This window comes from Shewanella sp. NKUCC05_KAH, from assembly GCF_019345585.1.
Classification (GTDB): Bacteria; Pseudomonadota; Gammaproteobacteria; order Enterobacterales; family Shewanellaceae; genus Shewanella; species Shewanella oncorhynchi.
The window spans coordinates 1-57671 of the sequence record NZ_JAHKQZ010000003.1; the positions used below are offsets into that span (position 1 = coordinate 1).

The window sequence follows — 57671 nt, forward strand, 5'->3', positions numbered from 1 at the left end:
CCGTTCGAGACTAGGACGTTGATAGGCATGGTGTGTAAGCGTTGTGAGGCGTTGAGCTAACATGTACTAATGACTCGAGAGGCTTAACCATACAACCCAGATGGGTTTTACAAAGAAGCCTTAGACAGAATACAGATACTTGATAAAGTTAAAGACTCAAAACAATCAGCTTTCCGAATTATTATTAACGTGAGCCAGAGATGGACACGGTAATAAACAGAATTTGCTTGGTGACAATAGCCTTGTGGAACCACCTGATCCCATCCCGAACTCAGAAGTGAAACGCAAACGCGCCGATGGTAGTGTGGGGTCTCCCCATGTGAGAGTAGGTCATCGCCAAGCGCCTAATTATCTCATTGAGATGCAACGAAGCCAGCTGAATAAGCTGGCTTTTTTGCGTCTGAAATTTGTAGAAATTAGTCCGTTTTTCTTTCAGCTTGCATGTTCCTCCGCTATTTTTACTCACCAACTCACCAACTCACCAACTCACCAACTCACCAACTCACCAACTCACCAACTCACCAACTCACCAACTCACCAACTCACCAACTCACCAACTCACCAACTCACCAACTCACTAGCCATTTCAATTACTGAATTCTTTGTCGATCCTAGGATTTCTCATTTCGTTCTCGTCCTATTGCTTAATCCTGCGCATAACTAGACGCCTGAGGTCTACCTCAGGTAGCACTGTTACTTATCTTTTAAGATAGCTGTTCCACACACCAACCGTATTGTTAGGCACTGCTCTGTGTTGCTATCTAGGGGGCATTTAAGTTGTCAAAACCGATGATTTAATTTGCTGAATTGAACCCATTCCTCTTCTTCAAACAATGTCTTCAGAACAATATTCCTTTTTATTTTGCCACTTAGTCAGATGGTAGTAGCTTGGATTGTTAAATTTGCATATTTTTTCACTTGGTTTATTCCTATGCTCGTTGTTTTCAATTTAGGAATCATTTTTTAGCCTAAGACATCACTTCAGCTTAAATCCAACATTATGCTTGTTTCATTATGGAATATTGAATTAATCGCTCGATTTATGAGGATTGATAACTTGCCGCCTGTGGATTTACTTAATGTTGGTAAGACCAATTTACACCGATATGGTTTTTTTGTTATCAATTGGTTATGTTCGTAGCAGGTTGAGTTCAGCTGGTTTTCTTGTTGCGTGATTAGTTAGCTTTGAAATGTGATTTTTTATTCGATTTTTTCTGATTGGTGGTCGCTATGTGTCTGTTTACGGAAGAACCATAGTTTGGAGCTGTTCATTTGATGAATTTTGAACTTGTAATGCGATAGCGATGATTTTGGGGCAATCGCGCTGTTGATAGGGATCTAGAGAGTAAGGGGTAGGGGAGCTATGGAGGATGTAACGCAATCTTTATTGGATGCCGTTGGCATTATGTTTTTGGGGATGGGCTTAGTTTATTTATTTTTAAGTGTACTAATCCTTGGGATTCATTTGGTTGCGCGTTGGTGTGCAGTCGATGCTGCATCTGCACGTTTTGCTAAAAATCATGCTAAGAGTCAGCAGAGGGTAGCGCAATCTGATGCTAAACCGTTAGAGCCAAGTTTGGTCGCTGCGATTTCACTAGCGGTAAAGCAGTATCGTTCACAGATTAAGTAATGGGGAGCAGTATGACTTTTGTATCTAATTCTACGACAGCAGTGGCTAAGCCATTATTTTTAACTGATGTCGTATTGCGGGACGCACATCAATCCATTTTAGCGACGCGCTTACGCATTGATGACATGTTACCTATAGCGCCGTTACTCGATAAGATTGGTTTCTGGTCGTTGGAATCTTGGGGTGGGGCGACTTTTGATGCCTGTATTCGTTATCTTGGTGAAGATCCCTGGGACAGAATTCGTGAGTTGAAAAAGGCAATGCCTGATACGCCGCAGCAAATGCTGCTGCGTGGCCAAAACTTATTAGGTTATCGCCATTATGCCGATGATTTAGTCACGCGTTTTGTTGAGCGTGCTCATACTAATGGCGTCGATGTATTTCGTATTTTCGATGCAATGAATGATGTTCGTAATCTCGAAACTGCGGTGAAAGCGGTGCGCCAAGTTGGCGGCCATGCGCAGGGGACTATCTCATACACGACTAGCCCTGTGCATACCATAGAGACTTGGGTTGATATGGCAAAACGTCTCGAAGATATGGGATGTGATTCTTTGTGTATCAAAGATATGGCGGGCTTACTTAAGCCTATGGAAGCGTTTGAGCTTATCAGTCGACTAAAATCCCAAACGCAACTCGTGTTATCTATGCATTGTCATGCGACGACAGGATTAAGTACCGCCACTTATCAGAAAGCCATTGAAGCGGGTATCGATGTGCTCGATACGGCAATTTCGTCGATGAGCCAAACCTATGGACATACTGCTACTGAAACCGTTATCGCTATGGTGGAAGATACTGAGCGTGCAACGGGTTACGATATGGTGTTGCTTGAGGAGATTGCCGCTTATTTCCGTGAGGTGCGCAAGAAGTACGCTAAGTTTGAAGGCGCGCTGAAAGGCATCGATTCGCGGATCTTACGTGCACAAGTGCCTGGTGGCATGCTGACCAATATGGAGAGCCAACTAAAGGAACAAGGCGCGGCCGATAAGATGGACTTGGTCTTGGAAGAAATTCCCCGCGTGCGTGCTGACTTAGGTTTTTTGCCCTTAGTGACACCTACATCGCAGATTGTCGGCTCGCAGGCGGTCATTAATGTGTTGATGGGTGAGCGTTATAAGTCACTGACTAAAGAGACTGAAGGCGTGCTTAAGGGCGAATATGGCACGACACCTGCGCCAGTCAATGCCGCATTGCAAGCGAGAGTCTTACAAGGAGCCGAAGCCATTACATGTCGCCCTGCTGATTTATTAACGCCAGAGCTGGCTAAATTACGGCTTGAGTTAGCTGATAAAGCACAGGAACAAGGCATTCGCCTATCTTCAGAGCATGACGATGATGTGCTGACATATGCACTCTTCCCACAAATAGGATTGCAGTTCTTAAAGAATCGTGATGATCCGAGCGCCTTTGAGCCTAAACCTGAATTGACTTCGGTACTTGCTGCTTCTAATGCTGCGGATCGTGGCCCTGAAACTTACACGGTAACTGTCGAAGGGCAAGAGTACGTAGTTGAAGTCGCCACAGGCGGTGAGATCTCGCAAATTCAGCCACAGGGCCAAAGTGTTCATGCTGTGCAAGTTGTGACTGAGAGTACAACACCAGCAACAAGCCATGGTGAAATCAGGCTTGAAATGAGCGCGCCTTTGTCGGGCAACATCTTCAAAGTGCATGTTTCTCCAGGCGATAGAGTGTGTGAAGGCGATGTCGTGATCATCCTTGAGGCGATGAAGATGGAAACCGAAATTCGTGCACAGGGCGATGGCATTATCGCTAAGATTTGGGTGAAAGAAGGTGACTCAGTGTCTGTGGGTTCTCAATTACTGGCCTTGGCGTAGGAGTCATTATGGAAGGTTTAATGGCTTTTTGGGCCGAGACAGGTATCGCTCACTTTACTGGCGGGCAAGTGTTGATGATGGCAGTGGGCGCTTTGCTCTTGTATCTCGCCATCGTACGTGGATTTGAGCCTTTGCTATTGTTGCCCATTGGTTTTGGTGCAGTGCTGGCGAATATTCCCCATGCGGGATTTACCGAAGAAGGTGGCATCCTGTATTACGCCTATCATGTTGGGATTGAGACTGGGGTGTTCCCACTGTTGATCTTTATGGGTGTTGGTGCGCTAACTGACTTTAGCGCCTTGATTGCGAATCCTAAAACCCTGTTATTAGGGGCGGCTGCGCAGTTTGGGATTTTTGCGACACTGATTGGCGCAATAGCGCTGAACTTAGTGCCGGGATTTGAGTTCACCATGAAGGATGCTGCGGCCATTGCGATTATAGGCGGTGCCGATGGACCAACGGCGATTTTCCTTGCCTCAAAACTGGCGCCTGAGTTATTGGGGGCGATTGCGGTCGCGGCCTATTCCTACATGGCACTAGTCCCGATTATTCAACCGCCGATCATGCGGTTACTGACAACTCAAGCCGAGCGCGAAATTAAAATGGAGCAGTTGCGCGAAGTCAGTAAGAAGGAAAAGATCATTTTCCCTTTGATGGTGCTGGGATTAACGATCCTCTTTTTACCTGCTGCCACTCCGTTAGTGGGCATGTTTTGCCTTGGTAACTTGATGCGTGAATCGGGCGTAGTGGATAGATTATCGAAAACGGCGCAGAACGAGCTTATCAATATCGTTACGATTTTCTTAGGGTTAGCTGTCGGTTCTAAGTTATCAGCCGATCAATTCCTGCGACTGGAAACCTTAGGGATTTTGGTATTGGGAGCTTTAGCATTTGGCATTGGTACTGCTGCAGGTGTATTGATGGCAAAACTGATGTGTAAGTTGTCGGGTGGTAAGATTAATCCGTTGATTGGTGCGGCAGGGGTGTCGGCTGTGCCTATGGCAGCGCGAGTCGTGAACAAAGTTGGATTAGAGGCCAATCAACATAACTTCTTGTTGATGCACGCCATGGGTCCCAATGTGGCGGGAGTGCTAGGTTCTGCTGTGGCTGCGGGGATTTTACTTGCCGTGCTGGGTTGATGACAGAGTGGGTTAACTGATTGGGCTTGACTGAGTGGGTAAATTTAGCGGATTTATCTACGAATTTATTCTAGTCGTTAACGCTGTTTTAGCACTAAGGCCAACTCAGTATTGAGTTGGCTTTTTGTTAAGTCACTAATTTAGGAAATGAATCCTTGGTATTAACCTAAGCCGTTAACCAGAGTAATGCCATAAGGATTAAAATCAGCCCGCCACCTATACCGATAATGTAGATAAAACCTCGCCGGCCTTGTTTTAGCGTGAGTTTGTTGGCTTTTAAAAATAACGCCCAAAACAAACATAGGATCAGCGGGATAAGGAAGAGTCTCGTCATTGTTTGTTCTGCTAAAGTGTGAGTTAGAGTAGTTTTAGAGTCTAACAGCTTGATCTTATTTGAGTAACCTATTTTGCAGTTTATAGGGACTGTCGAAGTTGATTGTGGCTTCTAAAGCCAATAGATTAAAGACCGTTTGTAGGATAATAAAAGAGACCGCCGAAGCGGTCTCTTACTGTGGTCAATGGTACTGATTATTTAGCTTAATACTTTTTATACAGTATTGTTATTGCTACGAACTCACAGGTGTAATGTCTTGATTGTCGTTCGAATAGAACTGTACTTCATCGAGTTCATTTTCGGATTTACCAATCACAACAGCAGTCATCATATCGCCCGTTACGTTAGTTGCTGTGCGGATCATATCGATAATACGGTCAATCGCGGCGATAAAGGCAATGCCTTCAAGTGGCAGACCAATCACACCTAAGGTGACAGTTAACATCACCATCGCACTTCCTGGTACGCCAGCGGTACCAACAGAAGCCACTGTCGCAGTCACGGCGATCATCACATAGTCCAGTGTGTCGAGCGGAATATTGTAAATCTGCGCGATGAAGATAGCGGCTATCGCAGGGTAAATACCCCCACAGCCGTCCATATTCATGGTCGCACCTAATGGCATCACAAAGGCACTATAACGCTTTGATACGCCCATGGTTTCGACTGCGCGAGTACTCGCAGGTAAAGTACCGAAACTTGAAGAAGTACTAAAGGCGACTAACTGCGCTGGCATAGCTTTGCGGAAAAATTGCAGTGGGCTTAAACCACCGACAAATTTCACTAAGCCACCGTAAACAAAGATGATGTGGATAAAAGCGGCAATGTAGATAGCCCCGATAAACTTACCTAAAGGCAGTAGAGTCGATAAACCATATTCACCCACAACCCATGCCATTAAACCAAACACACCGATAGGAGTGAGTTTTAAGACCATGCGAGTCAGTTGGAACATGACTTCAGCACCTGCTTCAATGGTGCGTTTTAATGGCTCTGCTTTCTCGCCGACTTTATTGATAGCGATACCCACCAAAGCTGCAAACACGATAATTTGCAGTACATTGCCTTCAGCGAGTGAAGCAAAAGGATTGACAGGGATCATGTCGAGCAACACTTGTGCGAAACCGGGAATATTACGCTCGCGCACTTCAGTCGTTGTGAGTTGCATTGTGCCACCCATGTCGATCATTGAGCCAACAGCTAAGCCGATCAGAGAGGCGATTGTGCCTGTCAGCATGAACATACCCAAAGTTTTCAAGCTCAGGCGTTTCAGGCTGGTTTGCGAGTTGAGTGATGTGATACTCACGACAATGGCACAAAATACCAAAGGTGCGACCAACATCTTAATGGCCCCAATGAACAGATCACCTAATGGTTTTAGCACTGTGGCGCTTTCACCTAAAATAACGCCAACGAGCGCACCTAAGATAAAGCCTGCTAAGACTTTTTGCCAAAACGGAATGCGGCTAATGGTTTGAAGGATCATGCATATTCCAGAAAAATAAATTAAGAGTGAGCCAATAGGCCTGCGATGATAGGATTCGTATTTAACGAGTTGAGCGTGATGTTAACGCGCTCTCAGTCATGCGCATGGTTATTGTCTGCCATAGTTAACCTATTGTATCGACAGAGCTAGGGTTATAACAAACCGTTTTTCTTATAACTTATTGTGATAAGTGAGTTTGTTGTAAAAAGATTAAGTGAAACATTCAATTAACCCATGGCAAACCTCATCACATTGAATACAAAAAGAGAGATTTATCATTGAGTAAGCCATTATGACTGAGTTAGGCATTATGTTCTCCGGCGCTTTTTTAGCGGCGACTTTGTTACCGGGGGGATCTGAAGTCTTACTCGTGGCGTTATTAAACAAAACTCCAGAGGCTTGGGTTGCGCTGGTCGTGGTGGCTAGTATTGGCAATACGTTGGGCGCGATGACCAGTTTCTATTTAGGTCGCTTAGGTCGCCTCGCAAAATCACCAGAAGCGTTAGCGACAGGTAAACACGCAAAGGGGCTCGCCTTGATTGAACGCTACGGCGTATGGGCGTTGTTACTCTCATGGGCACCGATTATCGGCGATATTCTTTGTTTATTGGCGGGTTGGTTGAGGCTACCGCTAATTTCCTCTTTGGTGATTATTTTAATTGGTAAAACAATTCGTTACTTAATTATTGCCGCTGCCGTGCTGCAATGGATGGCATGATGGCGCTAGGATGCATTTAATGGTCAAGGGTGTAGAGTGTTTTTCCGTTTAGACTGAATTTACTGTATAGATAGGAACTTAGTGTTAATTTTGCGAGTCATAAATCCCAATGCTTAATCATTTAAGCGCACTATGACTAAACGCAGCACTATGATTATGAAGCTGTATTTTTGGCCCATTGATGTATGAGGGGAATGTTTTGAAGAAATGGATATTAGCGGTCGCAATTTCTGCCGCACTTGCGGGTTGTGCATCTGAAACGACTACGGCGAACTTGCCCACAGGCGTTAAACTTATCGAAAATGTGCAATTGGCCGATTCGCAAGTAGGGATCCCCTACAAAAAGTACCAATTAGCCAATGGGTTAACAGTTATTTTACATCAAGATGATTCCGATCCCTTAGTGCATGTCGACGTCACTTATCATGTGGGCTCTGCCCGTGAATTAGCTGGGCGTTCGGGATTTGCGCATTTATTTGAACACATGATGTTCCAAGGCTCGCAGCATGTTGCCGATGAACAGCATTTTGAAGTGGTTACCGAAGCTGGTGGTACCCTAAATGGCACGACCAATACCGACAGAACCAATTACTTTGAGACAGTACCCAACAATCAATTAGAAAAAATGTTGTGGCTTGAGTCGGACCGTATGGGCTTTTTGTTGCCGGCACTTACCAGTGAAAAATTTGAAGTGCAGCGCGAAACCGTCAAAAACGAGCGTGCACAACGTATCGATAATCAGCCCTATGGCCGCATGAGTGAGCGTTTTAGCCAAGCTATGTACCCTGTCGGTCATCCTTATTCTTGGCCTGTAATTGGCTGGCCGGACGATCTTAATCGCGCCACGGTTGACGATGTTAAACACTTTTTCCAACGTTGGTATGGCCCTAACAATGCGACCTTGACCATAGGTGGCGATTTCGATGAAATGCAAACCTTAGCTTGGGTCAATAAATATTTTGGTGAAATCCCCCGCGGTCCTGAAGTCTCGTTAGAGCAAAAGGCGCTGGTTAACTTAGACAAGACGCGTTACATCTCCATGGAAGATCAAGTGCACTTGCCTTTGATCCGTATTGGTTTTCCAACTGTATACGCTAGACATTCAGATGAGGCCGCGCTCGATCTGTTAGCCAATATTTTAGGTGGTGGTAAAACATCCTTATTATATAAAAACTTGGTTAAGGACGGTTATGCCGTGCAGGCTAATGTGAGTCATCCTTGTCAAGAGCTTGCGTGTCAGATGTCGATTTATGCTTTAGCCAATCCTGAAAAGGGCGGCAAATTGGCGGATCTGGAGCAACGTATCCTCGACTCGATTAAGGAGTTTGAGCAACGTGGCGTTACCGATGACGATCTGCAAAAAGTCAAAGTGCAGTTTGAGGCTGATACCATTTATAGCCTGCAGAGTGTTTCTGGCAAAGTGTCGACCTTAGCGATGAACCAAACGCTGTCGGGCAATCCGAACATGATTGCCTCAGATCTGAATCGTTATGCCAATGTGACCAAAGACGATGTGATGCGTGTGTTTAAGCAATACATTAAAGATAAACCTATGGTGGTTATGAGTGTGGTGCCGCAGGGAATGACGTCACTTATTGCCCATGCGGATAACTTCACGCCTGCAACGTTGCCGATTGCACACTCTGCGGTAGAGGGGGATTTGCCCAAGCCTGAACTTGTTTCAAGTTTTGATCGGACTAAGATGCCTGCATCTGGCGTTGCACCTATGCTCAAAGTACCTAAAATTTGGACAAAAACCTTAGCCAATGGCATCGAAGTCATGGGCACTCAAAGTACTGAAACACCAACAGTTGAGTTAATTGTTTATCTCAATGGTGGCCACAGACTCATACCCGTCGAAAAAGCAGGCTTAGCAACGCTGACTGCGGAAATGCTTAATGAATCGAGCCAGAAGCGCAGCAGTGAAGCACTATCACAAGCCTTAGAAATGCTAGGTAGTAGTGTCGACTTTAGTGCGTCTGAATATCAAAGTTCGATCAAAGTATCGGCTCTGACAGCACATTTAGATGAGACGCTGGCGATTATGGAAGAAAAGCTGTTTCAACCAGCATTCAGCGAAGCTGACTTTTCGCGAGTGAAACAGCAGCAATTACAACAGATCCAGCATATGCAGTCCGATCCTAGCTATCTGGCTGATACGGCGTTGTCGTCTTTGTTATACGGTAAAGACAATGCGTTAGGTGTGAATGATCTCGGCACGCTCGATTCTGTCGCGGCGCTTACGTTAGCCGATGTAAAAGCGTTTTATGCCCAGCAGTATCAAGGCGGCAACGCTAAAATTGTCACTGTTGCTAATTTATCTGAATCTGCATTGCTGCCTAAATTAGCGGGATTAAACCAGTGGAAAGGAGAAGCAGCTGTGGTACCGCCACTTAAGCCACTCCCTGCATTAAAAGGCGGCACAATTTATGTGATTGATAAACCTGGTGCGGCGCAATCGGTAATCAATATTGCCAAGCGCGCATTACCTTACGATGCCACAGGCGATTATTTTAAATCCTATCTGATGAATTATCCGTTAGGCGGCGCATTCAATAGCCGTATCAACCTAAATTTACGTGAGGATAAAGGTTATACCTATGGTGCTCGCACTCGTTTTACTGGCGGTGCTGAAGTGGGCGATTTTGTCGCATCAAGTAACGTTCGCAGTGACGTGACGGCGAAAGCACTCATTGAGTTTGTAAAAGAAATCAGTGCTTATCAGCAGCAGGGCATGACAGATGCTGAACTTGCCTTTATGCGTAATTCAGTCTCTCAAGGGCAAGCTCTTGATTATGAAACACCGTATCAAAAAGCGGGCTTTATGCGGATGATCCAACGTTACCAATTGAGTCAAGATTTTACGACTCAACAGGACAAGATCATTAATACTGTAACAAAAGATGAACTCAATGCCCTCGCGGCTTCCGAGCTAGATATCAATAAAATGGTGATTCTGGTGGTGGGAGATAAAGCGACAATTGAAGCGGATTTAGCTGTATTGGGCTATCCAATTGAAACTTTAGTATTGTAAATTAGTATTTCGCCCTTATATAGGTAGATAGACGGGGGCATTAGTTAACGACTATTTGCCCCATATTTACCGGATTTACATCGAAAGACGGTGACAGCATTAGCTGTCACCGTCTGCTTTTAATCATACAAGGTGTGAATTTGGCTTGCCCCACAGACAGGTTTAGATTTATTTTGAGGCATATTTTGCAAGATAAGCCTCAAAATAAAGGTCTGACTGTTAACCTTGTCGCGATAGCGAATCACCAATTAGAGAAGCGCAAATTGAAGTCATTCAATGAATTAGTACAACATCTCTCGGACGCCAATGGGCGCACCGCACTCTTGGGTATGTTACGTGGCATAGAACGTGAGGCGTTGCGGATTGATGAGTTTGGTTATCTCGCGACAGACTCGCATCCCGAAGCCTTAGGCTCGGCGTTAATGCATTCACGTATTACGACGGATTACAGTGAAGCCTTGCTCGAGTTTATTACGCCAGTAAATCACAATGTTGAGCAACTTCTCACTGGGTTAACTGAGACTCATGCCTTCAGCGTGCGCCACTTAAATGGTCAGCGTTTGTGGCCCGTGAGCATGCCTTGCTATGTGAAAGATGAGCAACAGATCCCCGTTGCCCGCTACGGCTCATCGAATACTGGCATGATGAAAACCTTGTATCGTAAGGGGTTAACCTATCGTTATGGTGCCCTGATGCAGATCATCTCTGGGGTGCACTTTAACTTTTCGGTATCGCAAGAATTATGGCAAAGCCTGTATGAGTTAAGTGATAAAGAGTTAACTTACGATGATTTTATTTCAGAATCCTATTTCGGCTTGATCCGTAACTATCGCCGTTTAGTGTGGGTACTACCTTATTTATTTGGTGCCTCGCCAGCGTTATGTAGCTCCTTTATTAAAGATCAAAAAACCGACCTCAAGTTTGAAAAAACGGGCCACGGTACTCTGTATCTGCCCTATGCCACTTCGTTGCGTATGAGTGATTTAGGCTACACCAACAAAGAGCAAGAAGATCTAAATATCAGCTATAACTCTTTGCCTGAGTATCTGGCTGGCGTGAATGCAGCCACTAAAATGCCTTCAGCAAACTTTGCTAATATCGGCGTCAAAGTCGATGGTGAGTATCGTCAACTTAATGCCAATGTATTGCAGATTGAAAACGAGTTCTACTCGCCAATCCGTGCGAAACGGGTCACACGTAGTGGCGAGAAACCGTCTGAAGCTTTGGCCCGTGCTGGGGTGGAATACATTGAAGTGAGAGCGTTGGATGTTAATCCATTTAGCCCAGTTGGCATTGAGGCGACACAAGTGCGTTTCCTTGATTTATTCCTACTCTATTGTTTATTAACGCAGTCGCCTAAGTCTGAGGCGAGCGAAGAGGCGAGATTAAGCGCGAATCTTAAAGCTGTGGTGCTTGAAGGCCGTAAACCTGGGCTTGAGTTATTAACTGCAGACGGTTCACGTTCGCTTAAATCTTGGTTAGAAGAGTTGTTTGATGCCTTGCAACCTTTGGCAGTATTGCTCGATGGTGAGGGGACGGATTATCAAGTGGCTTTGGCCCATTGGCGTAAAGCGGCTGAAGATCCTAATTTAACCCTGTCGGGACAAGTACTGCAAAACGTGATCAACAAGGGCCAAGATCATGGTCAGTGGGTGATGACGTTAGCGCAGCAATACTATCAATATTTTATCGATTATCCCTTGTCGAGCGAGACCATAGCGCAGTATCAAGCTGAAGCATCCAGTTCGCTCAACAAGCAAGCTGAACTAGAGGCGGCGCAGAGTGCAGTTTCATTTGATGATTATCTAGAAGATTACTTTGGAGTGAAGCTGTGAAAGAGGGGTTATTCTCTTTCACTGGCCTACGTGCCCGCGTAGCTTTGGTTGGGTTCAGTGCCTTGTTATCTGGCTGCGCCACGTCACCTGAAGATCCACTGGGCTGTGGTACTGTGTCGGGTTATTTGCAGCCCGATGCCAGTACTCACTGGTATCGAGTGGTGGTGACCCATTTAAACGGGCTGGCAGTCGTTTCTAAGCCTAATTATCAGTTAGCGCCTGGCGAATATGAATTTACCGTTGCGGAGCTGATTGATGATCCAAGTTTGTCAGTCACGCTTGCAGCGCGGACACCCAAAGTATTCAAGCTCAATGTCGAAAGTCATCAGCGTTATCATATCGGTGCGTTATTTCACACCGATAAGCGCTATATGGGTAAAGACACTGCGTATTGGGAACCCGGCGTGTGGCAGCAAGAAGATCATGAGTGTCAGTTTGAGCTGAGTCCCGAAACGAAATAGCCAAAGTGTTAAGTTCAAGTGGTAGGCCAGCAACATACGATTTAAGTCATATTGATTTAGCCACTAGCGTTGAGTTCTTCTAAGCGCAAAAAAGGCTTTTTATGCTTGCCTCAGCCTGAGTCTATGACATCATGGCGCGAGCTAACTCTCCAAAGAACATGATATTAATGAATAAATCCTCCGCTATCTTACTCTGCGCAAGTCTCGGCATCTTATCAGGTTGCGCGACATCTCCGCCTAAGTCTCCCGAAAATTTGTGTGAGATATTTCAAGAACACCGAGATTGGTACGATGCCGCTAAAGATGTCCGTGATAAATGGGGTGTGCCAGTGCATGTGCCGTTAGCTATGATGTATCAAGAAAGCTCATTCAAGCACAATGCCGCGCCACCGATGGAATACTTTTTAGGTTTTATTCCTATTGGCCGTGCCAGTGATGCCTATGGGTATGCGCAGGCTAAGACCATGACGTGGGATGATTATGTGCGTGAGACGGGAAATAGTTGGTCGAGCCGCAGTGATTTCGATGATGCCTTGGATTTTATGGGCTGGTTTATCAGCAAAACCCATAAAATAAATGGCGTATCTAAATGGGATGCGCGGGCGCAGTATCTTAATTATCACGAAGGCTGGGGCGGTTATCGCCGTGGCAGTTATAAATCTAAGGCGTGGTTAGTGAAAGTGGCGAATAGGGTGGATGAAAGGTCGAAACGCTACGCGGCTCAATATAAAACCTGCCAAGAAGATTTAGATTCATCTTGGCTGTGGCGTTTATTTTTTGGTTAGGATTACGTTTTTATATCATTGTTAGCCACTTAAGTGAGAATGGCTGACTGTCGGTGTTCAATTTAGATATTTAATCGAGATAGCTAATTGAGATAGCTAATCGAGATAGTAAACTCAAATCTTAAACTCAGATATTCAACTCCGACGCTTACTGATTGTTGATATTAGCCTTTTGACATCGGCTGCAGCACCATACTTCAATTGATTTATTGCGCTTTCACTGCGAAGGTTTCTAATGCCTGAATGGCTTTTTTCTTCGCACGCTTTTGCTCATACATAGCATGATCTGCAGTCTTAAAGGATTGATACCAATCGGTTTCAAACGGCGCAATACCAAAACTAAAACCTAGGCTAAGCTCTGAACCTTGATTCAAGGTTTTGCGCATATCATCTAAGTCCTGTTCAATTTGAGCTAACGGCCCATGGCATAAAGCGACAAACTCATCTCCACCAAAACGGGAAATAATGCCTTTATTTTGCCAATAGGTGAGCATGGCGGTGGCTGTTCGCTTGATGGCAACATCACCCATCTGGTGCCCATAGGCATCATTAATGGACTTGAGATTGTCCATATCGATAATAATTAAAAAACTGCCTAAGTGAGGTTTGTGCTGCCAGTGGTGCAGTTCATCTTCAAAATTCTTTCGATTATAAAGCCCTGTTAATGGATCAAAATTGGCAAGTTTAGTGATCTGCAGTGACTTCTGATAGAGCGCAATGGCATTGCTAGCTTCGTGAGTTAGGATAGAGACAAGATTGCGGTCGTAATCGCTAAAGGCGCCAATGCTACTGCTATCGAGATTGAGCATGGCATACAGTTTGCCATCAATACGAATAGGGCTAGACAGGGTTGAGCGTATCGGCTGCTTCGACACTGAGAGTAACACTTTTTGATCATCTTCCGTTAAAGTGCTAGCCGCATTGATATTCTTCATATCATTGATGACCACCACTTGATCGCATCTCCCTTCAGTGAGTCGATATTCAAAAGTTTGCTCTAAGGTAAAATCCAGTTGTCTGAGCTTTGCTAAATCGAGCCCCACGACAGATTCAAAATACAGTTTATTATTCACCTCGTTGATTTTAATGATGCTGCCCATTTCGGCACCATTAATCACGTACACGGCTTTATTGAGTAAGGCGTCCAGAAAGGCATGCTCATTTTTATAATGACTCGAGAGATGGGCGAGTTCATAGATGGCATCGTTGATGGTGACGACTTGCTCTAAATGCTGCCATAGTCGAGTTAAACGACCCTGATGCAAATAGTAAATTAGGCTGTAGGCAAAAATATAAATGATGCAAACAAACAGTAAGGGCAGGATAGTCCAATTTTCTGTGGGTGCATTAAAGATAAACAGCAGGATGAATAGACATATCGGCACTATAAGCAGTAGCAGATGATAGCGATAATCTAAGCGATCTATGGTCTTACGTTTGAAATTATCCCTTAATTTCACTCGACTATTCCTTTATCTGTGTCATTGCTAGTAATCATTGAATGCTATACATCACTAACGTATTCACACTGAGTTCAGTTAAGTATATAACGAAAATTGAAATATAAACTGATATGAAACTGTGAACAATTTCATATCAGTGATTTTGGTACTAAATACTGAATTAACGCGAATTTTCTGCGTATTCGGCCAATATCCAAGCTAATGGTGCTTGGTATTGGATTGGCATCCAAGTTTGCAGTGCGGCTATGCTCTGGTTGAGCACAGTTTGATTTGGCACTGATAGGTTTAAATGTCCGACTTTACGACCCGGGCGAACTTCTTTGTTGTACCAGTACAACTCAGCATTGGGCAAACTTAACCAGCGAGGGTCATTATCGATACCGATAAGGTTGACCATAACACACTGAAAATTCACTTGTGGCTGTGGGATCGCAATTCCGCAAAGTGCTCTAAGATGCAGCTGGAATTGATCCATATGGGTTCCGGCTTGAGTCCAATGGCCAGAGTTGTGCACTCGCGGCGCCAGCTCATTCACCAGTAACTCATCGCCAACACGGAAGCATTCCATTGCCATTACGCCAACGTATTCAAGCTCGTGCATAATAACGCTGAGCATAGTTTCGGCTTGGGCTTGCAAGGGGGTTAAGCGTGCTAGTGGCGAAATCGACGCCATTAAAATGCCGTCCTGATGTAAGTTCAGCGTCAGCGGATAAAACACACATTCGCCTTTGCGAGTACGCACGCCAACCAATGATACTTCTTCATCAAAATTAATCGCTTGCTCAGCAATCGCAAGGTTACGCCAATCGTTTGGAATATCACCCGCTTCGGCTTCTTTTAGCCAATGTTGACCTTTACCGTCATAACCCCCAGTACGGCGTTTCATCAAGACTCTAGGACCATAGTGCTGATACAGGGTATCGACTTGGGTGTTATCGTCGACTAAGGTCCAAGGCGCCGTGGGAACGTTGAGCTGGTCGAGTAGACTCTTTTGGCTAAAACGGTCGGCTAAACGGCTAAATACCGGACCATTAACAAAATGGGGGTGTGAGCTGAGTTGTAAACTCAGGGCGGACTCTGGCCACTGTTCGCGCTCGGCGGTAATAATGTCGTGGGGCGCGAGTGGCAGAATGTCATCCGAAGGCGTCATGATATCGACGGCGTTAACTTCAATCGCTAATGGCTCACCAGCGTGGGTCAACATGGCGCCCAGCTGACCATTACCTAATACCCAAACCTTAGGTTTAGTGTTTGTCTGGGTCATTAGACTTCCCTCGGGTCTGGATTGTCCAGTACCGCACGGGTCTGTTCTTCTCTGAAAGCGTCAACACGAGCCGCTAATTCTGCATCGTTATTCGCAAGGATTTGGCAGGCCAATAATCCCGCATTGAATGCGCCCGCTGTACCTATGGCTAAGGTGCCGACGGCGATGCCTTTTGGCATTTGAACGATAGACAATAAGCTATCCATACCTGACAGGGCTTTACTTTGGACAGGTACACCTAATACGGGTAAGCGAGTTTTAGAGGCAATCATACCGGGTAAGTGCGCTGCACCACCGGCGCCACCAATGATGATTTTAAAACCACGTTCGGCGGCAGAGGCTGCAAACTCCATGAGTTTATCTGGCGTTCTATGGGCGGAAACCACTTCAACATGATAAGGCACTTGCAGTTTATCCATTATCTCAGCGGCGGCTTCCATCGTGGGCCAATCACTTTTAGAACCCATAACAACAGCAACAAGGGCTTGCATGATAACTCCTTAACTCACTAATTTTAATTATATTTTGACCTTGTTTCAGGTCTAGGTACAGTTGATGCTTGTCTCGCCGTCACCGGTAGCTAGCATCATGGCGCTGAATAATACCATGATCCTAGCGATTTCTGCCCGTTTTTGCGTGTGAAAAAACGTCTTTCGCGGCGATGAATAGGTGAGGTGATGGAGCAATAAAAAGACCAACACTGAGGTTGGCCTTTGGCGTTAGTTTGCAGTCATAAGCCGCTGATATTGGGTTGCAAGGTTTACAGTATTTGCTTATCCGTAGTGATTTCTGTTTGCTGAGTGATGACTGGCGCTTCTGTCATGGCTTCACGTAGGGTCGAGTAAAACTTCAATACACCTTCAATTGGCTGGATCTTCGCTCTCGCCAGCGTTCGGATGGGCTGGAACTGCAGATCGGCGATAATGAGCTTAGTTTTATTCGCTTTGCATTTTTCAATCAGCTTCGTCAGTGCGGCTAATCCTCCCGCATCCAGAATAGATACTCCATCGAGATAAAGCACTATCACTTGTTTATCTTCGGTGAGACTCGCGATTTCGGAGAAAATGCGGTCAGCAGCAGCGAAGAATAGCGGCCCGTTAATTTTAAGGACAGCCCAATCGGCAGGTAGCTCTTGATCCACATAACGCTTGTTGGTGCTGATATCGTAAAGCTTTGTCATCTCGGCAATTTCTTTCATAAACAGCAAGGCAGCAAGGATAATTCCCACACTGATGGCGATCACCATGTCGAAAATAACTGTTAATGAAAAACAACTGACAAAAACCATGATATCACTGGTGGGCGCAGTTTTAATTAAATGCAGCGCTTTGTGGGCTTCACTCATGTTCCAAGCCACAACAAGTAGCAGGGCTGCCATGGCTGACATGGGCAAATAAGCTAATACGCCCGCTAAGGCGACTAAACCAATTAAGACTACTATGGCGTGGATCATGGCCGCTATCGGGCTCTGAGCGCCCGCTTTGACGTTTGCCGCGCTACGGGCAATTGCTGCCGTTGCCGGAATACCACCAAAAAACGGCGTGATGATATTACCTATACCTTGCCCTAGTAATTCACTGTTGGCACTGTGACGTTTACCTGTCATGCCATCGAGCACCACTGCACAAAGTAGCGATTCAATTGCGCCTAACATGGCAATGGCAAAGGCTGCAGGTAATAAGGCTTGAAAGGTCGCGAGATTAAACTGAAAGGCTTGGCCATTCGCGCCAGCTTGCAGCCAAGGCCATTCGAAACTGGGTAATACGGCAGGAATTCCCATGCCTGTGGTGCCATCACTCAGTTGATAGTGAAAACGGGTTCCTATGGTTTCTATATCTGCACCCATGGCATTGAGAACCAAGGCGAACATAGTGCCGAGTATAATAGCTGGAAGGTGCGCTGGCACGGGTGTTTTGAGTTTTGGCCAAAGTAGCATAGTCGCTAAGGTTGCGGATGCTACCAGTAGGCTAGGTAAATGCACCGAGGGTAGCGCTTGAGCTAATGTCATCAACTTAGCCAGATATTGCTCTGGCATCTGGGCTATCTCGAGTCCGAAAAAATCTTTGAGCTGCAAGGTAGCGATGACGACACCTATCCCCGCGGTAAAGCCTAAGGTAACGGATTCAGGGATATATAAAATTAATCGGCCAAGTCGCAGCATTGCCATGCCGACGAGTATCATTCCGGACATCACAGTCGCGATTAATAATCCAGCTAAACCAAACTGTTGGGCTATCGGATAGAGCAATACTACGAATGCCGCTGTCGGGCCTGACACGCTATAACGTGAGCCGCCAGATATGGCGATAATAAAACCGCCGACAATCGCAGTGTATAAACCGTATTGAGGTGCAACTCCACTGGCAATGGCTAATGCCATTGCTAACGGAATGGCAATAATGCCGACAGTGAGACCTGCAAGAAGATCTTGCCCAAAACGTTTAAACGAATACTTATCCTTCACGCAAGCTTCTGTGAGTGCGTGGGCGATTCTTAGGGAAAACAAATGAGCTGAGTGTGACACGAGTGGGTCCCATAGCGAGGCGAGTAACAAGCTTCTATTTTAGTGACCTGATACAAGACGCAGTGTGAGCTTGATTGCAAAAACGATTGAAAATACTTTGTTTTGTATAAATAGTGTGCTTGGAGGCTGTTTGATTCTCATTTAAGAGTGGTTTGTAAAATATTTTGATACTTTAACCCTTTTAGTCATTTGCGCCGTTTACAGCCTTAGGTCAACATCAAAGGCATTCAATATGAAAACAATATACTCCCAGAAAACCATTGCACATTCCTTATTACCTTGGGGAAACGCCAGCATATCGGCGAGCAATAGCGCAGCTTTATTCTTAGTCATGCTGAGTTTAACGGCCTGTGGCGGTAAAGGCTCTGAGGCTCGACAACGACAAGCGGAGCTGCAAGCCGAACAGAGTAATAAAGAAGTGTCACTGCGCCGTGCTGAAATGCGTGATGCTACTCAGATTGAGATGGCCAGAGTCGCGGCGCCGATGCAAATGTCTACCCATGGTGCAGTGATGGGAATGAACATAGCCCCAATGCCGTCAGACTATGCCGTTCCGTTAGCACAAAATAAATTCGAGCCGCTGGTGCAAAATGGCATCATGGTGGCCGGAGAAATCCCAGTATCGACGTTTTCCATCGATGTCGATACTGGCAGTTATGCCACCTTAAGGCGGATGCTGAGGGAAGGGCGCTTGCCCGAGAAAGGCACTGTCAGAGTTGAGGAAATGCTCAATTATTTTTCCTACGATTATCCCTTACCTGCTAAAAATGCCGCGCCGTTTAGCGTTATGACAGAGCTTGCGCCATCCCCTTATAACGATGACATGATGCTGTTACGGATTGGTCTTAAAGGGTATGACTTACCTAAATCTCAGTTAGGCGCCAGTAACTTAGTCTTTTTGCTCGATGTGTCAGGTTCTATGGCATCTGCAGATAAATTGCCTTTACTGCAAACAGCACTCAAGTTGCTGACGGCGCAATTAAGCGCGCAGGATAAAGTTTCTATTGTGGTTTATGCTGGGGCTGCTGGTGTGGTGCTCGATGGCGCGTCGGGTAATGACACTCAAACTTTAACCTATGCGTTAGAGCAATTGAGCGCAGGTGGTTCAACCAATGGTGGGCAAGGAATCACACAAGCCTATCAATTGGCGAAAAAGCATTTTATCCCCCATGGTATTAATCGAGTCATCCTCGCGACGGATGGTGATTTCAACGTTGGTATGACAGATTTTGATGATTTGATTGCCTTGATTGAGAAGAAAAAAGATCATGGTATTGGCCTGACAACCTTAGGGTTTGGTTTGGGGAATTACAACGATCAACTCATGGAGCAATTAGCGGATAAGGGCAATGGCAACTATGCCTATATCGATACCCTGAATGAAGCGCGAAAAGTGCTGGTGGACGAGTTAAGTTCAAGCTTGTTCACTATTGCTAAAGACGTCAAAGTGCAAGTGGAGTTTAATCCGGCCTTAGTGTCTGAGTATCGTCTAATCGGTTATGAGAATCGTGCTTTAGCACGGGAGGATTTCAACAACGATAAGGTGGATGCGGGTGAAATTGGCGCGGGTCATACAGTGACTGCCTTATATGAATTAAGATATGTTGAAGCAGGGCAGATGGCGAATGATAAACTCAGATATGGCGTTGATGCTCAAACGGGGCAAGAAAAATACAGCCGTGAAGAAATCGCTTTCCTTAAACTGAGATACAAGTTGCCAGAACAAACACAGAGTCAGTTACTGAGTTATCCCATCAGGTTAGACCAAAATGTTAAGCTGTTAGAACAAGCGAGTGATGATTTTAGATTTGCAGCAGCGGTTGCAGGATTAGGGCAATTACTGAATGGCAGCCATTATCTACATCAATTTGATTATACTAAGTTAAGCCAGTTAGCACGTTCGGCATTAGGGGACGATCCCTTTGGATATCGCCATGAGTTTGTGCAATTAATGGAAACCGCCGCGGCCATAGAGCAATCTAATCATGTGCCGATTACGAAGGTATTCGATGGTACGGATAAACCTTTTCCTCCCCAAGATAAGCTTCATGGCGAGCCAGTGAGAGACAAGAGCAATACGCGCAATGAGAGATTACAATAGTAAAAGTAAATTCGTGGGGCTAACCCCAATAACGAGGAATTTCCCGTGGCATTAGCAATAGCGCAATTATCAAACCATGAGCACTCAGATGAGCAATTGATGTTGTGCTATGCCAAGGGCGATTCAAAAGCATTTGAACAGTTATACCTGAAGCACAAAGGTGCACTCTATCGCTACTTTGTACGCCAGTTAGGTGATAAGCAGTTAGCTGAAGATTTGTATCAAGAAACCTGGGGGCGGGTGATCCGCGCTGCGGCTAACTATGAAACCAGTGCTAAGTTTACTACCTGGCTATATCGTATCGCTCATAACTTATTGATTGATCATGTACGGGCGGTTAAGCCCGTGGATTTAGTCGCTACTGATGAAGATGATGCAGGACTCGATACTTTTGTGGCGGGTGAGCAAGATAAACCCGATGTGCAGTGGCAAGAAGCGCAAAAGAGCTTATTGCTAAAGACCTGTATCGCACTGTTACCCCAAGTTCAGAAAGAGGCATTTATCCTGAATATTGAAATGGGTTTTACGGCTGCCATCATTAGCGACATTGCGGGCGTGACCTTAGAAGCGACTAAAAGCCGTATTCGTTATGCTTACCAAAGCCTAAAAGATTGTGTCAGCGCGAAATGGCAGGAGGCGGGTCATGAGTAATTCTTTTTCAAGTGCTGATGAGCGCGCATTACAACAGGAAGTGCTGGCTTGGTATCGCCAACAGGCCTTAGAGGTTCCACCGCAGCAACTTGATCAAGATATCTTACAGCTGGCGCAAACTCACTTAGCTGAAATGCATCAAAGCAAAATAACCGCCGTTGAAGCGCCAAGTTCCGTCTGGCGACGCCATCCTTGGGCGTTATCGAGCGCGGCATCGTTAGTGCTTGTTGTTGGTCTGCTGGTGCTGAATCGACCTCAAGTCGAAGATGCACTTGCTCCAAGTCCTATGGTGATGAGTGCCCCTGCGCCACAAACGATGGCAAGAATGGCTGATACTGAAGCGATGCAATCTTTAAACATGCAAACAGAAGCCGTGGCTGAACATAAAAGACAGACGGAAATGCAGCAAGCTAAAGCCGCATTGGGAGCAACTGAGCAGCAGGATGCAATTAGCCCCGCTATCGCTGCAAGGTCTATGAATGCACCAAAATTATCTGAGCCTGCTGAAATCAACCAAGTGTCATTGACTGAGTATTTACATCGGTTACAAGTCCTTATCGAAACGAAGGAGACTGAGCAAGCATTCGTGCTTGAACAAAAACTGCTCAAGGATTACCCGTATCTTGCAGTTAAGGATGTCGATGAAGCGCAGCAAATCGAATCGCAGCAAGTATTAAGACTTGAGTTTAAAAAGCTACAACAGCAATTACATCAGCTTGCCAAATGACTATGTGGTTGTGGTATTTACGAATAAAAAAGTGATTAGAAATCGCAAAGTGGTGAGATAAACAGCTAAATTTCCCTGAAATATGCCGAGACGTGCTAATGTTTGTGGTCTGTTTACTGTTTGGTATGTGATTAACTTGATCAACGTCATAAAGTGAACAGGTTTTAGCCTGTTATATTGGTGTTAGTTCACGACTTGGCTAGTATCAATAGTCAGACCCATATTCAGGAGGCATTATGCTTAAAAGACTCATGCATGATCATAAACATATAGCTGTATTGCTAAATGTTTTAAAAAACAAGCAAATGAAACTATCCGAAGGTGAGTCAATCAACTTCAGCGTCGTGCGCGATATTGTTGAATATATGCAAGGATATGCTGAACGTTGCCATCATCCCATTGAAGACATTATTTATGCCTACTACCTAGCCCATAAAACGAACGATACTATCGATAAATTGAGTGCCGAACATGAGTCGGTGATCCAATCCTCGGCCACCTTGATGGCGACTTTAAACTTGATCCTCAGTGATATTGTGGTTGCTCGCGAGAAACTGATTGTTGATTTTGCAGAGTATGTCGCATTGCAAGAGCGACATATGCAGATGGAGGAACGGGAAATATTTCCTTTGTTAGCCAAAAGTTTAACTGAGCAAGATTGGCAAGTTATTGAGTTAGAGTGTCAGAAATCGCTGATCGATGATCCTTTGTTTCTTGATCGAGAGCAGAAAGAATTTGAAGATTTACGGGTTTATCTCACAGCATCTGACTAATACTCTTTAGTTTATTGGGTCCATGTTGGTGGGCTTAAGCTGGTGTTTTTATACGGTTGAGGAGTAGATTTTTGATTCCGACTGCGATGTCTCGTGAGCCAAAGTTGGTTGGGATTTGTAAAGTATTATCGGAGTCGATGATGTTCGGCGCCATCGTAAGCTACTGTTGTTGATTTATTTTTTAAAATTCCTGCTCGTAAGACCATACCCCGCTTATATTCTGTTTGCTCCAATAGTTGTAAATAAAAAAAGCGCCGAAGGGCGCTTTTCTATTCATGTTTGAAATGATAACTAGCTCATATAAACATGTAATTACAACTGGATAGCATCAATGTCGTAGTTAAAGTTATTATCGATTTCTTGGAGTTCTTTGAGCAAACGATGTTTATCTTTTAACGCTTCGATCTCACGCCATTTACGCTTTTTATTGGAGCCTCGCGAACGATCGGGTCTTTCAACGACTTCATCTAGCGCACAACCATAATCTAAACGATCCATGGCAACCTCCTGTTGTTGTATGTTTTGTCAGCGATTAAATAACATATTTTTAAAACAGGGTGCAAGAATTATGTTTCATTTGTGTTAAGTTGAAATGAACGTTGAGTGATATGTCATTGATGTTATATGCAGAAGTAGAGCGGAGTTAAGCAGAAAAATTTAATAAAAAGAACGGGGTAGAATTAAAAAGCCAGCAATTGCTGGCTTTTTGTTCGATTAGATTTTGCCTTGTCGATAAAGGTTAATCAATGCGTTGCTTGAGGCATCTAAAGCATCGGAATCTTGCTCTGCGCCAATGCGTGCTAACACATCGTTACCGAGATTCTTACCGAGTTCTACACCCCATTGATCGAAGGAGTTGATATCCCAAATAGCACCTTGAACGAAGGTTCTATGTTCATACAAGGCAATTAAAGCGCCTAGGGTGCTTGGAGTGAGCTTATCCATAAGCAAGGTGTTGCTCGGCTTGTTACCTGGCATGACTTTATGTTGAGCGATCAGTTGCTTCTCTGTGGCGGATAATGCGCTATTAGCAAGTTCGGCTAAAGCTTCATCAAAGGTACGACCTTGCATTAAGGCCTGAGTTTGACCGAAGCAGTTTGACGCTAATTGGTCATGGTGCTCACCGATAGGATTATGGCTTTGCAGCGGCATAATGAAATCGGCAGGGATCAGTGCGGTACCTTGATGTAATAGCTGGTGGTAGGCATGTTGGCCATTAGTGCCTTCGCCCCCCCAAATGACGGGACCTGTGCTGTAGTCAACATCAGTACCATTTAAGGTGACTGACTTACCGTTACTTTCCATATCGAGCTGCTGGAAATAAGCGGGTAAACCACGTAGGTAATGATCGTAGGTTAATACGACATGGGACTGAGCATTAAAGAAGTTTCCGTACCATAGGGAGAGTAATCCCATGATAACCGGCATATTCTCAGTCAGTGGCGCTGTGGCGAAGTGCTCATCCATCTGATGCGCACCCGTGAGTAGAGCCCTGAAGTTATCCATACCGATCAAAAGTGCAATCGGCAAGCCAATCGCTGACCAGAGAGAGTAACGGCCACCAACCCAATCCCACATAGGAAAAATATTGTTTGCATCGATACCAAAATCTGTCGCTTTTGCTACGTTTGAAGTGACTGCGACAAAGTGTTTTGCCACATCAGACTGCAAACCGCCTTTCGCCAGGAACCAGTCTCTTGCGGTGAGGGTATTAGTTAAGGTTTCCTGTGTCCCGAAAGATTTGGATGACATGATGAACAAGGTCGTTTCAGGATCCAGTAACTTCAGCTTTTCACTAATAGAAGTCCCGTCGACGTTTGCCACAAAGTGACAATTTAATTCGGGGTTCCAATAAGGGCGCAACGCTTGAGAGACGATTTTGGGGCCTAGGAAAGAGCCGCCAATACCAATACTCACAATATCGGTTATCGCTTTACCTGTGTAACCTTTCCATTGACCTGACGTCACTGAGTTCACAAACCCTTGCATCTTATCTAGAGTTTGTTGAACTTCAGGAACTATGTCTTGACCCTCGGCAATAATCGATTGTTCTGCAGTACTGCGAAGCGCTGTGTGCAGTACGGCGCGCTTCTCTGTGGTGTTAATGATTTCACCTGCAAACATCGCTTTGATTTTTGCTTCAAGTTGGCTATTGCTTGCCAACGCAAATAACAGATCCAGCGTTTCCGCTGTTGCTCTGTTTTTAGAGTAATCCAGTAATAAACCACAGGCTGATAGCGACATTTTATTGAAACGTGCCGCGTCAGTTGCAAACAATTCCCGCATATGCGGAACATTTTTACTGTGTGCTGATAAAGCTTGCCATGTTGAGCTTTGGGTCAAGAGTGTCATTTCACCGTCTCCAGAGTGCTTAGTTCGCGAGCTTAGCCGTGAGCATGACTTCGAGCTTACCTTGGTCTATCGCAAAGTTTCGAATGCCTTCGGCAAGCTTATCAACCGCCATTGGATCTTGGTTAAAGTCCCAACGGAATTGTGCTTCAGTCAATGGGGGTTCTGCAGCGACAGTGGTCGTTGCTGCAACCAGTTTAGGTGTGATGTCAACTTGCGAATTAGCCAGTTCTTCTAATAGAGAAGGGCCAATGGTCAGACGATCGCAACCTGCTAGCTCAATAATTTCACCGATATTACGGAAACTTGCACCCATAACAACAGTGTCAAAACCGTGTTGTTTGTAGTAGTTATAAATTTCAGTCACTGAAATGACACCAGGGTCATTTACGGCATTGTAATCTTTACCTGTATCTTTTTTGTACCAATCAAGTATGCGGCCTACAAAAGGAGAAATGAGATAAGCACCCGCTTCGGCACACGCACGCGCTTGAGCAAAGCTAAATAGTAGGGTTAAGTTGCAGTTGATGCCTTCTTGCTCTAGCTCTTTAGCGGCACAAATGCCTTCCCAAGTTGAAGCAAGTTTGATCAGAATGCGTGATTTATCTACACCCGCTTCTTTATATAGGCGAACCAATTTATGGGCTTTAGCGATTGATTTTTCTTTATCGAATGATAAACGGGCATCAACTTCAGTTGAAATACGGCCAGGAACGAGTTTCAGTATTTCTACGCCGATATTGACCGCTAGTTTGTCGCTGGCATCATCAAGTTGCTGCACGAGATCGGTACTTTGTGATTTTGCCCAGTCGATAGCGTTATCTATAAGGGATTCATATTCAGGAATTTGAGCCGCTTTCAAGATGAGTGATGGATTAGTGGTCGCATCTTCAGGTTGGTAGCGTTTAATCGCTTCGATGTCGCCTGTGTCAGCGACGATAGTGGTATATAACTTGAGTTGCTCTAATGTATTGGCCATGAAAAACATCCTTCTCAGGTAGCAGTTTTAACTCGGAATTCACTGATGACTATTAGAAGCGATTTTGCCAACTTTTCCAACCTTGAATGTAAAAAAATTACAAAAATGACAATTTTATGTCTATTAAGGTATGGCTCGAGCTACGGGCTATCATCTTGGCTGCAGTAGAGGGCGTCGCTTGTCCTAGTGTATACCCCACAAAAACAAAAAGTCGCTGCAAGCAGCGACTTTTTTACTTCAGTAAGTACTATTACTTCAGAACAGGTTGTTTTGTTGTGGTAGTCACGATAGCTTCGATGCGACGGTTCGCAGCGTGAGCTTCTTTTGAATCACCAGCAACCAATGGCTGAGTAACACCGTAACCGTTAGAAGTTACGCGGCTTCCGCTGATACCATATTTCTCTACAAGAATCTTGGCAACGGCGTCAGCACGTTTGTCAGACAATTCCATGTTGTATTCTGGTTTACCTACATTTGAGGCGTGACCTGCGATTTCAACAGTGAAAGCTGGGTTTTTGTTCAAATAGTTAGCTAATCTTTCGATGTCTTTGTAGTAAACATTTTTAACTACAGCAGAATCGTTAGCAAACTGGATTGAACCTACGTCTTCTTTGTTCTTCACGTTTTCATAGATAGTACAGCCAACAGAGTCAACTTTGTGAGTTGCTGGTGTTGCTGGACATTGATCTTTGTCGTCGTAAACGCCATCGTTGTCAGAATCAACAGGTGCTGCTGCAACGACTGCTGCGGCAACTGGAGCTGCTGCAACTGGAGTTCCGAAACGGTAGCTCAGTTCTAGACCCCAGTAGTTGCTATCAGCTTCAACAATATTGTAATCATCATTTAAGTTTTCATAACGACGATATTTAGCTTGTAATTTTAAGTTGTCAGTGAAGTTATAACCAACACCAGCACCTAAATATGGAGCAAAATCATTTGTACTGTATTTGCTCGAAGTTACACCATTGTTTTGGCTGTTTTCGAGTGAATAGTACATTGCACCAGCTTCAGCAGATAGGCTCCAGCGGTTAGCTAGTGGCCAAATACCAACTAGACCAAGTGTAGAACCTTTTACGCTTGCATCATTGCTGATACCCGCTGCGTTCCAATCTGTATTACCTAAATCACGGAAGCCGATTTCAGCACCGAAGTAATCGTTGAACATGTAGCCTGCGAAAACATCCCAAGCGTATGGACTGTCTTCACCGTTCTGAGTGGCAACGTGCTCATAGTTATTAACGCCTAAACCGGCACCAACATACCAAGGTGTAAGTTCCTGAGATGCGCTGGCTGCGAGTGGAAGCAGAGATGTCAGTAATACTACTTTTAATGTGTTCTTCATCATTTTATTTACGTCCATTGATTATGATTCTCCACCAATATGCTTTGCTGGTTTTGTGCAAAACATTGCTAGCACTTAGTGTGGGGATCCTTTGATATTTTAGCCAGCGGTTAATTATCACTTGGTTTGTTAACTTTTTCCAGTATTAAGATCAACCTTTTAATGGTTGTCATTCTGTAACTGGTATTTTTAATGCAAAAAAGGCACTCCGAAGAATGCCTTTAAATTACAATCTAATGTTAATTAGATGTTTCTATTAGCGTGTCCATACCCAATTTTCGATTTCCACTGGGTCTACACCATTCGCTTTAATATAGTTGCGGTGGTCAACTAATCTTTGCAGCATATCAGTGGTGATAGAGACGTGCATAGTTTCATCAATAACGCCCTGTTGGAACAGCTTGTAAGCCATATCAATTACAAGGTGATAGCGTGATGTACCGTTACGAACACCCATATCAAATGGCGTTGTTGTTGAACCTTCTTCTTCGTAGCCTTTAATTCTGAAGCGACGGCTGCCTTTGTAATCAAAAATTAACTTTTTGATTGTATTTGGGTAACCATGGTAGTTGAATACCACGCCTTTATCTTGAGTAAATATTTCGTCCATTAACCAAGGTTTTTCTTTAAATTTACGGCTACCTAAGCCATCACTGCTTAATTCAGTGACACTAACGAAGCGGATTTTCACTCTTGGAAGGAGTTCTCTGATTAATACTAGAGAAGCCATACATTCTTGAGTGACATAATCTCCACAACCTGCCAGCACAATATCGGGATTCTCATCTGAGGCAAAATCCCACACCATTACGCCGTCTTTTGTTTGTTTACGCGCTTCTTCCAAGCTTAGCCATTGTGGTAACTCTTTTTTACCTGCAACCAGAATATTGAGTTTGTCACGGTCTGCGAAGGCTCGCTCTGTATAAACCAATGTGCTGTTGGCATCTGCGGGTAAGTAAGCCGAGATTATTTTTGGATGTTTCTCCAGCATAGCCCCAAGGAAAGATGGGTTTTGATGTGAATAGCCATTATGATCTTGGCGCTCAAGTAATGAAGATAATACGACATTACAGGCTGGCAGTGGCTTACGGAAATGTACGCCTTGGCTGGCATAGACATATTTACAGTACTGATCGGCCATCGATGAGATAACTTGTGAGAATGCTTCGTAGGTGGGTAGCATGCCGTGGCGGCCTGTTACTGTGTAACCATGTAGCATGCCAAAAAGTAAGTTTTCAGAAAGCAGTTCAATGACTCGACCTTCACGGGACATATCTTCATCCCAACTCTCAATTGGCCACTGCCATGCACGATCGGTTTCTTCAAATACAGCTTGTAGTTGATTTGAATAGGTTTCGTCAGGGCTAAAGATACGTAGATTACGTTGGTCGCGGTTTAACTTGAATGCATCACGCATCCATTCGCCCATTTTTAACATTGAATAGCCACGTTGACCACGCGGTACTTCTGGGCCATAGCTGAGTTTTTCAAGATCTGGATTGGTTAATGCTCTAACAACTTCTCCGCCATAGGTTAAATGTTGACGGCCACAGGCAAGTTGTTTGGGTGGGATTAATGAACAAATGTCGGCATCAAAAATCAGTTCGCCTTTTTCATTCATTTGGTAGAGTTCTTGGAAGTCGTAACTGGCAAGCCAATTATCCAGCGCATCTAAATGACCCTTATCAGTGGCACATTTATTGACGATTACTTGATGCGATTCGCAGTTACCTTCTAATTTCTTACCTTTATATTCACCGACACCAGTCCAACCTTTGGCTGTACGCATTAAAATGACTGGCCATTTTGGTTTAACTACATCTTCGCCACTGCGTGCTCGACGTTGAATGTCATTGATCATGGTATAAGCGGTATCCATGGCATTTGTCATCTGCACATAGATATCTTCTTCTAATTCGTTATCAACTATGATGGGGAAATAGCCAAGACCACGGAATTCAAGATCCAGTTCTTCATGGCTCATACGTCCCATGCGGGTAGGACCGGAAATCTTATAGCCGTTAATATGCACAATTGGCAATACTGCACCGCTGGTCGCTGGTGAAACTAAGCGGTTTGCATACCAAGATGCGGCTAATGGTCCCGTTTCTGCTTCGCCGTCACCAATTAAGACGGTTGCGATCAGATCTGGATTATCTAATACTGCCCCCCAGCCTACTGAGAGTGAGTAGCCTAATTCGCCACCTTCAAGAATTTGTCCTGGTGCTTCAGGGTTTGCATGTGAAGGATAACCATAAGCGGCAGAAAACTTCTTACAAATATCTTCGATGCCAGTTTCATTGTAGGGAATAGTTTCTGGATAGAAATGACTTAAAGAGCCTTCAATGAATAAGTTTGCTTGTACAGCGGGAAAACCATGGCCTGGACCGACTAAATAGATAAAAGAGCGGTTATGCTTCACTATCAAGCGGTTAATGTTGGCATAGACAAAGTTAATACCTGGGCAGGTACCCCAATGGCCAAGTAAACGTGGCTTGATATCAGTATGGGCAAGTGGACGTTTATGTAAGACGTTTTGTTTGAGGTAAATTTGCGAGGTCGCAAGAAAGTTTGTCGCTCTGACGTACTTTTTCAGAGCATTGATTTCATGTATTTGTGTCATGTTAAGCCTCACTAAAACAAACAAGAGATGATTGAAGTTTCTATGGGGTTACTATATTTGTAGTTTTATTACAAAAATGTGCCCTACATCCAAATTTTAAAAGTTGTTTTTGCTGTTAAAAATAATAGCGCAACTTAGACCTTTTGTTAATCTAGCTTTAACAGTAGCTTAGCTAGTGTTGTAAGACGTGATATCAATGACGTTTAACTGTGCAAACGCGAGCTTGATCACATGAGCAATTTCGAATACTGTGCTATTTTGCTGCGTTGAATTCGGTAGCCGTGATGTTGTAAATTCACGGAAGGATAATTTGAAAAAATAAATCTACCGAAATTCTTACCTTTAACTTGGAAGGATTCATTCACCACAGATGTTGTACCTTTAATTGCAATTAGAGGAGCATTTGCTACGGGAAGAAGTAAAATAATATGTTAGAAACCATAGTTAATTTTTTGAATGCGCTACTTTGGGGTAAGTTGTTAGTATATGGACTAGTAGGAGCTGGTCTCTATTTCACCATTAGACTTGCCTTTATTCAGTTAACCCACTTTAAACATTCCATCAAAGTTATGACCATGAGTCGGCAAGGTTGCGATAGCGGTCTTTCTTCATTTCAAGTCTTTTGTACGAGTATGGCAGCCCGTGTCGGTGCTGGTAATATGGCCGGTGTTGCTGTTGCTATTGGTGCAGCGGGTCCAGGTGCAGTATTTTGGATGTGGCTTATCGCTATTTTAGGTATGGCGACTGCTATGGTTGAATCAACCTTAGCGCAGGTTTATAAAGTCCGAGATCATAATGGCCAGTTCCGCGGTGGTCCTTCCTACTATATGGAAAAAGGATTGGGTCAGAAATGGATGGGCATTTTATTTGCTGTCTTTTTGATTATTGCTTTTGGTTTAGTATTCAATGCAGTACAAGCTAACACTATTACCGGTGCAATGGAGCGAGTATTTGGTTTTAATCCAACCTATGTAGGGATTGGGCTAGTGATTGCCAGTGGATTTGTGATTGTCGGTGGTCTACGTAAAGTCGCGCGAGTATCTGAATTTCTTGTCCCCATTATGGCCTTAGCCTACATTCTTGTAGCCTTCATTATCGTTATTTTCAACTTAGAACAATTACCTGCGATTATTAGCTTAATTGTGAAAAGTGCTTTTGGTTGGCAAGAGGCTGCCGCTGGCGGAGTGGCTTATACTGTCGCGCAGGCAATGCAAGCGGGTATTGCTCGCGGACTTTTCTCGAACGAAGCGGGCATGGGCAGTGCGGCGAATGTCGCGGCAAGTGCATCGCCTAACCCTAATCATCCAGCATCCCAAGGTTTTGTGCAGATGATGGGTGTGTTTGTGGATACTATCGTTATCTGTACTGCAACGGCTGCGATAATCCTGCTATCAGGGGATATTGGCTCGAGTGATGATGGGATTCGATTAACCATTAATGCCATGTCTGCACATGTTGGCGACTGGGGTGGCGCATTTATTGCGGTGGCTATTTTCTTATTCTGCTTTACATCCATCATAGCCAATTACTCATACGCTGAAACAAATGTGATGTACTTAATGGGAAATAGTACCAAAGCACTGCCTTTATTCCGTTTGTGCGTGCTTGGCATGGTCATGTTTGGTGCCGTCGCTAAGATAAGTTTAGTGTGGAACTTGGCTGACGTTTCGATGGGGTTGATGGCGACGGTAAACATTGTTGCTCTATTACTATTATCGGGTCTGGCAATTCGGGTTATCAATGATTATCGCGAACAGATCAAAGCGGGTAAGACTCCAGAATTCGATCGTAGTAAATTTCCTGAGTTGATGGATCAGCTTGATGATGATATTTGGCAAGATACCAGTCTTGTGCCGGCTAAAAAGCTTTAATTAGCCTAGCGTATCGACAATAGGCATTACTGATTGTTGTAATCGAAAAGACCACGCTGTTAAAGCGTGGTTTTTTTATGCTCGTTCAGTATCATAGGTATGTATTTTTGTTTCTGTTGGGAGTTTTTGATGTTGATATTGGTTTCGCCGGCGAAGACCTTAGATTTTGAACTGCCGCCACTGACGCAGGTGTATTCACAACCTGATTTTTTAACTTATAGTCAGGAGTTGATCCAAGTGTGTCGGCAATTGACCCCTACAGACATCGCCACTTTAATGAAGGTGAGCGATAAGATTGCGGGTTTAAATGCGGCACGTTTTGGGGAGTGGCGGCCAGATTTTAGTTTAGATAATGCAAAACAGGCCATTTTTGCTTTTAGAGGCGATGTGTATACTGGCTTTGATGCTGATACATTGTCTGAAGATGAAATTGCTCGAACTCAGTCACAACTACGTATTTTATCTGGACTTTACGGTTTGCTCAGACCGCTGGATTTAATTATGCCTTATCGTTTAGAAATGGGCACGGCGCTTTCTAATCCTAAAGGTAAAAACCTATATGAGTTTTGGGGAGAGACATTAACACAAGCTGTAAATGAAACGCTCGCTGAAACGAGTAGTGATATTATTGTCAATCTTGCATCTAATGAATATTTCAAAGCAATAAAGCCTAAAAAACTTCAAGGGCAATTAATTTCACCCATATTTAAAGATTGTAAAAATGGTCAATATAAAGTGATCAGTTTTTTTGCTAAGCGTGCTAGAGGCATGATGGCGAGATATCTTATTACGCATCAAATTAACACTTTAGATGAATTAAAAGCATTTAATGTTGCTGGTTATTATTATAGTGAAGAGCAGAGTTCCCCAACAAATCCAACATTTTTACGTGAAGAGCAATAGCGAAATATCGATAAGATGTTAATTGATAGAGAACAGCTAATGCTGTTCTCTATATCATTGATGGCCTATTTTTCAGATTGAGTGACTAAAGGCGTTAATGTCACCGTTGAATTTGCCATGATATAAGCAAATTGTGCGTAGGCGGCGACGTTTTGAGCCAATGCGGCAGGGTCGATTTTATCTAAGGTATCATTCGGTGTGTGATGGTAATCGAAATAATCGTGGCCATCTTGCCTCAGAGATACAACTGGAACACCTAATGCGGGGAGCATAGATACGTCTGGCCCACCAGAAGCTTGGTTATTGCCCAGTGCAACGCCATTGAATGACATAGGGCTGAGCGCTTGCTGTACTTCTGTGAATATGTTCTCATTCACTTTAGTATCGATTTGATAAATTCTACCGGCCCCAAAATCAGACTCTGCAGCTATGTAGTGCAGCGGTAATTCCGCTTTATGAGCCTCTGCATACGCTTCACCGCCAACGAGCCCAACTTCTTCAGCGGCATATAGCACGACTCTAACAGTGCGAGCGGGTTTTATGGGGAGATCTTGAATCTGCTTGGCTGCAGCCGTCACAATGGCGACTCCAGCGCCATCATCAATCGCGCCAGTACCCTCATCCCAGGAATCTAAATGAGCACCAATGAGCACTATTTCATTGGGCTTACTACTGCCCGTTACTTCGGCAATGACATTGTAGGAAGTATTAAAACCTAAGTTTTTTGGCGACATATGCAATTCGAGCAGGGCATTAGGATCGCGTTTTAGCAATGCACCAACCAAATCAGCATCGGGATTTGACATGGCAGCCGCGGGGATCTTAGGCACGCCATCTTGGTAGCGCATGATGCCAGTATGGGCCATGCGGTCATGATCTGTGCCAATAGAGCGGATCACGATAGCAACTGCGCCTTTTTGTGCTGCAGCGACTGCCCCTTTCGAGCGGCCACCAACGCTTTTACCATAACCTTCACCAGTGATATGGCGCTCTGTTTTTTGGTCAATAAAAACAATCTTACCTTGCACCTCTTCAGGCTTGGCTTGTTGTAATGCCTCTAGGCTATCAAAGCGCTCGATTTTAGCTTGTATACCTCCAGCAGGAGTCGCAATACTGCCACCAAGCGCAGTAATGACCAACGGCTGTTCTACAGGGACGGTGATTTTGGCTTTGGCTTCACCGCGCTCCCAAATTGGCACTTGTACGGCTTCTTTATAAACACGGTCAAAACCAAGGCTGGTCAGTTTATTTATCGCCCAGTTAACGGCGAGGATATCCTTTGGACTACCTGCAAGTCTTGGACCCACTTCAACCGTGAGTGATTCGACTAAGTCATAGCTTAATTGCGAAGATAATGCTGCCTGTTGTAATTGAATGACTTCACTAGGGGCAGTTTCTACTTGAGTTTGGCACGCACTTAAACTCCCGATTAAAAGACTCGAGAGAAGTGTAGTTTGATAGGGCTTCATTAGATTTCCTTTATTTTTATTAAGCATGTCCCATTTTTAAAAACAATCTAGCAAAAAGTGTGCTTTATGTCCCGACTATATCCGTAAGGCGACGCTATATTAGCGCAGGGGTTAGTTTTAGGAGAGAAAGTGCGTAATGAATATTGAATTAATGCAGGAGCGAGCCGATCATGCCGTAGTGCTATTAAAGGCACTCGCGAACGAACGCCGTTTATTTATTCTTTGTTATTTATTGAATGAAGGAGAAATGTGCGTTGGCGAAATGAATAAAAAATTAGGCTTAAGTCAATCGGCACTATCACAACACCTTGCTTGGTTACGCAAAGATAATTTAGTAACCACACGCAAAGAAGCGCAAACGGTATTTTATTCACTCAAGAGTGATGAAGTACGGGAGATGATTCACTTATTGAACAACATTTATTGTCATTAATAGTGTTTTTCAGATATAAAAAAACCGGCAATTGCCGGTTTTTTTCATGTGCTATTTTATAGATTAAGCAGCTATTGCTTTGATCTTAGCGTTCAAACGTGCCTTTTGACGAGCGGCTTTATTCTTGTGAATAAGACCTTTAGTCGCCATACGGTCAACGATTGGTTGTGCAACAGCAAAAGCTTCTGTTGCTGTTTTGTGATCGCCTGCTTTAATTGCAGCGATTACTTTTTTAACGTATGTACGTAACATTGAGCGACGGCTGGCGTTATGCTGACGACGCTTTTCAGATTGAAGCGCGCGCTTCTTTGCAGACTTGCTATTAGCCAAGGTGCAACTCCTAAAAACTGGATTTGATACTTTTAAAGGCCGAGGAATATGCCTGCATTTAGTCACTTTGTCAATGACTATGATTGAATATTCATCATAAAGATAAATTAATCCAACCTGCCTTGGCTATCTTCGACCCAACTCGTGTAATATGTGGCGCAATTCTAGCAGCTATTACCGCAGTGTGACAGAGCCTGAATCGATTTTTTGAGATGTATCACCTAATCAATTCGATATGGGTCTGGGGGACGTTTGAGTAGAAAATTATTAAAATCTGGCCTGATTGTTAGTGCTATGACATTGATATCCCGAGTTTTAGGTCTAGTTAGGGATGTGGTTGTTGCTAATTTGATGGGCGCAGGGACAAGTGCTGATGTGTTTTTCTTTGCAAATAAAATTCCTAATTTTTTACGCCGTTTGTTTGCTGAAGGGGCTTTTGCACAGGCGTTTGTACCTGTTTTAACTGAGTACCAAGAGAAACATACCGCAGAAGAGACTCGTGATTTATTGAGTAAAGTTGCGGGCACATTAGGTTTGTTAGTGACAATAGTGACCCTTTTGGGGGTGGTTGCATCACCTGTGTTGTCAGCTTTATTCGGTGGTGGTTGGTTTATCGCTTGGCTTAACAACGAGCCAGATGGTGCTAAATTTGAACTTGCTACCGTTGTGCTTAAAATTACTTTTCCTTATCTGTGGTTTATCACATTTACGGCATTAGCGGGCTCAATTTTAAATACCCGAGGCCGTTTTGCGGTATCGGCTTTTACACCCGTTTTTCTCAATGTGGCAATTATTGCGGCGGCTATTTTCTATGCGCCTACATCGACCCAGCCTGAGGTTACCTTGGCTTGGGGCGTTTTTTGTGGTGGTTTGATTCAGTTCCTATTTCAAATTCCCTTTTTGTTGCGTGAAAATGCGCTCGTCAAGCCTTCTTGGGGCTGGCATCACCCGGGTGTGGTGAAAATCAGAACTTTGATGATCCCAGCATTGTTTGGCGTGTCTGTCTCACAGATTAACCTGCTATTTGATACATTTATCGCCAGTTTTTTGATGACGGGTTCAATAAGTTGGCTCTATTATGCCGACCGTTTACTCGAATTTCCCTTAGGATTGTTTGGGATCGCGATTGCTACTGTGATTTTACCTGCGCTGTCACGAAACCATGTGAATGACGAAGGTGCGGGCTTTGGCAAGACGATGGATTGGGGGATTAAAGCGATTCTACTGCTAGGTCTACCGGCTATGATGGGGTTGATCGTGCTCGCAAAGCCCATGTTGATGGTATTATTTATGCGCGGCGCTTTTTCATTGCATGATGTTGAAATGGCTTCCTATAGTTTGATGGCTTATGGCAGTGGTTTACTTAGCTTTATGCTGATTAAGGTGCTTGCTCCTGGCTATTACTCTCGTCAAGATACCAAAACACCTGTGCGTTATGGCATTATTGCCATGATCACAAACATGGGCTTTAACTTGCTGTTTGCTATTCCTTTTGGGTATGTTGGACTGGCGATTGCGACTTCGATGTCAGCATTGCTTAACGCCACATTACTATACAGAGGTTTGCATTTAGCTGGCGTTTATCGTGTTTCTAGGCCGACTATGGTGTTTTTTGCTAAAGCCGTGGTCTCTACAGCCTTGATGGTGGTAGTCTTGTATTACTTTTTGCCTTCACAACAAATTTGGTTAGATTGGCATTTGTTCGATCGTGCGAAAGCCTTGATAGGCTTAATTTTAGTTGGGGCAGTCAGTTACTTATTGTGCCTGCTTTTGCTCGGAATTCGTCCTTGGTCAATTAAACGAGGAGCTTGATTGCTGATTCTCATCGCTAGCTGTTATATAATCAGCCGATTTGCGCTTGGCAGTTGTCTAACGTTATGGAATTAATTCGCGGTATACATAACATTTTGTCATCCCACCACGGGTGTGTATTGACTATAGGTAATTTTGACGGCGTCCATCGTGGTCATGCACAAGTGATTGCGAACTTAGTGCAGAAGGCGAAGCAGTTATCGCTGCCATCGACATTAATGACGTTTGAGCCTCAGCCGCAAGAATTGTTTAGCGGTGACAACGCGCCGGCTCGTTTAAGTTTATTACGTGATAAAGTCATTTTACTCGATGAACTCGGGGTTGAGCGGTTAGTGTGTGTTAACTTTAATCGCACTTTTGCTAATCAACCTGCAGAGCATTTTATTGAAGAATTGTTGGTCCGCAAACTGGGTGTTAAATACCTCGTCGTCGGTGATGATTTTTGTTTTGGTCAAGGCCGTAAAGGCAATTTTGAAATGCTAGTGCAGGCGGGTATCCAATATGGATTTACTGTAGTCAGCACTCAAAGTTTTATGTTGGGCTCGCAAAGAGTGAGCTCGACTGCTGTGCGTGAACAATTGGCGAAGGGCAATCTTGAACAGGCTAGACGCCTATTAGGACACCCTTTTACCTTGAGTGGTCGTGTAGCGCATGGTCAAAAAATTGGCCGCACAATTGGTTTCCCCACCGCGAATATCGCCTTAAAGCGCAATGTTGTGCCGGTACGCGGTGTGTTTGCGGTTAAATGTTATTGGGATAACAGCGATATTTATGAGGGTGTAGCCAATATTGGGTTTCGCCCGACAGTGAACGGTCAAGTGTGTCAGCTTGAGGTGCATCTTTTTGATTTTGAAGGTGACATTTACGGCAAACATGTTGAAGTCGAGTTGGTGGCTAAACTCCGAGATGAGCAACCTTTTGACTCATTGGATGCGCTAAAAAAACAGATTTTAAATGATGCAAATGAAGCCAGAGCTTTATTTGGTAATGATGCAGGCTGAAATTTATCAGTTTAATTAACGGTATAGGATCAATGAGCGACTATAAATTTACTTTGAATTTGCCGGAAACAGAGTTTCCGATGCGTGGTAATTTGGCAAATCGCGAGCCAGAGATGTTAGAGCGCTGGACAAAAGACGGTTTGTATCAACAGATCCGTGATAGCCGAATTGGCCGTACTCCCTTCATTTTGCATGACGGCCCACCGTATGCGAATGGCAGTATTCATATTGGTCACTCAGTTAATAAAATCCTCAAGGACATTATTGTTAAGTCAAAAACTATGTCTGGTTTTGACGCACCTTATGTACCAGGTTGGGATTGTCATGGTTTGCCTATTGAGCTGAAAGTTGAGCAAAAAGTGGGTAAGCCAGGTCAAAAAATCTCTGCGGCAGAATTCCGTGAAGAATGCCGTAAATACGCTGCAGAGCAAGTTAACGGTCAACGTGAAGACTTTATCCGTTTAGGTGTGCTGGGTGATTGGCAAAATCCGTACTTAACGATGGATTTTTCAACGGAAGCTAATATCGTTCGTTCTTTATCGAAAGTGATTGAGAGTGGTCACTTACATAAAGGCGTCAAACCTGTGCATTGGTGTACTGATTGCGGTTCTGCCTTAGCTGAAGCTGAAGTGGAATACGAAGACAAAACATCACCTGCTATTGATGTGGCGTTTGTGGCTGCCGATAGCAAAGCTGTTGCGGCTAAGTTTGGGGTAAGCGATTACTCACATCCTGTCTCTATGGTGATTTGGACGACCACGCCATGGACGCTACCAGCGAACCGCGCCTTGTCTTTAAGCTCTGAGTTAGATTACAGCTTAGTTGAATTCGAAAAAGACGGTGTTACGCAAGCACTTATTTTAGCTGAAGTATTAGTTGAGTCTTGCCTGACTCGCTATAACATCGAAAGCCATACCGTGCTTGGCTCTGCCAAAGGCGCAGCGTTTGAGCTTGTCCGCTTTAATCACCCGTTCTTAGATTTTGATGTTCCGGCAATTTTAGGCGATCACGTCACGACGGATGCGGGTACTGGTATCGTTCATACTGCCCCTGGTCATGGTCAAGACGACTTTATTGTTGGTCAAAAATATGGTTTAGAAGTGGCAAATCCTGTTGGCGACAACGGTGTATACAAGCCTGATACTGAGTATTTTGCTGGGCAACATGTTTTTAAAGCTAACGATAACGTCGTAGCTTTGCTGAGAGAAAAAGGTGCCTTGCTGAATCACGTGGCTTACCGTCACAGCTACCCACATTGCTGGCGCCACAAAACACCAATTATATTCCGTGCGACGCCGCAGTGGTTCATCTCTATGGATAACCATGGCCTGCGTACGCAAGCATTGAAAGAAATCGAGCAGACTCAATGGATCCCTGATTGGGGCCAAAGTCGTATCGAAAAAATGGTTGAAAACCGCCCTGACTGGTGTATCTCACGCCAACGTACTTGGGGTGTGCCTATCACGCTGTTTGTGAACCGAGAAACCGAAGAGTTACACCCTGATAGCGTGTCGCTGATGGAACGCGTGGCGAATCGTATCGAACAGCAGGGTATCCAAGCTTGGTGGGATCTTGATGCCGCAGAATTGCTGGGTGATGAAGCGGAACAATACCGTAAAGTCACTGATACTTTGGACGTTTGGTATGACTCTGGCTCAACCTTCTCATCAGTGGTAGCCGCACGTCCTGAATTCCACGGACACGGGGTTGACTTGTATCTTGAAGGTAGCGATCAACATCGCGGTTGGTTTATGTCATCTTTGATGATTTCAACCGCAATGAATGGCAAAGCACCGTATAAGCAAGTGCTTACCCACGGTTTTACCGTCGATGGTAAAGGCCGTAAGATGTCAAAATCTATTGGTAACGTGATTGCACCACAAACGGTAACCAACAAATTAGGCGCCGACATTCTGCGTTTATGGGTTGCGGCAACAGATTACAGCGGTGAGATGACGGTTTCAGACGAAATCTTAAATCGCAGTGCCGATGCCTATCGTCGTATTCGCAACACTGCGCGTTTCTTATTAGCCAACTTAAACGGTTTCGAGCCCGCTAAGGATTTAGTGGCCGTTGAAGATATGGTGGCGTTAGATCGTTGGGTTGTTCGCCGTGCCGCTGCGCTGCAACAGGAAATCATCGAAGCCTATGATCAATATAACTTCCATATAGTGACTCAAAAACTGATGCAGTTCTGCTCGGTTGAGTTAGGCAGTTTCTATTTGGATATCATTAAAGATCGCCAATATACGGCTAAGCAAGAAGGCCATGCGCGCCGTAGTTGTCAATCGGCGCTGTATCTGATCTCTGAGGCCATGGTGCGTTGGATTGCGCCAATTCTAAGCTTCACTGCTGACGAAGTATGGCAATTACTGCCTGGCGAGCGTGATGCTTATGTCTTTACCCAAGAATGGTATCAAGGCTTGAAATCAGTCACCTTAGCGACTGATTTGAGCGATGACTATTGGCAGCAGTTGCTAACCGTGCGTAATGAAGTCAACAAAGTGATTGAACAAGCTCGCCGCGACAAACGTATCGGTGGCTCATTAGAAGCTGAAGTGACCTTGTTTGCGGATGCTACCTTGACTGAGCAATTAACCCATATCGGCGATGAGCTGAGATTTGTGTTGTTGACCTCTGAAGCCAAAGTATTGCCTTTAGCCGATGCGACATTGGAAGCGGTTGAGACTGAGTTGGCATCATTGAAATTAGTGGTTGCTTCAAGCACTGCCGAGAAGTGTGAGCGTTGTTGGCACCACAGAGAAGAGGTTGGCACTATTGAGGCTCACCCAACACTTTGTACTCGCTGCGTAACCAATATTGAAGGTGACGGCGAAGTTCGTCAGTTTGCGTAAAGGATCTGTATGCCATTAACTTGGAAAGACAGTGGCTTACGTTGGTATTGGGTAGCTGTATTGGTGTTTTTAGCCGATCAGCTATCTAAGCAATGGGTCTTAGCCAATTTTGATTTGTATGAATCAGTGAAATTATTGCCCTTCTTTAACTTCACTTATGTACGTAACTATGGTGCAGCTTTTAGTTTTTTAAGTGAAGCCGGAGGTTGGCAGCGCTGGCTGTTTACGATTGTTGCGATTGGATTCAGTACGTTATTGACTGTGTGGTTGCGTAAGCAATCGTCTTCTTTGTGGAAACTGAATCTAGCTTACACCTTAGTGATTGGTGGTGCTTTAGGTAATTTAGTCGATCGATTGATGCATGGTTTCGTGGTTGATTTTATCGATTTTTTCTGGAATAAGAGCCATTATCCAGCATTCAATATTGCCGACGCTGCCATTTGCGTCGGTGCAGTGCTGATTATTTGGGATGCATTTGTCAGCGGAAAGTCTGAAGCTGATAGCGCTGAAGGGGTTAAAAAGTGACTGTGACACGTTCATTATTATGCCACATGAACATTGTGCTTGCTGATGGCTCGACTGCCGATAGCACTAAAGCCTCGGGTAAACCGGCTCGATTAAATGTGGGTGATGGTACTTTAAGTCCTGCATTTGAGGCGCAGCTGGTGACGCTTGCTGAAGGTGATAAGCACAGTTTCACGCTTGAAGCGATTGATGCCTTTGGCGAATCCAATCCTGATGCTATCCATTATCTAGATCGAAGCCGTTTTCCGGCTGACATGAGTTTAGAGGCTGGCGTGATTGTGAGTTTTGCTGGCCCTGGTGGTAGTGAGATCCCAGGTATTGTCCGTGATGTTGCGGGTGATTCCATCACAGTCGATCTTAATCATCCTCTGGCAGGACACAAGATCACTTTTGAACTGGACGTAGTAAAGGTATTTTAAGATGAAACTCGATCCTACTAGCCCAAGTTTAAATATTATGCTCGCTAACCCGCGCGGTTTTTGTGCGGGTGTTGATCGTGCTATCAGTATTGTTGAACGGGCGTTGGAATTATTTTCGCCTCCTATCTATGTTCGCCATGAAGTCGTGCATAACCGCTATGTCGTGCAGAATCTGAAGGATCGCGGTGCGGTTTTTGTCGAAGAGTTAGATCAAGTGCCGGATAACAACATTGTTATCTTCAGTGCCCATGGTGTATCTCAAGCGGTGAGACAAGAGGCTAAGGCGCGAGGGCTGAGAGTCTTTGATGCGACGTGTCCCTTAGTAACTAAAGTACATCTTCAGGTGACGCGTGCCAGCCGCAAAGGTATTGAGTGCATCCTGATTGGCCATGAAGGGCACCCTGAAGTCGAGGGTACTATGGGGCAATACGATAATCCTAATGGTGGCGTTTATCTGATTGAATCGCCTGCAGATGTTGAAGCCTTGGAAGTTCGCGATCCCAATAATCTCTGCTTCGTGACACAAACTACTTTGTCTGTAGATGATACTTTGGACATTATTGTTGCGTTACAGAAAAGGTTTCCCTCTATAGAAGGTCCGCGAAAAGACGATATTTGTTATGCAACGCAGAATCGTCAAGATGCGGTACGCAATTTATCTGCAGACGTTGATTTGTTGATTGTTGTTGGCTCAAAGAACAGCTCTAACTCTAATCGTTTACGCGAGCTAGCATTGAAAACAGGAACCCAGTCTTATCTGGTGGATACTGCAGATGACGTTGAGTCTAGTTGGTTTGATAATGTTACACGTGTAGCCGTCACCGCAGGAGCTTCAGCCCCCGAGGTCTTAGTCCAACAAGTTGTTCAAGCAATCGCTAAGCTTGCCCCTAGTGTTGTGACTGAAGTTGAAGGGCGTAAAGAAGACACTGTTTTTGCTGTGCCAGCCGAATTACGTTAAATCTGTGTACTGTTTAATCGTCAATAAAAAAGAGGCTATAAGCCTCTTTTTTATTGTCTCAAATTCATTCAAAGCATAATGATGTCAATGCTTATGTGCTAATGTTACTGGCTACTTACATTTTACTCATCTATTATTAACTGTTGGTAATTTTTATCGTAATACTAAGATTTTTAAAGGTAAATAGCTGAAAAGCTTGTCAAAAATATGACTAAAATCGAAAGGTTGACACAAAGGGAATTTCAACGGGGCTTCTCATTAATTGAAGTGCTTGTTGCGTTAGTGATCTTAGTCATTGGCTTAATTGGCATTTTTAATCTGCATATTGTTGCAAAGCGTGGCAGCTTTGAATCCTTTCAGCAAACTCAAGCCTCCTATTATGCAAACGACATAATTAATCGAATGAAGCTGAATAGAGCGCAGCTGGGTAATTACGCTGGTGAGTATACTGGCTCTCTTAATAAACCAGGCAATGTTTGTGACGTTGCTGTTGGCGTAGTGAGTATATGTACTCCAGAAGAGACTGAAGCTTGGGATCTTTACCAGTGGGAACAGAGTTTTATGGGGGCTGCCGAAGTTATGGATAGCCAGAATGTTGGTGGGTTAGACTCTCCAACAGCTTGCATTAATGTAGATGGTTCAACTGTAACGGTCGCAATTGCGTGGAGAGGGATCCGAGAGGGCGCGGGTACAAGTTATTCTGGGAGTGAATGTGGAGAAGATATTGGTACGCGTAGGCGGCTTTTTATTCTTTCGACAATGATTATTTAGGTTAACTATGTATGGATAATTTAAAAAACTGTGAGAAAGGGATGTCGCTGGTTGAGCTAATGGTCTCTATGGTCATTGGCTTATTTCTCACTCTTGGGCTTTTTGGCATGTTTAGTATGTCTTCTTCCAATGTGATCACAACGAGCCAGTTTAACCAATTGCAAGAAAATGGACGAATTGCTTTGTCACTAATGGAAAGAGATATCAGCCAATTGGGTTTTATGGGGGACATAACGGGAACTGATTTTGTACTTGGAACCAATATGACCTTGAGGGATGGTGTTGCAAATGATTGTATTGGTGCAGGCGTAAATAACGGTACTTTACCTAATGCTGAACCTGCACACTTTAGGCGTCTATGGGGATATGAAGAGGGCGAGAGTGGGGATACATTAAGTTGCTTATCAGGTGTGAATCAGAATACGGATGTCATTCAAATTAAAAGATTAGTTGGCCCACCAGTGACTAATCCCAATGGCGAGCGTTTTTATATGGCTGCAACTTCGAGTGAAGCTGTGATGTTTAAAGGCGGTAATCCTCCCAATCCAGTACTCGAAAATGCTCGTTTTTGGGAATATCAGCATCATATTTATTTTATTAAAAATGATGGTTCTGTACCTGTTCTACGCCGAAAAACATTAACCAAGAATAATGGCATGAATAACGAAGAGCAGTTAGTTGAAGGCATTGAGAATATGCGTATTCTTTATGGTTTTGATAGTAATGGAGATGATACCGCCGATAGTTTTATGCCAGCAGAAAATGTAACCACATTAATGTGGGACAACGAATTATTTCAAAGACTTGTTGCCTTAAGGGTTTTCTTGTTGGTTCGCGCTATTGATGAAGATAAAAGTTACACCAATGAAACTACTTATACTCTGGGCGATAAGGAAATTAAAAATTTGAATGATCATTATCGACGCAAGATAGTTTCGACGACTATGGTGCTTGCTAATCCAGTGTTAATTAGAAATTAGAAGGTTGGTAAGATGAAAAAGCAAAAAGGAATTGTATTATTTTTTGCACTTATCATATTGTTGCTTATGACTATTATTGGTGTCGCTTTGGCTGTTAATTCGACCCAATCTATGCGTATGTCTGGAGCAGGATCAGAACGTATAGAGGCTAAGTCTGTTGCTGATGGTGGCTTAGAGGCGGCAATCGAAGCCAATAAAGGTGCTAGCTTAGCCAAACTATCTGAGATTTCATCAGTGGTTGAATTTGGTTCTAACCAAACGTTAACGCCAATTCCTTATGAAGTTGATGCTGCAGGTAATGTTGTCATTAGTGCAAAAGATGTTGGATGCCAGCGAAGTACAAGGCCAAATAGTGGTAATTTAATTAGCTGTCGGCGTGTTGAGATTAGTAGTACAGCAGAATTTGGTAGAGATAAACTGGGCCAACTCACTGTTGTCGCAGGTGTGGAGCAAGAAGTTTTAACTGGGAGTTAGATATGATTATTAAAAAGCTGGCTTGTTCTATACTACTTGCGCTGACTTTTGTGTCGGCTTTCTCCTTTGGTGACGATACTGAGTTATATGTAAAAGAATCAACAACTCGAACGGGCGCAAGACCTAAAGTGCTCGTTATATTTGATAACTCAGGAAGTATGTCAACTGAAGAAATTACTCAGGTTGTAGATTATGACCCTAACTATGACTACCCAGCCGTAAGTGGTTCTGGGTATAGTGATACTCTTATTTATTATGCTGTTGGCGGTGGGGGATTACCCACCCCTGATACTAGCTCTGATAAGCGTAATTTTAAAGCTAGTTTAAATGGATGTAGTCAAAGCAAAGCTGCATTAGCAGAGTTTGGTCGTTTTACTGGGTATATAAGAGAGTTCACATCAAGTGGTACTACTGGCGTTTGGAAAGAACTACCTGAAACAAATGGTACTGCAATAAAAGTAATTGATTGTTGGGAAGATATTTCTCAAATAAATCCGAGTAATTCATCATCATATCCTAATGGATTTCCTGCTAATGGGGTAACAACGGGGTCAGGTAGTAAAAAGAAAGCATATCCATATTTTACTTCTTCACTACCAGGAACAACTTGGACCAATGCTTTAGCCGCAGCCAATAATACTGACTTTGGTGTTGGACAACCTATTACCTTGTACACTGATAATTACCTAAGATGGTACGGATTATCTAAAGCGGGAAAATTACCAACGGTAAAAGTTTCAAGACTAGAAATTGCGAAGAAAGCGATTTCTAATATTATTAGTTCAACTCCAACAGTGGATTTTGGACTTGCTGTATTTAATTATAATTATCCAAATGAAGGTAATCGAGACGGTGGTCGAATTGTATCTGGCATTACTCAGATGACGGATAGTACGCGTGCGAGTTTATTAACTACTATTGATAATTTGCTGGCAAAAACAAATACACCACTATGTGAGACTATGTATGAAGCTTACCGTTATTTTGCCGGTAAGGGCGTTAAATATGGTCATAGTGATACAGATTATGGCTCTTATGTTGGAAATAAACCACCGTATGACAGCTTAGTGGAGAAGAGTGGTAACTACGCAAGTCCATTTAAAGTATGTACGGATATTGCTTATGTTATCTATGTCACTGATGGCTCTCCAACAGTTGATAAAAATGCGAATAATGACGTTATTAGTTTAACTGCCACAGGAAGTAAAGAAGGGGATTACTCTTCATTTTCTAAAAATCTAGATACAGCAAGCTATTTGCCCGCATTAGCTAGTTATATGTTTAATAACGACTTAATTAACAAGTTGGACAGTTCAAATACTGAACAAATGCAGAATGTTCGTACTTATACTATTGGTTTTAGTAAAGGTGCAGAAGATGCCGCACCTTTACTTGCTGAGACGGCTAAAAGAGGTGGTGGTTTATATTTTGCTGCTCAAAACAGTCTTGAACTACAGAATGCACTTAATGATGCGTTATCAAATATTTTGAATATTGATTCAAGTTTTACATCTCCAAGTATTGCTAGTAATAATTTTGATAGGACTCAGACATTTGATGCCGCTTATTACGCTATGTTTCTCCCAGGCAAAGGACCTCGTTGGAGCGGTAATTTAAAAAAATTAAAAGTAACCGCAGATGGAACATTGGTTGATAGTAAAGGGAATGCAGCTATAGCAGATAACGGTAATATTAAAGATGGTGCCTGTACTATATGGTCGGATTGTGTTGCGCAAAAGGATGGGAATAAAGTTGAAGTCGGCGGAGTCGCGGCACAAATCAGAAAGCAAGAAGTTAGGAGTATTGTAAGTAACTTAAATGGGTCCTCCAGTTTAACGCCCTTAACACTTGCTAATGCACAAACTGCAGCAGGCGGTGATGCTGCGCTAGCTAGCTATATGAGAACTAGCGTAGATGAGCTTGCTAATACGTTAAATTGGCTTAATGGGATAGATGTCGACGACGATAATAAAGATGGTAGTACGACAGATAAACGTAATGATGTTATGGGGGATCCTCTTCATTCTAAGCCACTTGCACTCAATTTCGGCACAAAAAACGCGACTGATATTCGTATCATGCTTGGCACTAATCAAGGTGTTGTGCATATGTTTAAAGATGCGGGCGAATCTGTATCAGAGACTTGGGGCTTTATTCCCTATGAGTTATTGCCTAATTTAACAGAACTGAGAAGTAATGATCCTTCAGGTGTACACACAGTATACGGAATGGATTCTTCTCCAGTTGCTTACACAGAAACTGATGCTGAGGGTAAAGTGATTAAAGCATGGGTTTATATGGGGATGCGTCGGGGTGGCTCGTCTTATTATGCCCTCAATGTGACAAACCCTGATAGCCCTTCTCTAATGTGGACTATTAATCCATCAACAGATGGTTTTTCTGATCTTGGACAAACATGGTCTGAGCCTATAGTGACGAAAATCGTTGGTTATGAAAAGCCTGTACTCATTTTTGGTGGTGGCTACGATGTTAGTTTTGATGCAACTCCTTCATCTTCTCCGGTAGGTCGTGCGGTTTATATTGTCGATGCAGAGAAGGGAACTTTGATTCATTCATTTGGTGGCTCTGCATCGGGTGCAACAGCACTTTCGGGAATTCAGGATAGCATTCCAAACTCAGTCGCCGTACTTGATAGTAATAATGATGGGTATACAGATAGGATTTATGCCTCCGATGTCGGTGCAAATGTCTGGCGTATTGATCTTCCAAGTGCAAGTAAGTCGAGTTGGAGTGCATTTAAATTGGCTTCTTTAGGTGGTACTGATAGTAATAATCGCCGTTTTTATGCAGAACCTGTTGTAGCACAAACGATGTTTACTAATTTATCCGAAGTTAAGGTGACAACAGAGAGTGGTACTACTACGACTAAAACTTATCAAAATGTTCCCTATGATGCGGTGGTGATTGGAAGTGGAACGCGACCCCACCCATCATCTACTGATATCAATGATATGTTTTTTACATTGCAAGATCGTAATGTGGTGACTAAGAGTTTTACTGGCGGTGATGTTCCCGAGGCGATCACAATCAATGATCTCTATGATGTGACTTCTACTGCACCTGCGTCTGAAGCCGACAACATAAGTTTCGGTAAAAAACTCGGCTGGTTCTATGATTTTAGTGGTCTAGGTGAAAAGAGTTTAACAGCTGCCTTGATTGTCCAAGGCAAAGTTTATTTCACTTCTTATTCTCCCCCTGCTGACTCGGTTGCCGATAACGTGTGTTTAGTGTCTGGTTCTGGCAAGTTATATCCGTTCGATTTGCACAAAGGAACGAGATCCTTTTCTCAATTATATTATGAACTGGGTGAACGTGTACCGGATACACCGCAGATTGTTATTCCTGCACCTGAATCCGGTAAAGATCCCTATATCTATATTATTGGAGTTGGTAAAGGTGAGAAAAATGAAAATGGGGATTATACAGGTACAATCAACGTTGCTTCTGGGTTAGGTGTTAATAAAATTTATTATCATATAAATGAATGAGTTATTAATTTATGAAGGTTCAACTTAAAGGTTTTACCCTGATAGAGGTGATGATCGCCGTCGTGATCATTGGTATTTTGGCATCGATTGCATACCCTTCTTATACGCAATACATTGCTCAGAGTGCAAGATCAGAAGGGTTAGCTGCTTTGATGCGTATAGCAAACTTGCAGGAACAGTATTATCTCGATAATAAAAAATATGCTACTGATTTAACAAAACTTGTAGGGGCAAACCCTTATATCACTGAGCATAAACATTACTCTGTATCATCAAGTGGTGAATCAAGCTTTACGATTAAGGCAGTTGCTCAAGGGGTTCAGGCTAGCCGTGATGCCTCGTGCTCTTCTTTAACAATATCAGATACTGGGGCAAAAGGTCCGAGTGCGGAGTGTTGGAAATGAAATTAATAAACCTCTTTATAACGGTGGCTTTCTTACCAAGCTTAGTTTGGGCTGACTCTGGAGCAACAGTCAGCGAACAAGACTTCAAATGCTACATTGCATCAAAGAAAAGTGCTGAGATTGCCTTCTATCATTGGAAGAGTAGTGAAATGAATGTGAGAATGGCTAGCCTTGTTGGTACTACTCGCCAATCAAATGATGGATCGAAATATTACATCTATAGTGTTGAGGAGTGTGTCGCATTAAACGCTGAATTTACTAATACTAAGGCGCAAGTTTTGGATAAGTTAACACCTAGATAAACATCTGCATGTATTTTTAAATGTTAACAACGAACGATTTAAGGATAATATTATTTTAGGGTAGTGAACGGTAGATTTAGTCTCCCATAGTTTATGTGCAGCTTTTCCCATCTGCGCCCTCTTTTATTAAACCTGAAGTGCTAATGTTGATGCTTTTAGAATTGTCACTTTGCCCATTTGAACAATAGATAATTGATGTTTCAACTGAGACTAAACCATCGGGTGTAAAATCAATTTTTTTATCGGCGGGCCCTGATAGGGAAATTACATCGTGTGTATTGAAACTATCGATCACTTTCAATACATTCTTGGCACCTCCATTGTCAATATATACACTGAACCCCTTATTCCAGTCTGTACCGCATGGTGATGCCGCGTATGGGCAGACTGTTACTGTTGCGCCATAGTTGACAGCTTGGTTTCTTGCAAAAGCAAACATATCACTAATTTTTCGTATTTCATTAGCGCTGCGTGTCCCTTCGTATAGCGACGTAAGTGATGGAACCCCTATGGCTAGTAGGATTGCTGCTACGGCAATTGTGACCATCAGTTCGACTAAGGTAAATCCTCTTGAAATAATTAACATGTAGCTATCCTCGTTAAAACTTAGCTAAGTATATGCGAGGAGACTCTAATGGTCAGTATCTATTCTATATTTTCAATATACCCAATAAATTGATTTTCTTGCTTTTATATAATTAAATTTAAATAGGGAGTATATATTTAAATTTAATCGCAATTGATATTTTTTGCGGTAGAAAGGCGAACTCTACCCGCCTGATTAACAACGATTGCACGGGAGTTTTTGCTATCAATTGTTCGTGGGCAATACTTGAAAGTACCATTACTTCCAGAAGCTAACCCATCAGGTTGAAATTTTATCGAACTTTTATTGTATGTTAAAAAATCTTTCGAATCGAATTCATCAATGACCTTAATAATTTTATCGTTAGCATCGAAGCTTTCGACTACACCTGTATCAATGAAAATTGTTAATCCCTTTTGCCAATCTTGAGTGCATTTTCCATTTACGAGTGGGCATGCTGTGACCCTATAACCATAACTAACAGCTGTATTTCGCGCAAATTGAAGTGTCTGCTGGATAGTTTTAATATTGGTATCAGCTCTTATCTGATCGCTGAGCTCGGTAAAGGAAGGAGCTCCAACTGTTAACAAGATTGTTGAAATCGATATCGTAGTGATAAGTTCTATCAGGCTAAAGCCTTTTCGATGGAAGTTCATAACAGATCCTTGTTATTTTACGCTTGCATCCCGCGAGCGAGTTAGTGCTGGTTAGAATGTAAGTATAAAATCTGAGGCAATATTCATAGTACTTTTTTTAGACTTTTATGTGCTAAAAGCGATTTTATAGAAACTGTGTTTTATGAGTAAAGCACTACATTCACTTCAATATTGACGTAACCCCGTGTAAGCTAGTGTTATTCTGTTTGTTTATGTTATTGCAAGGGATGAGGAATTTTTAATGAAAAAAGTTGAAGCCATTATTAAGCCATTTAAGTTAGATGATGTGCGCGAATCACTTGCAGAAATTGGTATCACTGGGATGACGGTACTGGAGGTTAAGGGCTTTGGTCGTCAGAAAGGGCATACAGAGCTGTATCGTGGTGCTGAATACATGGTGGATTTTCTGCCAAAAGTAAAAATAGAGTTAGTGATCCAAGACGATCTGCTCGACCAAGCAATTGATGTCATTGTTGAAACGGCCCGTACTGGCAAAATTGGTGATGGCAAAATTTTTGTCACTGATGTTGAACGTGTTATCCGTATTCGAACGGGTGAAGAAAACGAAGAAGCGGTATAAACTGCTTACGAACGATTCTAAAGGGCCTAGTGGCCCTTTTTTGTTGCCTAAGCATGTGGAAAAACTAAATAGTACCGCTAGGTTTCTGAAATATCTTTAATGGAAAATAGCCTGTTTTACTCAACTAATGTAGTTATCTCTTATCTGTAACATGGTATAACTTAGCCTCGCAAATGAGTTTTATGAGGTTGTCATTTTGGCTACAAAAAGAATAGTGATCGTGGGTGGTGGTGCTGCTGGTTTAGCGCTTGCATCGAAGTTGGGCCGTAAATGGGGCGGTAGTGATGTCGTCGATGTGTGCTTAATTGATAAAAGTCCTATTCATATATGGAAGCCTAAATTACACGAAGTCGCTGTTGGTGTGATAGATCAATCTATTGAAGGTTTACTCTATCGCGATCATGGACTTAAAAACGGTTATCGCTATATTCGTGGTGAGATAGAGCAGTGTGAGCCGGATGCTAAATCGATTCAGTTAGCCGCAGTCTATAATGATGAAGGTGAGTTGCTCCTAGAGCAGCGACAAATCAATTACGATTTTTTAGTGCTTGCATTGGGTGGAGTTTCTAATAGTTTCAATACATTAGGTGCTGATGAGCATTGTATTTTCTTAGACAGTCTTGAAAATGCCAATTTATTTCATCATAAATTACTCGACGCTTTACTCCAATTAAATGAAACGCAAGAAAGAGTCAGCATTGGTATTGTCGGTGCGGGTGCGACAGGTGTTGAATTGGCAGCAGAGCTTCATCATGTTATTGAGTCTGTTAAAGAGTACGGTTATCTGAATATCGCGAAGCATCATCTTGATGTGCATTTGATTGAAGCGTCACCCAAAATCCTTCCTCAATTACCAGAGCGTGTAAGCGCTAGGGCTCAAGCTGTTCTTGATCAGATTGGTATACGTTTACATATCGGTGTTCAAGTTAAAGAAGTGACTCGTGATGGTTTCATTACCCAAGATGGTGATGTGATTAAAGCAGGCTTAAAAGTATGGGCTGCCGGTGTCAAAGGGCCAAAAGCATTTCAGCATTTTGCAAAACTGCCCATTACTCCGCGAAATCAGGTAGAAGTTGATGATTGTATGCGAGTGAAAGGTCATCAAGATATCTACGCCCTTGGTGATTGCGCTCTATTGATCCAAAGTTCTGGCCAGCCTGTTCCACCAAGGGCGCAAGCAGCAGCTCAGATGGCTGATACCTTGTTTGATAATATCGTTAATCGATTACAAGGTAAGCCTGAAAAGGCCTTTATTTATAAAGATTACGGCTCATTAGTGTCTTTAAGCCGCTTCTCTGCGGTAGGCAATTTAATGGGGAACCTACGTTCTGGCACTTTCTTTGTTGAAGGCCATATAGCAAGATTGATGTATATCTCTTTGTATCAGAGGCATTTAGCCAGCCTTTATGGTTGGTTTTCGGCAATTGTGTATCGAGTAGCACAAAAGTTATTGAAGTGGCAGCGTCCGAAGCTCAAATTACATTGATTTCTATGTGATTTAGGAGATAGAAAGAGAGCAAATATGCTCTCTTTTTTTATTGTTTAGGAATTGCCGACGAGTCACGAATGATAGGTTCAGGAGTAAAGGTTCTAGAATATATTGCATCTTGCTCGCGACGTTTTGCTATTAATAATTCAGTAGCAACCTGAGCTATTTCTGCGTTTGGCTGATGTACTGTGGTAAGTTTAGGCCAGGTTTGACGTGAGAATGGGCTATCTTCGAAACCGACAATTGATAAATCAACGGGTATGTCTAAACCCGCTAAACGAGCCGCAAAAAGTGCACCAGCGGCAATTTCATCGTTACAAGCAACAATCGCCGTCGGGCGATTTTTTAGTTTGATGAGCTTGTTAGCGCCATCAACACCGGACTCAAATGAGTACTTCCCTTCAATTATGTAGTTTTCATTCAGCTTTAGGTTATTTATTGTTAATGCCTGTTTAAAACCAAGTAATCGCTCTTTGGTGGATTCATGGTGTAAATCTCCGCTTAAAAAAGCGATATGCTTGTGGCCTAAATCAATCAGATGCTGGGTGATTTGAACTGCACCGAATTTATCGTTGACTAAAATAGTCAATCCATTCTGATCGTTGTCTTTTTCTCCCGCAATAATGCGCACATAGTTAGCATCAATTTCAGTGAGTGCTTTGAGTACTTTAGGATCTTCTGACAAGGGAGGTGTTAGTACTAATCCTGCGAGCCTAGAATATTTGACTAGTGCTGTAAGCTCATCACATATGGTCTCTGATTTGGCATTGCAAGGGTGGATGACAAGTTCATAGCCCTTGTCTTTACAGGCTGACAAGATCCCATTTTGCATATCAATAATATAGTAAGCGTTTGGGTTATCGTAAATAAAACCAATAGCATAGGATTTAGTTCCTGCTAGATTTCTTGCCGCTAAATTAGGTTGGTAGTTAAGTGCTTTTATCGCCTCGTTCACTTTGTCAACGGTGGCCTGCTTCACTGAAGGTTCGTTATTGGTTACACGGGATACTGTCTTGATAGACACTCCAGCATATTTAGCTACGTCGTTGATAGTGACTTTCATTGATGTAAAAACTCTTTGTCTAAGGTCGCGAGGGGTTAACTGTTCTATGAACGTAAATTCTTTAACAGCAATTTACAAGCTTACATTTTTTATCAGTTTTTTCTGACTTATACATCTTATAGTGCGAGCTTTTGATGTGCTTAGCAATCCTGAATTGTTACAAATTGGCGTTAATTTATCATTGTTACAATTATGCTTGGAGTTGTAAATTTACGTCATAATATTAAAGCTCATGTTTTATAATGATTTTTAATAAAAATACTGATTCAGTATTCTGCTTTATGACATTTTTTTGCTTCCATCGTTATTTTGTTGTGGCAAGGCTGTTAATTATTGTGTAATGTTTGCACTAGACATGACAGCGTTGTCATTCCTCAGGGAATGGTTATGAATACTAAAACGATAATAAAGTTATGGAAGGGAAACGAGATGCGACCATCAACCTTTAAGAAAACTGTACTAGCTACAAATATTGCTATCCTACTTGGCAGTGCTGTATCCATCAGCGCTGTTGCTGCAGACGCCGTGGCAACCACCGCAGCACCTGATAATATTGAAAAAATTGAAGTTCGCGGTATGAGAGCATCAATGAAGGCATCAGTTAACGATAAACGTTTTTCTGATGCTGTAGTGGATGCGGTCACAGCAGAAGATATTGGTAAATTTCCAGATGGAGATGTGGGTGAGTCTTTAGGACGCATTCCTGGTGTCGCGGTTAATCGTCAATTTGGTCAAGGCCAACAAGTATCAATTCGTGGTGCTTCAAGCCAGTTAACCAGTACTCTACTAAATGGTCATTCTGTGGCTTCAACGGGTTGGTTTGATCAACAAGCTATTGACCGTAGCTTCAATTACAGTCTATTACCACCAGAAATGGTGGGCGGTATTCAAGTTTTCAAATCATCTCAGGCAGATATTGCCGAAGGTGGTATTGGTGGTACTGTAATTGTTAAAACCCGTAAACCATTAGATTTAGATGCAAATTCTGTATTCTTAAGTACAAAGGGGGATTACGGCACTGTATCCGAAGAGATAGATCCACAAACCTCAGGACTTTATAGCTGGAAAACGGAAGATGAAAAGTTCGGTTTCTTAGTCGCAGGTTCTTTAGATAAAACTCAATATCAACGTAATGGTATCGAATCTTTACTTGGTTGGGGGGAGATAGTTCCGACCACATTCCAGCAAGATCGAGAGCGTACCGCTGTTAATGCTGCATTCCAATACAGACCAACTGATAATCTTGAGTTTGGTTTGAATTTGATGAGCCTTCAACTTGATGCAAACAATGCTAATACTTCAATTTTCTTATTTCCTACTCAGCAGGGTGAAAATACTTGCCTTAAGAAAAATGCTGCAGGCGTGTGTACATTAGTTGAGCACACAGGTAAAGGTGGATTTGCTTGGGCTCAAACTTGGGCACGTAAAGCGAGTATGTCTTCTGACACAATTGATTTGGATTTTGCATATCAGGCAGATGCTTATAAGTTAGAAGGTCGTATTGGTAAGACCAAAGCTGAAGGTGGTACCGATTTAACTTCAAACTATGGTCAGTCTATTGGTAAACCTGAAGATTTCGCGGGTATCTATGATGCTACTGGCGATGTCATTGATATTAACATTGCAAACAACGCATTTGATGCTTCTGATTTTAATGGACAATTAGAAACAGCGGGTTGGGCTCTAAAAAAACAACCTAATACTGATGAAGAGTCCTTTGCGACATTTGACATTACTATTCCTGTTGAGCTAGGTGCTATTACGTCATTTAAATCAGGCATTAGTTATGCCGATCATGATGTTACTCAAACTACCGAGGCTGCTCAATCCTCTAATATAGTAGCAAAAGATGCATCAGCTTATTATTCTGGTACTATGTCATCTGGCGCAGGCTTCACCTTACCTAAGCCCATTTTTGATAACATGATTAATGATGCCTATGCTGCTATCGATGGTTTTACTCTCGATAAATCAGGATATGGCACACTGCAAGAAAAGAATTTAGCGCTCTATACTATGGCTACATTCGCTGGTGAAGGCGTTCGTGGTAACTTCGGTTTAAGATATGTGTCTACTGATGTTGAATCTGATTATTATGCGTTCAGCAAAACAGGTACATATGCTGATGGTTTAAGTACTGATAAAGCCAGCTATAACGATGTTTTACCAAGTGTAAATATTGCATTCGATCTTGCAAGTGATTTAATTTTAAGAGCCTCAGCAGCTCAAGTTATTTCACGTCCAAATTATGCCGATTTATTCGCAACCTCTAAGTTACCTGGCTTCAACGATGGTACTCCTGGTAACGAGAAGAAAGTCACCGGTAGCGTAAATTTACAACCTTTCAAAGCTTCACAAGCAGATGTCAGTTTAGAATGGTACTTCAGTGGAGAAGGTTTATTTGCAGCAACTTACTTTATCAAAGATGTAAGTTCATTTATCTCTACAAGAGAAAAACTGAATCAACAAATAGGAATTGAAGATCCAAACCTAATCACTGCAGGTGGTAGTACATGTGGTGCGGGTATTTACGATTGTTGGACTGTAAGTGAAAATTATAACGCTAATGGTGGCTCAATTGATGGTATCGAACTTCAGTTACAAGATTCATTCGATAGTGGTTTAGGTTACTCAGTTAACTACACCTTTGCAGACGCTTCATCACCAGCTGAAAACTATGCAGACCGTGTTGGAGTATTCTCTGACTCATCCAAACATACTGTAAACTTAGTTGGTTACTACGAAATGGATGATTTCTCAGCTCGGGTAGCTTATAACTGGCGTTCTGAATATATGATGCGTGAATTACCAGGGTTCTATGGTAACCGTGAACATCAAGCGTATGGCACCTTAGATTTAAGTGCTAGCTATAATCTAACAGATTATCTGTCGTTAACTTTTGAAGTGGTTAACTTGCTTGAAGAAGATAGCGTACAAAAAGGTGTATCTCCAGTGGATGCAGAGGGGGTTATTAGTGAATTTAAAGATAATTACCCTGTATGGAGTTTTGATGGTGAAGCCCGTTATAAACTCGGTGTTGCGTTGCGCTTCTAATTTAATTAGTTAGATTAATAAGAGCCTAGCAATTGCTAGGCTTTTTATTAAGCACTAAGCTGCGTTAAATTAAAAGTAATAATATTAAAGGGCTAATGGTTATCCAATATATGACTAAATGTGTTCACGCTTAATTGTAGGATCATGCTATGACTATAAGAAAAGTAGCGATAGTTGGTGGTGGGACATCAGGTTGGTTAGCTGCTAATCATTTAGGACTGGTTTTAAAGAACAATCCAGAACTCTCCATTACGCTCATCGAATCTCTAGATATCCCCATTATTGGTGTTGGTGAGGGGACTGTTCCCTCAATACGTAAATCATTATCAAGCTTTGGTATAAGTGAGTCAGACTTTATTAAATCTTGTGACGTCACTTTTAAACAGTCAATAAAGTTTGTAAATTGGCTCGATCGAGCAAAGCACGGAAACAATAATTTTTATCATCACCTTTTTGATATGCCGAGTCCATTGGGTGAGGATTTGACACCATATTGGTTAACTCATCCAAGAGAGCACTTTGCCGATTTAGTCTCGCCACAGCATGCCGTTTGTGAGGAAAGTAAAGGACCTAAGTTTATAACAACTCCGGAGTATGGTGGCGTTATGGGTTATGCTTACCATCTAAATGCCGCAAAGTTTGCTAAGTTATTAGCTAAAAATGCCATTGAACGATTTAATGTTGAACATATTTATGCAACGGTAAATGATATTTCTTTAGAGAAAGATGGTTCTATTTGTTCATTGTTGACAGATAAAGGGGAGTTATTTTTTGATTTCTATATTGATTGCAGTGGTTTTGAATCTATTTTTTTAGCAAAAAGATTTGATGTACCATTTATTGATAAATCACACCAACTCTTCATTAATACAGCATTAGTTGCTCAAGTGCCCACACAGGCTTTAGATCAAATTCCGCCATTTACGATTGCAACGGCTCATCAGGCAGGGTGGATTTGGGATATTGCCCTCACGCAAAGACGTGGAACTGGTTTTGTCTACTCGACTGATTATATGAGTAATGCTGAAGCTGAAGATACATTTGATCAGTACTTAGGTGGTCAACTTGCCGATCTTTCACATAGAAAAATTGCTATGAAAGTTGGTTATCGTCAGCAGTTTTGGGTAAAAAATTGTGTTGCATTAGGCTTAGCACAGGGATTTTTAGAACC

At 43.1% G+C, this 57671-nt stretch carries 47 protein-coding genes and 2 rRNA genes (1 of these 49 running past the window's edge); 33 read left to right on the forward strand and 16 right to left on the reverse strand.

Translation table 11 applies throughout. The features are described from left to right. The 5 genes from KO533_RS03700 to KO533_RS03720 all read left to right on the forward strand — a co-directional run. Window positions 1-91 (forward strand): 23S ribosomal RNA (locus KO533_RS03700); the annotation flags it as partial. A 135-nt stretch (window positions 92-226) separates the two neighbouring features. Further along, a 5S ribosomal RNA gene (gene rrf, locus KO533_RS03705) occupies window positions 227-342 on the forward strand. Window positions 343-1363: 1021 nt separating this feature from the next. Next, on the forward strand, window positions 1364-1630 hold the full coding sequence (locus KO533_RS03710) for an OadG family transporter subunit (protein WP_113941635.1): 267 nt from the start codon (window positions 1364-1366) through the stop codon (window positions 1628-1630). 11 nt (window positions 1631-1641) lie between these two features. Then, entirely contained in the window at window positions 1642-3468 is a 1827-nt protein-coding gene (gene oadA, locus KO533_RS03715) for a sodium-extruding oxaloacetate decarboxylase subunit alpha (protein WP_219252919.1), read from the forward strand. Between the two features lie 8 nt (window positions 3469-3476). Beyond that, window positions 3477-4607: a sodium ion-translocating decarboxylase subunit beta gene (locus KO533_RS03720; protein ID WP_219234034.1), complete on the forward strand. Its 1131-nt coding sequence runs from the start codon at window positions 3477-3479 to the stop codon at window positions 4605-4607. Window positions 4608-4773: 166 nt separating this feature from the next. Here the strand turns inward: KO533_RS03720 and KO533_RS03725 are convergent, their stop codons facing one another. Continuing rightward, the gene (locus tag KO533_RS03725) at window positions 4774-4941 is read right to left on the reverse strand and encodes a hypothetical protein (protein WP_168823570.1); all 168 of its coding nucleotides are present in this window, start codon (window positions 4939-4941) and stop codon (window positions 4774-4776) included. Between the two features lie 232 nt (window positions 4942-5173). Further along, the gene (locus tag KO533_RS03730) at window positions 5174-6427 is read right to left on the reverse strand and encodes a dicarboxylate/amino acid:cation symporter (protein WP_113941634.1); all 1254 of its coding nucleotides are present in this window, start codon (window positions 6425-6427) and stop codon (window positions 5174-5176) included. 292 nt (window positions 6428-6719) lie between these two features. Here KO533_RS03730 and KO533_RS03735 point away from each other — a divergent pair, with 292 nt between their 5' ends. The 5 genes from KO533_RS03735 to KO533_RS03755 all read left to right on the forward strand — a co-directional run bounded on the left by KO533_RS03735 (window position 6720) and on the right by KO533_RS03755 (window position 13260). Further along, the gene (locus KO533_RS03735; RefSeq protein WP_219252921.1) at window positions 6720-7145 is read left to right on the forward strand and encodes a YqaA family protein; all 426 of its coding nucleotides are present in this window, start codon (window positions 6720-6722) and stop codon (window positions 7143-7145) included. Window positions 7146-7326: 181 nt separating this feature from the next. Then, window positions 7327-10179: a pitrilysin family protein gene (locus KO533_RS03740; RefSeq protein ID WP_219252923.1), complete on the forward strand. Its 2853-nt coding sequence runs from the start codon at window positions 7327-7329 to the stop codon at window positions 10177-10179. A 185-nt stretch (window positions 10180-10364) separates the two neighbouring features. Beyond that, entirely contained in the window at window positions 10365-12014 is a 1650-nt protein-coding gene (gshA, locus tag KO533_RS03745; protein ID WP_219252925.1) for a glutamate--cysteine ligase, read from the forward strand. Beyond that, window positions 12011-12475 (forward strand): hypothetical protein, encoded by a 465-nt coding sequence (locus tag KO533_RS03750; RefSeq protein WP_219234038.1) that lies wholly within the window; start codon window positions 12011-12013, stop codon window positions 12473-12475. Before gshA ends, KO533_RS03750 begins: the two co-directional genes overlap by 4 nt. A gap of 167 nt (window positions 12476-12642) precedes the next feature. Further along, entirely contained in the window at window positions 12643-13260 is a 618-nt protein-coding gene (locus KO533_RS03755) for a hypothetical protein (RefSeq protein ID WP_275956778.1), read from the forward strand. A 206-nt stretch (window positions 13261-13466) separates the two neighbouring features. Here KO533_RS03755 and KO533_RS03760 read toward each other — a convergent pair whose 3' ends face one another. From KO533_RS03760 to dauA, 4 genes are all read right to left on the reverse strand, one after another. After that, entirely contained in the window at window positions 13467-14720 is a 1254-nt protein-coding gene (locus tag KO533_RS03760) for a sensor domain-containing diguanylate cyclase (RefSeq protein ID WP_219252928.1), read from the reverse strand. Window positions 14721-14883: 163 nt separating this feature from the next. Then, on the reverse strand, window positions 14884-15987 hold the full coding sequence (purK, locus tag KO533_RS03765; RefSeq protein WP_219252929.1) for a 5-(carboxyamino)imidazole ribonucleotide synthase: 1104 nt from the start codon (window positions 15985-15987) through the stop codon (window positions 14884-14886). After that, entirely contained in the window at window positions 15987-16478 is a 492-nt protein-coding gene (gene purE / locus KO533_RS03770) for a 5-(carboxyamino)imidazole ribonucleotide mutase (RefSeq protein ID WP_028760937.1), read from the reverse strand. Before purE ends, purK begins: the two co-directional genes overlap by 1 nt. Window positions 16479-16747: 269 nt before the next feature. Continuing rightward, a complete protein-coding gene (gene dauA / locus KO533_RS03775; RefSeq protein WP_131525266.1) occupies window positions 16748-18511 on the reverse strand; it encodes a C4-dicarboxylic acid transporter DauA in 1764 nt (587 codons plus the stop codon). Between the two features lie 232 nt (window positions 18512-18743). Between dauA and KO533_RS03780 the strand changes: the two genes are divergently transcribed. The 4 genes from KO533_RS03780 to KO533_RS03795 all read left to right on the forward strand — a co-directional run bounded on the left by KO533_RS03780 (window position 18744) and on the right by KO533_RS03795 (window position 22763). Then, entirely contained in the window at window positions 18744-20612 is a 1869-nt protein-coding gene (locus tag KO533_RS03780; protein WP_219252930.1) for a VWA domain-containing protein, read from the forward strand. Between the two features lie 45 nt (window positions 20613-20657). Next, complete coding sequence (locus KO533_RS03785; protein ID WP_219252931.1) at window positions 20658-21263, forward strand: sigma-70 family RNA polymerase sigma factor; 606 nt, start codon at window positions 20658-20660, stop codon at window positions 21261-21263. Next, a complete protein-coding gene (locus KO533_RS03790) occupies window positions 21256-21990 on the forward strand; it encodes a hypothetical protein (protein ID WP_219252932.1) in 735 nt (244 codons plus the stop codon). The genes KO533_RS03785 and KO533_RS03790 overlap by 8 nt, the downstream gene beginning before the upstream one ends. Window positions 21991-22226: 236 nt before the next feature. After that, window positions 22227-22763, forward strand: a complete 537-nt coding sequence (locus KO533_RS03795; protein ID WP_105249947.1) for a hemerythrin domain-containing protein — start codon at window positions 22227-22229, stop codon at window positions 22761-22763. Window positions 22764-23075: 312 nt separating this feature from the next. Here the strand turns inward: KO533_RS03795 and KO533_RS03800 are convergent, their stop codons facing one another. From KO533_RS03800 to KO533_RS03820, 5 genes are all read right to left on the reverse strand, one after another. Beyond that, the gene (locus KO533_RS03800) at window positions 23076-23261 is read right to left on the reverse strand and encodes a DUF3545 family protein (protein ID WP_006080618.1); all 186 of its coding nucleotides are present in this window, start codon (window positions 23259-23261) and stop codon (window positions 23076-23078) included. Between the two features lie 216 nt (window positions 23262-23477). After that, window positions 23478-25115, reverse strand: a complete 1638-nt coding sequence (pgi, locus tag KO533_RS03805) for a glucose-6-phosphate isomerase (protein ID WP_219252934.1) — start codon at window positions 25113-25115, stop codon at window positions 23478-23480. A gap of 19 nt (window positions 25116-25134) precedes the next feature. After that, a complete protein-coding gene (gene tal, locus KO533_RS03810; RefSeq protein WP_028760931.1) occupies window positions 25135-26091 on the reverse strand; it encodes a transaldolase in 957 nt (318 codons plus the stop codon). A gap of 250 nt (window positions 26092-26341) precedes the next feature. Continuing rightward, window positions 26342-27451 (reverse strand): OmpA family protein, encoded by a 1110-nt coding sequence (locus KO533_RS03815; RefSeq protein ID WP_219252935.1) that lies wholly within the window; start codon window positions 27449-27451, stop codon window positions 26342-26344. Window positions 27452-27689: 238 nt separating this feature from the next. Continuing rightward, window positions 27690-30056, reverse strand: coding sequence for a phosphoketolase family protein (locus KO533_RS03820; RefSeq protein ID WP_219252936.1), 2367 nt, complete (start codon window positions 30054-30056; stop codon window positions 27690-27692). Between the two features lie 428 nt (window positions 30057-30484). Between KO533_RS03820 and KO533_RS03825 the strand changes: the two genes are divergently transcribed. Further along, on the forward strand, window positions 30485-31927 hold the full coding sequence (locus KO533_RS03825) for an alanine/glycine:cation symporter family protein (protein WP_219252937.1): 1443 nt from the start codon (window positions 30485-30487) through the stop codon (window positions 31925-31927). 129 nt (window positions 31928-32056) lie between these two features. Continuing rightward, window positions 32057-32830, forward strand: a complete 774-nt coding sequence (yaaA, locus tag KO533_RS03830) for a peroxide stress protein YaaA (protein WP_105249943.1) — start codon at window positions 32057-32059, stop codon at window positions 32828-32830. Between the two features lie 65 nt (window positions 32831-32895). On the opposite strand, the gene KO533_RS03835 is transcribed toward yaaA, so the two are convergent. Next, on the reverse strand, window positions 32896-34299 hold the full coding sequence (locus tag KO533_RS03835) for a M28 family metallopeptidase (RefSeq protein WP_219252938.1): 1404 nt from the start codon (window positions 34297-34299) through the stop codon (window positions 32896-32898). Between the two features lie 136 nt (window positions 34300-34435). On the opposite strand from KO533_RS03835, the gene KO533_RS03840 reads away from it, so the two are divergent. Further along, window positions 34436-34732 carry a metalloregulator ArsR/SmtB family transcription factor gene (locus KO533_RS03840; protein ID WP_006084975.1) on the forward strand — a complete coding sequence of 99 codons (297 nt, stop codon included), beginning with the start codon at window positions 34436-34438 and terminating at the stop codon, window positions 34730-34732. A 63-nt stretch (window positions 34733-34795) separates the two neighbouring features. Here the strand turns inward: KO533_RS03840 and rpsT are convergent, their stop codons facing one another. Then, window positions 34796-35062 (reverse strand): 30S ribosomal protein S20, encoded by a 267-nt coding sequence (gene rpsT / locus KO533_RS03845; RefSeq protein WP_011790375.1) that lies wholly within the window; start codon window positions 35060-35062, stop codon window positions 34796-34798. A gap of 252 nt (window positions 35063-35314) precedes the next feature. Between rpsT and murJ the strand changes: the two genes are divergently transcribed. From murJ to KO533_RS03905, 12 genes are all read left to right on the forward strand, one after another. After that, complete coding sequence (gene murJ / locus KO533_RS03850) at window positions 35315-36874, forward strand: murein biosynthesis integral membrane protein MurJ (RefSeq protein ID WP_113941315.1); 1560 nt, start codon at window positions 35315-35317, stop codon at window positions 36872-36874. 65 nt (window positions 36875-36939) lie between these two features. Further along, window positions 36940-37875: a bifunctional riboflavin kinase/FAD synthetase gene (gene ribF, locus KO533_RS03855; protein ID WP_105249940.1), complete on the forward strand. Its 936-nt coding sequence runs from the start codon at window positions 36940-36942 to the stop codon at window positions 37873-37875. A 32-nt stretch (window positions 37876-37907) separates the two neighbouring features. After that, window positions 37908-40730, forward strand: coding sequence for an isoleucine--tRNA ligase (ileS, locus tag KO533_RS03860; protein ID WP_219252939.1), 2823 nt, complete (start codon window positions 37908-37910; stop codon window positions 40728-40730). Between the two features lie 9 nt (window positions 40731-40739). Beyond that, complete coding sequence (lspA, locus tag KO533_RS03865; RefSeq protein ID WP_173246249.1) at window positions 40740-41255, forward strand: signal peptidase II; 516 nt, start codon at window positions 40740-40742, stop codon at window positions 41253-41255. Further along, complete coding sequence (gene fkpB, locus KO533_RS03870) at window positions 41252-41674, forward strand: FKBP-type peptidyl-prolyl cis-trans isomerase (protein ID WP_028760921.1); 423 nt, start codon at window positions 41252-41254, stop codon at window positions 41672-41674. Before lspA ends, fkpB begins: the two co-directional genes overlap by 4 nt. A 1-nt stretch (window position 41675) precedes the next feature. Then, window positions 41676-42632: a 4-hydroxy-3-methylbut-2-enyl diphosphate reductase gene (ispH, locus tag KO533_RS03875; RefSeq protein ID WP_028760920.1), complete on the forward strand. Its 957-nt coding sequence runs from the start codon at window positions 41676-41678 to the stop codon at window positions 42630-42632. Window positions 42633-42815: 183 nt separating this feature from the next. Next, on the forward strand, window positions 42816-43403 hold the full coding sequence (gene pilV / locus KO533_RS03880; protein WP_219253109.1) for a type IV pilus modification protein PilV: 588 nt from the start codon (window positions 42816-42818) through the stop codon (window positions 43401-43403). An 11-nt stretch (window positions 43404-43414) separates the two neighbouring features. Further along, window positions 43415-44383, forward strand: coding sequence for a PilW family protein (locus tag KO533_RS03885; RefSeq protein WP_028760918.1), 969 nt, complete (start codon window positions 43415-43417; stop codon window positions 44381-44383). A gap of 12 nt (window positions 44384-44395) precedes the next feature. Beyond that, complete coding sequence (locus tag KO533_RS03890) at window positions 44396-44857, forward strand: PilX N-terminal domain-containing pilus assembly protein (RefSeq protein WP_105249936.1); 462 nt, start codon at window positions 44396-44398, stop codon at window positions 44855-44857. Between the two features lie 2 nt (window positions 44858-44859). Then, window positions 44860-48366, forward strand: a complete 3507-nt coding sequence (locus KO533_RS03895; protein WP_219252940.1) for a PilC/PilY family type IV pilus protein — start codon at window positions 44860-44862, stop codon at window positions 48364-48366. Between the two features lie 11 nt (window positions 48367-48377). Further along, entirely contained in the window at window positions 48378-48770 is a 393-nt protein-coding gene (locus tag KO533_RS03900; protein WP_028760915.1) for a type IV pilin protein, read from the forward strand. After that, complete coding sequence (locus KO533_RS03905) at window positions 48767-49072, forward strand: TapY2 family type IVa secretion system protein (RefSeq protein ID WP_028760914.1); 306 nt, start codon at window positions 48767-48769, stop codon at window positions 49070-49072. The genes KO533_RS03900 and KO533_RS03905 overlap by 4 nt, the downstream gene beginning before the upstream one ends. Window positions 49073-49163: 91 nt before the next feature. Here KO533_RS03905 and KO533_RS03910 read toward each other — a convergent pair whose 3' ends face one another. Then, complete coding sequence (locus KO533_RS03910) at window positions 49164-49658, reverse strand: GspH/FimT family pseudopilin (RefSeq protein WP_219252941.1); 495 nt, start codon at window positions 49656-49658, stop codon at window positions 49164-49166. A gap of 143 nt (window positions 49659-49801) precedes the next feature. Then, complete coding sequence (locus KO533_RS03915; RefSeq protein WP_219252943.1) at window positions 49802-50314, reverse strand: GspH/FimT family pseudopilin; 513 nt, start codon at window positions 50312-50314, stop codon at window positions 49802-49804. Between the two features lie 241 nt (window positions 50315-50555). Between KO533_RS03915 and glnB the strand changes: the two genes are divergently transcribed. Then, entirely contained in the window at window positions 50556-50894 is a 339-nt protein-coding gene (gene glnB / locus KO533_RS03920) for a nitrogen regulatory protein P-II (protein ID WP_028760911.1), read from the forward strand. A gap of 196 nt (window positions 50895-51090) precedes the next feature. Then, window positions 51091-52380 (forward strand): NAD(P)/FAD-dependent oxidoreductase, encoded by a 1290-nt coding sequence (locus KO533_RS03925; RefSeq protein ID WP_105249931.1) that lies wholly within the window; start codon window positions 51091-51093, stop codon window positions 52378-52380. 49 nt (window positions 52381-52429) lie between these two features. On the opposite strand, the gene KO533_RS03930 is transcribed toward KO533_RS03925, so the two are convergent. Continuing rightward, entirely contained in the window at window positions 52430-53446 is a 1017-nt protein-coding gene (locus tag KO533_RS03930; RefSeq protein WP_131525952.1) for a LacI family DNA-binding transcriptional regulator, read from the reverse strand. 429 nt (window positions 53447-53875) lie between these two features. Between KO533_RS03930 and KO533_RS03935 the strand changes: the two genes are divergently transcribed. Next, entirely contained in the window at window positions 53876-56500 is a 2625-nt protein-coding gene (locus KO533_RS03935; protein ID WP_028760908.1) for a TonB-dependent receptor, read from the forward strand. A 149-nt stretch (window positions 56501-56649) separates the two neighbouring features. Beyond that, window positions 56650-57671 carry the 5' portion of a tryptophan halogenase family protein gene (locus KO533_RS03940; RefSeq protein WP_219252945.1) on the forward strand. It continues 502 nt past the right edge of the window, so only the first 1022 of its 1524 coding nucleotides appear in the window; its start codon is at window positions 56650-56652; its stop codon lies beyond the right edge, outside the window.

What these genes read in the sequence shown, in the direction of transcription:
- KO533_RS03710 (WP_113941635.1), top strand. Translation starts at nt 1,364, where the DNA reads ATGGAGGATGTAACGCAATCTTTATTGGATGCCGTTGGCATTATGTTT.
- oadA (WP_219252919.1), top strand. Translation starts at nt 1,642, where the DNA reads ATGACTTTTGTATCTAATTCTACGACAGCAGTGGCTAAGCCATTATTT.
- KO533_RS03720 (WP_219234034.1), top strand. Translation starts at nt 3,477, where the DNA reads ATGGAAGGTTTAATGGCTTTTTGGGCCGAGACAGGTATCGCTCACTTT.
- KO533_RS03725 (WP_168823570.1), bottom strand. Translation starts at nt 4,941, where the DNA reads ATGACGAGACTCTTCCTTATCCCGCTGATCCTATGTTTGTTTTGGGCG.
- KO533_RS03730 (WP_113941634.1), bottom strand. Translation starts at nt 6,427, where the DNA reads ATGATCCTTCAAACCATTAGCCGCATTCCGTTTTGGCAAAAAGTCTTA.
- KO533_RS03735 (WP_219252921.1), top strand. Translation starts at nt 6,720, where the DNA reads ATGACTGAGTTAGGCATTATGTTCTCCGGCGCTTTTTTAGCGGCGACT.
- KO533_RS03740 (WP_219252923.1), top strand. Translation starts at nt 7,327, where the DNA reads ATGTATGAGGGGAATGTTTTGAAGAAATGGATATTAGCGGTCGCAATT.
- KO533_RS03755 (WP_275956778.1), top strand. Translation starts at nt 12,643, where the DNA reads ATGAATAAATCCTCCGCTATCTTACTCTGCGCAAGTCTCGGCATCTTA.
- purK (WP_219252929.1), bottom strand. Translation starts at nt 15,987, where the DNA reads ATGACCCAGACAAACACTAAACCTAAGGTTTGGGTATTAGGTAATGGT.
- purE (WP_028760937.1), bottom strand. Translation starts at nt 16,478, where the DNA reads ATGCAAGCCCTTGTTGCTGTTGTTATGGGTTCTAAAAGTGATTGGCCC.
- KO533_RS03780 (WP_219252930.1), top strand. Translation starts at nt 18,744, where the DNA reads ATGAAAACAATATACTCCCAGAAAACCATTGCACATTCCTTATTACCT.
- KO533_RS03790 (WP_219252932.1), top strand. Translation starts at nt 21,256, where the DNA reads ATGAGTAATTCTTTTTCAAGTGCTGATGAGCGCGCATTACAACAGGAA.
- KO533_RS03795 (WP_105249947.1), top strand. Translation starts at nt 22,227, where the DNA reads ATGCTTAAAAGACTCATGCATGATCATAAACATATAGCTGTATTGCTA.
- KO533_RS03800 (WP_006080618.1), bottom strand. Translation starts at nt 23,261, where the DNA reads ATGGATCGTTTAGATTATGGTTGTGCGCTAGATGAAGTCGTTGAAAGA.
- pgi (WP_219252934.1), bottom strand. Translation starts at nt 25,115, where the DNA reads ATGACACTCTTGACCCAAAGCTCAACATGGCAAGCTTTATCAGCACAC.
- tal (WP_028760931.1), bottom strand. Translation starts at nt 26,091, where the DNA reads ATGGCCAATACATTAGAGCAACTCAAGTTATATACCACTATCGTCGCT.
- KO533_RS03815 (WP_219252935.1), bottom strand. Translation starts at nt 27,451, where the DNA reads ATGGACGTAAATAAAATGATGAAGAACACATTAAAAGTAGTATTACTG.
- KO533_RS03820 (WP_219252936.1), bottom strand. Translation starts at nt 30,056, where the DNA reads ATGACACAAATACATGAAATCAATGCTCTGAAAAAGTACGTCAGAGCG.
- KO533_RS03825 (WP_219252937.1), top strand. Translation starts at nt 30,485, where the DNA reads ATGTTAGAAACCATAGTTAATTTTTTGAATGCGCTACTTTGGGGTAAG.
- yaaA (WP_105249943.1), top strand. Translation starts at nt 32,057, where the DNA reads ATGTTGATATTGGTTTCGCCGGCGAAGACCTTAGATTTTGAACTGCCG.
- KO533_RS03835 (WP_219252938.1), bottom strand. Translation starts at nt 34,299, where the DNA reads ATGAAGCCCTATCAAACTACACTTCTCTCGAGTCTTTTAATCGGGAGT.
- KO533_RS03840 (WP_006084975.1), top strand. Translation starts at nt 34,436, where the DNA reads ATGAATATTGAATTAATGCAGGAGCGAGCCGATCATGCCGTAGTGCTA.
- ribF (WP_105249940.1), top strand. Translation starts at nt 36,940, where the DNA reads ATGGAATTAATTCGCGGTATACATAACATTTTGTCATCCCACCACGGG.
- ileS (WP_219252939.1), top strand. Translation starts at nt 37,908, where the DNA reads ATGAGCGACTATAAATTTACTTTGAATTTGCCGGAAACAGAGTTTCCG.
- lspA (WP_173246249.1), top strand. Translation starts at nt 40,740, where the DNA reads ATGCCATTAACTTGGAAAGACAGTGGCTTACGTTGGTATTGGGTAGCT.
- ispH (WP_028760920.1), top strand. Translation starts at nt 41,676, where the DNA reads ATGAAACTCGATCCTACTAGCCCAAGTTTAAATATTATGCTCGCTAAC.
- KO533_RS03885 (WP_028760918.1), top strand. Translation starts at nt 43,415, where the DNA reads ATGGATAATTTAAAAAACTGTGAGAAAGGGATGTCGCTGGTTGAGCTA.
- KO533_RS03890 (WP_105249936.1), top strand. Translation starts at nt 44,396, where the DNA reads ATGAAAAAGCAAAAAGGAATTGTATTATTTTTTGCACTTATCATATTG.
- KO533_RS03895 (WP_219252940.1), top strand. Translation starts at nt 44,860, where the DNA reads ATGATTATTAAAAAGCTGGCTTGTTCTATACTACTTGCGCTGACTTTT.
- KO533_RS03900 (WP_028760915.1), top strand. Translation starts at nt 48,378, where the DNA reads ATGAAGGTTCAACTTAAAGGTTTTACCCTGATAGAGGTGATGATCGCC.
- KO533_RS03905 (WP_028760914.1), top strand. Translation starts at nt 48,767, where the DNA reads ATGAAATTAATAAACCTCTTTATAACGGTGGCTTTCTTACCAAGCTTA.
- KO533_RS03910 (WP_219252941.1), bottom strand. Translation starts at nt 49,658, where the DNA reads ATGTTAATTATTTCAAGAGGATTTACCTTAGTCGAACTGATGGTCACA.
- KO533_RS03915 (WP_219252943.1), bottom strand. Translation starts at nt 50,314, where the DNA reads ATGAACTTCCATCGAAAAGGCTTTAGCCTGATAGAACTTATCACTACG.
- glnB (WP_028760911.1), top strand. Translation starts at nt 50,556, where the DNA reads ATGAAAAAAGTTGAAGCCATTATTAAGCCATTTAAGTTAGATGATGTG.
- KO533_RS03930 (WP_131525952.1), bottom strand. Translation starts at nt 53,446, where the DNA reads ATGAAAGTCACTATCAACGACGTAGCTAAATATGCTGGAGTGTCTATC.
- KO533_RS03935 (WP_028760908.1), top strand. Translation starts at nt 53,876, where the DNA reads ATGCGACCATCAACCTTTAAGAAAACTGTACTAGCTACAAATATTGCT.